The following is a 53,204-nucleotide window of genomic DNA, read 5'->3' on the forward strand; positions in this document are numbered from 1 at the left end:
GGCTGAGAATTGACGGCGCGTGAACACCGCCATGATATGCCGCCCCTCAGGGCATCACCAACTTTCGCTCATTACTCGCGCGGATTATATTTGTTATACTTAATGTCGATTATTGTAATGCAGGATAGCTATCGCAGTGCAGCGAAAACGCCTGCAGGTTGTCCTGCAGGCGTGGGTATAGATCCGAAGGGAAAAGCTCAGGCGTCGTCGCCGGCGGGCCGTTTTCTTGTCTGCGCCGCGGCCGCCATGTCGTCGTGCACGGAGCCTTCCCACAGCCGGTATCCCACCGCGTAGGCGGCTTTGGCCAGGAGGTGCGCCGATACGGGCGCGGTCAGCAGAAGGAAGGCGATGGCCGCCAGCGCCCGTGTCGCGATGGCGTGATCTTCCGCGAAGATGGCCAGCGCCAGGAGAAAGACGCCGGCGCCCAGCGTGCCGGCCTTGGAGGCGGCATGCATGCGCGAATAAAGGTCGGGAAGGCGCATGAGGCCGATGGAGGCCGCCAGGGTGAAGAAGGCGCCCACGAGCATGAGCCCACCCACCAGCAGGTTCTGCACAAGCTCAGTCATCGCCTTCCTCCACGAACTTTCCCCGCGCCTCGTCGGAGATGAACTCCTCCTCGTAGCGGCGGCTCATCACGAAGCGGGCGAACGCCACCGTGGCCAGGAAGCCGACCAGGCCGAGCGCGATGGCAATGTCCAGATAGAGCGTGAAGCCGGTGCGCACGCCGATGACGGCGATGAAGCCGATGGCGATCGTCACAAGCATGTCGAGGCCCAGGATCCGGTCGGGCAGGCTGGGGCCGATCACCACCCGCAGGACGGCGATGAGAAAGGACAGGCTCAAGATGGCAAGCGCCGCCTGCTCGGCAAAAAGAAGGAAGCCCTGGCCGGTCGTCATCGGAATGCCTCCATGATCCTGCGCTCGAAGCCGCGCGCGATATCGCGCCGCAGCCCGTCGGGGTCCGAGCAGTCGATGGCATGGACATAGAGCGTCTTGCGGTCGTCGGATACGTCGATCGACAGGGTGCCGGGCGTGAGCGTGATGAGATTGGCCAGAAGGGTGATCTCGAAGTCGCGCTCCACCGTCAGCGGATACGCAAAGATGCCCGGCTTGATGTCCATGCGCGGCGACAGCACGAGCCAGGCCACGCGCCAGGCCGAGAGGATGAGTTCGTAGATGAACAGCAGGGCCAGCGCCGCAAGCTTGAAACCACGGCGGAAATAACCGAGCGAGCCCACCTGCTCGCGGATGAGATAGAGCGCCAGCGCACCGAGAAGGAAGCCGAAGACGATGTTGGCCAGCGAGAAGGAGCCAGTCACCGCCGCCCAGATCAACGCCATCAGGATGTTGATGAGATAGAGGTTCATTGCGCCGTCTCCCCGGGGAAGACCGAGCCGATATAGGTGGGCGCATCCAGGATGGCGTCCGCCGCCTGCCGGGCAACGCCGATCACCGGCTCGGGATAAACGCCCATCAGCACGATCGGCAGGCAGAGCGCGGCGAGCGCCAGATAGCCCGTCTGCGGCATGGCGCTGCCCTGCGGCTTCTCCGCCACGCGTGGCCGCCATACGGTGAGGATGAAGACGCGGCCGAGCGCCAGGGTGGTCAGCAGCCCCGTGGCCAGAATGGCGAAGGCGAGCCACGGCAGGCCGGAATCCAGCGAGGCGCGCACCAGCATCACCTTCGGCCACAGGCCCGAGGCCGGGGGCAGGCCAGCCGCCGCCAGCACCAGGATAAGGGCGAAGGCCGCCACCAGCGGATGCATCGCATAGAGACCGGAAAGCGACCGCAGCGAGTAGCCGCCGCCGAGGCTGTTCATCACACCGGCAAGCAGATATAGCGCCGTCATCGCGATCATCGAATGGAAGGCGTAGAACACCGTGCCCGCCAGGCCCTCCGGCGTGCCCAGCGCCAGGCCCGCCAGCATGACGCCGACGCCGGAAATCACCACGAAGCCGAGCACCCGTCTGAGATCCGACTGCGCCAGCGCGCCCATGATGCCGATCACCATGGTCGCCGCCGCCACCCAGGCGATGAGACCGGACAGCAGCGCCCGCTCCGGCGGGAAGATGAGCACCATCACCCGCAGCAGCGCATAGACGCCGACCTTGGTGAGCACGCCGCCGAACAGCGCGGCGGTGACGATGCGCGGCGTGTGATAGGAGGCAGGCAGCCAGAAATTGACCGGGAAGGCGGCCGCCTTCATTCCGAAGGCCAGCAGATAGAGCACGGCAAGCGTGGTCAGGGGCGCGCTTTCGCGCAGGCCGTCCGCCTTGCGCGCGATGTCGGCCATGTTGAGCGTACCAAAGATGCCGTAGGCCAGCGCGGTCGAGATGAGAAACAGTGTCGTGCCGACGAGGTTCAGAATGGCATATTTGGTCGCTCCGTCGAGCTGCCGGTGCTGCGAGCCGAGCACCAGAAGCCCGAAGGATGAGATCAGGAACACCTCGAACCAGACATAGAGATTGAACAGGTCGCCAGTCAGGAACGACCCGCCGACCCCCGCCATCATCAGCATCATGAAGGGGTAGAAGCCGTAGCGCCGCCCCACCGTGCCGATGTCGTTTGCCGCGAACAGGGCGCACACCACCGCCACCAGCGTGGCTACCAGCGCCAGCGAGGCGCCCAGCGCGTCGGCCGCAAAGGAAATGCCGAAGGGGGGAAGCCACCGCCCCATGGTCATGACCTGCGGCCCCTCGCCGAGCACGCGGGCAAGAAGCCCGATATTGCACAGCAGCGTGGCGAACAGCCCGGCCACCGCCAGGCTGCCGTGCAGGCGCGTCTGATGGCGCACCATCAGCAGGAGCGCGCCGGTGACGATGGGAATGGCCACCGGCCCCACCACCAGCCAGTCCGCAGGGGTGGTCGGCACCATCACCATGGCGCGGGAAAGGTCGACTGCGTAGGCGGATTCTGCGGCCATGGGCCCCTCAATATCCCAGCGGCGGAAGCTCCTCGCCCTTGGGCTCCGCGACACGCATTCCGTCGGTGTCGTCGGTGCCCAGCTCCTGATAGGCGCGGAAGGCGAGCACGAGCAGGAAGGCGAAGATGGAGAAGGAGATGACGATCGCCGTCAGGATCAGCGCCTGCGGCAGCGGATTGGCCGTCGCCTGGGCAGGGGTGTCGAGGTCGACCGGGATGATCGGCGGCACCACGCGCGTCACGCGGCCGGCGGTGAAAAGCGTCAGGTTGACGGCATTGCCGAAGATCGCCACCCCGAGCAGGATGCGGATGATGTGCTTCGACAGCATGAGATAGATGGAGACGGCGAAGAAGACGGCCACCGTGAAGGCGAGGATGGTTTCCATCACACGTGCTCCCTTTCCTCGAGCGCAAGCGCGATGGAGGTGATCGCGCCGACGACCACGAGATAGACCCCGATGTCGAAGAAGAGGATGGTCGAGATGTCCACGGCCAGGCCCAGAATGTGCACCTCGGCCCATTGCCCGGTCAGGAACGGCATGTCCTTGAACAGGGACACCACGCCCGACAGCCCGGACACCAGAAGCCCGAAGCCGGAGATGGCCATCGGGTGGAAGTAGAGCGCCCGGCGCACCGGCGCCACCCCGCAGGCAATGCCGTAGATGGCGAAGGCGGATGCCGCGATCAGCCCGCCGATGAAGCCGCCGCCCGGCTCGTTGTGCCCGCGCAGGAGCACGAAGACGGAGAAGAGCACCATCAGGCTGGCGAGATAGGGCGCGATGGTTCGGAAGATCAGCGTGCGCATGTCAGGCCTCCAGCTTCTCTTCCACCGCCTTGGGCAGCTTCGGCGCCCTGGCCGGCGCCGCCCCCGGCCGGATGCGCACCAGCGCCAGGATCGCAAGGCCGGCAATCATCACCACGGCGATCTCGCCCAGCGTGTCGAGACCGCGGAAATCCACGATGATGACGTTGACGATGTTGCGGCCATGGGCGATGACGCGCGCATTCTCGGCGAAGAAGGCGCTCAGCGTGCCGTCGAAGGGAACCTGCACGACCCGCAGCAGCATGAGCCCGAGCCCCGCTCCGCAGACCACGGCGACGGAGGTATCGAGCAGCTTCTGGTCGGTGGGTCGGTGGTCGGCCGGGGAAAGGTGAAGCCGCGTCATCACCAGGGCGAGGATCACCACCGACAGGGTTTCCACCATGAACTGGGTGAAGGAGAGGTCGGGCGCGCCGAGCAGCATGAACAGCACCGCCACGGCAAACCCCTGGATGCCCAGCGACACGATGGCCGTCAGCCGGTCGCGCGCCCACAGGACGGCGCCGAGCCCGATGAAGGCGATGGCAAGCACCGCCACCTCGTAGAAGGGCAGCAGCGGCAGCTCGGGCACCGCTGGAAGCTCGCCGAAGGCGATCATCGGCACGAACAGCGCCGCGGCCAGGATGATGAAGGTGACGGTCATATATACATCCAGCCGCCCGTTCTGCACGAAGCGGGTGACGGCGGCCGAGGCGATGACCGTGCCGCGCACCGCCTGGTCGAAGCCCCGGTCGGGCCCCCAGCCGATGGCCTCGAGCACCGCCGCCATCGCTGCGCGCCCGCGTTCAAGCGCCAGATAGGCCGCGATGCCCAGCGCCACGGTGAGCGCCGACAGAAGCAGCGGCGCACCGACATGCGGGACCACGGAAATCGACACGCTCACCGGCTCGCCCGCCACCGCGCTTGCCATGGGGCTGGAGATGAAGCGGTGGCTGAGCCCTGAAGCAAGCGCCGACAGAAGGCCGCTCGCCGCCAGCACCGCAGGACCGATCCACAACAGGACGGGCCCTTCATGCGGCGTCTTCGGCGTGCGCACTCTCTCGCCCGTGAAGGGCTTCAGCGCCACGGCAAAGCCGAGGGCAAACATGAGCGCATTGCCGGCAATGGCGACGGCGGTCAACGCCGCACCCCAGCTTCCGCCATGGGCGAGCCCGGCATAGATTTCCTCCTTGGCGAGGAAGCCGAAGAAGGGGGGCAGGCCGCCCATGGACAGCGCGGCCAGCACGGCAGCGGCGAAGGTGATCGGCATGGCGCGGCCGATGCCGCCCAGATGCGTGATGTCGCGTGTGCCCGCCTCGTGGTCGATCGCGCCGGCCACCATGAAGAGCGCGCCCTTGAACATGGAGTGCGCCACCAGATAGAGCACCGCCGCCTCCACCGCGACCTTCGAGCCGAAGCCCGTCAGCATGACGAGCAGGCCCAGCGAAGCGACGGTGGTGTAGGCGAGCATCAGCTTCAGGTCGGTCTGGCGCACGCCGAGAAGCGTGCCGACGAGCAGGGTTGCGCCGCCGAACGCGGGAAGGATGGTCTCCCAGGCCAGCGTGTCGCCCATCACCGGGTTGAGCCGCATCACCAGATAGACCCCCGCCTTCACCATTGTGGCAGAGTGCAGATAGGCGGAAACCGGCGTCGGCGCTTCCATGGCGTTGGGCAGCCAGAAGTGGAAGGGAAACTGCGCCGATTTCGTGAAGGCGCCGCCCAGCACGAGCAACAGCGCGGCCATGTAGAGCGGCGCGCCGCGCAGGCTCTCGCCCTCGGCAAGCAGGGCCGAAAGCGAGGCGGTTCCGGTGATCCCGCCGATCACCAGAAGCCCGGCCAGCAGCGAAAGCCCGCCCAGCCCCGTCACCACAAGCGCCTGGAGCGCGGCGCGGCGCGACGCCTCGCGCCCGTGATCGAAGCCGATCAGCAGGAAGGAGGTGATCGAGGTCAGCTCCCAGAAGACGAAGAGCGTGAGGAAGGAATCGGCCAACACCAGCCCCTGCATCGCCCCCATGAACATGAGGATGAAGGAGAAGAAGCGGCCGTGATGGGCATGGCCTTTCAGATAGCCGCCGGAGTAAAGCACGATGAGCGTGCCGATGCCGGAGATCAGCAGCGCGAAGGTGAGGGACAGGCCGTCGATATACCAGGAGAAATCCGTATCGAGGCTCTCGATCCAGGCATAGCCGCCGCTGATCGTCTCCCCCGCCGCCACCGGCTGCAGAAAACCCGTGAAGTGGTAGAAGATGAAGCCGGGAACGAGCGCCAGCACCCAGGCGGCGTTGTGCCCCATGGCCCGGACCAGAAGGGGTGCCGCGGCGGCACCGAGAAACGGGAGGATCAGCGCAAGGAATGTCAGCCACTGTCCATCCGCTGCCATGGGTTCCCCTCGCTTGCTGGTCTGCAAGCCCGGCCCGGCCGGGCTTGAGGAACGCGCTCAATCGTCGGGGTGACATAGACGCTCGCGTCGGGCGGGGCAAGAAGCTGGAGCGATTGCACGCGGTTATTCACGAAATGTGTGTCGAATCTGCAAGACCGGCGGCTGCAAAACGCGCCCGGCTGACCTATATCAGCCGGAGGTTGAGAAGGAGAATGGCGGCGATGGCGCAGGAAAGACGGCTGAAGGTCGAGAAACCGGATGAGGAATGGCGCCGGCTGTTGACGCGGGAACAGTATCACGTCACGCGCAAGCACGGCACGGAGCGCGCCTTTACCGGCCCTTACTGGGACAACAAGCGCCCCGGCCTCTATCGCTGCGTGTGCTGCGGGCGGGCGCTCTTCGACTCGGAAACCAAGTACGATTCAGGCACCGGCTGGCCGAGCTTCTACGCGCCGGTGGAGGCGGCGGCGGTCTCCCTGCACGAGGACCGCTCATGGTTCTCGGTGCGGACGGAAGTGCGCTGCGCCGATTGCGACGCCCATCTCGGCCATGTCTTCGAGGATGGGCCGCAGCCGACCGGCCTGCGCTACTGCATCAATGGTCATGCGCTGAATTTCGAGGAGCGCTGAACGCCCGTGCGGGGAGCCAGGGAGCCGCGGTGTCAGGCTGCCGCCATCGCCGTCTCCGCCTCCTGGCGGATGCGCCGCACCATGGCCCGCAGGCCGTTGGCGCGCTGCGGGGTGAGATGCTCGTCGAGGCCCAGCGCCCGCATGGTCTCCTCCGCGTCGATGGACAGGATCTCGCTGGCCCGCCGGCCGCTGAACAGCGCCATCATGATGGCCACCAGCCCACGCACGATGTGGGCATCCGAATCGCCCCGGAAGGTGATGACGGGATCGCGGCCCTCGCCGATCTCGGTGTGAAGCCACACCTGGCTCACGCAGCCGCGCACCTTGTGCGCCTCGTCGCGCGCCTCCTCGGGAAAGGGCGGCAGGTCGTTGCCGAGCTCGATGATATAGCGGTAGCGCTCCTGCCAGTCGTCGAGAAAGGCGAAGTCCTCTCGGATGGTGTCGATGCTCGTCGTCATGCCCCGCATATAGTCGTTCAGCCTGCGGGCGTCACGGAAAAATCCTCTTCGGCCGGCCGATCGGCCGGCGCCTGATCCTCCATCATGTCGCGGGCCATGCGCACGCCCTCCCTGGCGCGCACCGCGATGGTATGCATGGCGGCCTTCGCCGTGGTGCAAACGGCCGGCTGGCGCTCGCACAGGCCGAGCACATCCTGCAGCGCGCTGCCGGCTGCCGAGACCACCGCAAGGGGGTGCACCGTTCCGCTCTGCGGCGTCTCGCCGCCCGCCCCGAGCGGGATGAACAGGAGCACCAGCGACAGCCAGAAGGCTGAACGGATCAAGAATCCCATGGCGTTTCTCGCTCCTTGGTTCCTGTGGCCCGGCACGCTCCTGCCGGGCTTCCTTCTCGCCAGCATGGCGCAGACGCGCAAAGGAGCTGTTGAGAAATTGTCTAAAATTGGAACGGAAGGACTTGATCGTCCGCTTCCCGTCATCGCCGGGCATCCCGCCCCTGCGGCCGGTGTGCCCGGCAGGGAACCGTCAACCATCCAGAAGGCTGAAGCAATTGCACGAATCGGCCCGCCGCCGGCCTGCGCCGCCGCCGCGCGGCGGACGGCCACGCTGGCGAGGCTTTGTTAACCATGTGCACATTCCCCTGGCCGGCCCTTCCCGGATCGGCCGTCTTTTCGCGTTTGCAGGGGCGTGCGGCCGGCGCCGTTTATCCTTTCCTTAAAGCCTCGGTGCGAGGTTCGGGAGGAAAACAAGAACCCGTCAAGCGGACACGAGCAGAGCGCGTCGAGTTGAGTACACGAGCCTCCCTTTCCACGATTTGGCCCGAGCGTCTGAAAGCGGCCTGCGAGCGCCTTTTGCATCCCTCCGTGGCGGAACCGCGGGAGCGCCTGCGCCAGGCGCGCCTGCTCGCCGTGCTGTTTGCAGGGCCGGTGCTCGCCGCGTTTGCCGTCGCCCAGGCGGCAGCGGCCAGAGGGGAGGGCGTTCTGGCGCTGGCGGCGGCGCTGATGGTCTTCGGTCTGGGGCTTCTGGCACCCTTCCTGCTGATCGTTACCGGCCGGCGCAGGATCGTGGAACCGATCGCAATGGCGCTGGCCGCCAGCGTGCTGGGTGCGCTGGTGGCGGCTGGCGGTGGGCTTTCCTCGCCGCTGGTGGCGCTGGCTGCGGCGCCCGCCGTGGAGGCGGGCTGGATCGCGCGCACGCGCAGGGCCGTCGGATTCGGCGTTGCCGCCGGCGGCGCCACGCTGCTGCTCGGCCTTGGGCTCGCCGCCACGCTGCTGCCCGGTTCCGCCGCGCCCTCGCCCTGGCAATGGGCCGTGCCTGCCCTCTATGTCGCCAGCCTGCTCCTCCGCATGCCGTTTTTTGACGCGCAGAAGGATGCTGAGCCGCAGGCCCGGCAGCCGGTGGAGGAGATCATCGGCGCCGCTTTGCTGCACCTGCAGGCGGGCGGCGAGGTGGCATCGGCCTCGCCCCAGGCCGAAGCCCTGTTCGGCGTGGCGCCGGAAATGCTCTACGGCAGCGGCCTCATCGACCGCATCCATGTGAGCGACCGCATCGCCTACCTGACCGCGCTGGCCGACCTGCGCGATGGCGCGGAGCGGCGCAGCCTGCGCCTGCGCATTCGCCGGCCGGCCCAGACCGGCGGCGGCCTGCTGCCGCTCAGCCTCGACATCGTGGCCCGGCCGGGCAGCCAGCGCTTCCTGGCCGTGGCGCGCGACGACACGCCCATGGCGGAGATGGAAGGCGCCCTGGCCGAGGCGCGGGAAGCGGCCGAGCGCGCGCTCATGGAGAAGGATCGCCATCTGGCCAGCGTCAGCCACGAGCTGCGTTCGCCGCTCAACGCCATACTCGGCTTCTCTGACGTTCTTGCCACCGGAATGCTGGGGCCGCTCGGCAATGACCGGCAGCGCGAGTATGTCGGCCTCATCCGCGAGGCGAGCGAGCATCTTCTGCAGGTGGTGAACACGGTTCTGGAGGCGTCCAAGCTGCGCTCCGGCACCTATGCGCTGGCGGCCGAGCCCTTCCGCCTGGAGGAGGCGGCAAGGCTGTGCCTCGCCCTGTCGGCGCGCGAGGCGGAGGCCAAGTCGCTGGCGCTCAAGGCCGACATCGCGGAGAATGTCGGCGTGGTCAATTGCGACCGGCGGGTGGTACAGCAGGTGCTCATCAACCTTCTGTCCAACGCCGTGAAGTTCACGCCGCGGGGCGAGGTGAAGGTGAGTGCCCGCCGCAGGGGAGAAAGGCTGGAGCTGGAGGTCAGCGACACCGGCATCGGCATGTCGGCGCAGGACCTGGCGCGTGTCGGCACGCCTTTCACCCAGGTGCAGAACGGCTATACCCGCCAGGGCACCGGGCTCGGCCTTTCGCTGGTCAAGGGGTTGGTCAGTCTCGCCGGTGGGACCATGAGCATCGACAGCGCGCCGGGAGTGGGCACGCGGGTGCATGTCTCGCTGCCGCTGGCGGGCGCACACGCCGAAGGCGAAACCGACGGGGAGGACCGTGGCACGGGGGAAAGAGCGAATACGAACTGCGAGTGGAACGATGACGCGTTACGCAAGACGGCCTGAAGGGGGCAGAAAGCGCACGGGCCTGCTGGGCACCGGATTCTCCCGGCTGGGCGCGATGGTGGCCCGCAATCCCGCCGCGGTCGGCGGCACGACGGCATTCCTCGTCTCGCTGTCCTTCGTTTCGGCGAATGCGCTGTGGTATCAGCCGCAGATCCATCCGAGCGCCTTCGTCTCGACACGCGCGCCGGCTGCCCCTCTTGCCGCGCCGCGGCCTGCTGCCCCCGCCGAGGCGGCGCCGGCACCCACGGGCAGCAAGGATCCGATTCGCCGGGTGATGGAGCAGGAGGCGGCAGCTCCCGCGCCCGCGCCCGCGCCGGAATCTCAATCTTTGGGCTCGGTGGCGCGCGAGGAGGGGGACGAGACCGTGCGCGCCGTGCAGAAGGTGCTGAGCGATCTCGGGCTCTACCGCGGGCCGGTGGACGGGCTGACGGGGCCGCAGACGCGCGAGGCAGTGGCAAATTACCGCCGCATCGTGGGGCTCGCGGAAGGTTCGCAGATCGATTCTGCCCTGCTTGGCCAGCTCGGCCTCGATCAACCGCTGCACACGGCGGGAATTTCCGTGCCGGTGCCGGCGCCCAAGCCTGCGCCGCGCCCGGCAGGGGCGAGCGATCCGGTGCAGACGGCATCCCTGGGCGAGACGCCCGCCGGCAACGGCGATCCGGTCATCCGCCGCGTGCAGGCCGGGCTTCGCGCCTTCGGCAATGACGGCATCGAGGTGGACGGTGTGCTTGGCGAGAACACCCGCGCGGCGATCCGCGAGTTTCAGTCCCTGTTCGGCCTGCCGGTGACGGGCGAGCCCGACGAGGCGCTGATGGCCAAGATGCGCGAGATCGGCCCATGCGGGTAACCAGCGAATTGTGGGTCTCGGCCCTTGTGCGCCGCGTCTTCGCCGATGGCGGCTTTGCGGCGGTACGCCGGCGCGGGGCGCGAGAGGCAGGCGCGATCTTCGTCGTGAGGCGCACGCGGCTGGGCGCCTTCGAGCTTTACGGTCCGGCCCCGCAAACGAGCTATGAAGAGGCACGCCCGGCGGAGCGCCAGTTCGTGCGTATGGCGGCGACCACGGAGGAGGAGGCCGACCGGCGGCTCGAACGCGAGATGCGTTTCGACCCCGACGTCTGGGTGCTGGAGGTGGAGACCGAGGCGGCGATGGAGGACTATCTGGTGCTGGCCGCCGAGTGAAGCGGGGCCGCCGCGCCGCCCTGTCCCTCCTCCTCCCGCCAACGGGCCAGCCTCTCGCGCGCCGCCTGCGGGCTCGCCACGCCGTAGCGTTCGAGAAACAGGCGGATGGCGGCTGGATGGGCGACCTCGGCGGGGAAGAGCGCCGCCGTCAGCAGGAAGGCTTCTTCGGCCTTGAGTTCCAGGGCGCGCAGGCCCGTCAGCAGGTCGCCATAGCCCGTGCCCTGGAACAGCCGGCGGGCACGCGCAGCACTGATGCCGAGGGCGGCCGAAAGCGCCTCGACGACGGTATGCGCATTTTCCGAGAGAGCCGCCTCGCGCAACCTGGCGTAGAGCAGGGTAGGGTCCTGCGCGGGCGTTCCGCCGCTTCTTCCTGCCTCTCGCATCACTTCGCGAAGCTGGCGGCGGATCGCCTCCAGCGGGTCGTCGTCTTCTTCGATCCTGGCGGCAATCTCCGCCGCGCTCTCGGCGCGCGCCACGAGGGCGCGGATGAGGGCGGCAATGGCCGGGTGCAAGTGGTCGCGGCGGGCGATGGCTCTTGCATGCGGCAGGCCGTGGCGGGCGATGAGGGCGATGAGATCGACATCGGACAAGGCGCGCGAGCGCACCAGCAGGGGCGCCGCGATGTCCACCGGCTCTTCGGCCAGCCGGCGCACGAGGCCGGGCGGGGCGGGGTCGCACTTTGAAAGGGTGGCGGCGGCGAAGCGGCGCGCATCGCGCGAGACCGCGTCGAACAAGCCGAGCGCCAGATCGTCGAGCTGGACGATCTCGCGCCGGGTGGGCCGCGCAAGGCTGCAGAACGCGGAAACGGCGGCGCGAAACAGCCGCTCGCAGTTGCGCGGGCCTTTTTGAAACGCGATATGCCTGAAGTCCGCGTTGGACACGCTTTACGCCTGACGCCTGAAACTCGAACGGGTGGCGGGAGGCCGGCCCTGCCGGCGCCGCCCGCCTTCTCGCGCAAAGTATCGCCAATGCGTTAGCGACCCATTAACCGCACAATTAAGGATTGCGTTCACCAATTGCGGGCGCGTTAAGGAAAGATTAACCATGCGGCCGGTTTCATGGCGCCGGCAAGCGTTGCGTATCGAGCGTTGCGTATGACGTGCAATGCGGGGGAATGCGCATGGCGAAGGTTCTGCCCTTCAGGCCGCGCAAGCGGCGCACCGCTCGGCGCTCGCCCGTGCCGGCGGACGGGGCGGCGATCATCATCTTTCCCGGCGTGCGCTACGAACGGTGCGACGGCAAGGGCGCACCGCCGCCGCGGCGGCGCAAGCGGCGCTGAAGCCGCTCATTCGAGCGGCAGGGGCGCGCATCGCAGGCTTTCCAGAAAGGCCGTGGCCACGCCCTGCCAGGTCTCATCGGGCACGAAGACACGCACCAGCGCAATGCCTCTCCCCACATTCGCCTGCAGAAGGACGGAGCGGTCTGTCTGCGCCGCGTAGCGGCTGTGCAGCCGCCGGGCCTGGGCGGGCGCCAGGACGACTGCGTCGAGCCGCCCGTCGGCAGCCGCCCCGTCGGTGATGGAAAAGACGTTGAGGCCGTTGTCGTCGTAGATCGAGATGGACCAGAAGGGCACCGTGCCTTCGGCTTCCAGATGCAGCATGCCTTCGGCCAGGTCGAAGCGGCAGGCAGCGGCCTGGATGAAGGGATCGGCGGGGGCGGGCAGGCCGTCTTGCCCGGCGGCATCGAGGCGCAGCGTCGCATAGGGCTCGCCCACCTGGGAAAGACGCGTCCACACGTCGCGCACGGAATGGGCGGGCAGGAGGAAGAGAATAGAAAGGTGGACGATGCCGGCGCCGACGAGGCCAAGTGCCAAGGCGTGAACAAACCTAGCCATCGCAGCCGGTCCGGGCGATCTGCGGCAGGGTGAGTTCGCCGAGGCGCGCGCCCGAGGCGACCGGCGTGTCGTAGAGGGTGAGCACGAGACGCATCCCGCCCTCGCCGGTGACGGCCAGCCAGTTGGCCGGCGCGGGATGGGGCGAGACGACGATCAGAAAGCCGTCGTCGGAGAAGCGCAGCACCATGCGCGAATGCAGGGCGGCGCGGCGCCGGCCGAACGGCGGCAGGACGCGGCCTGCGGCATCCGCCGCGTGGAGCGTCCAGAACCGGGCGGCGGGCATCGGCCCCTCGATGCGATAGGTGCAATCGCGCCGCAGGGCACGGCCCTGCGAATCGCTGCCGGCGGTGAAGGCGATGCCTTCCGAACGGCCGAGCGGGATGCCGCCCTGGCGGGCGAAACGGGCGCGCGAATAGGGATCGGCCTCGCGGCTGCCGGCGCTGGGGAAGGCGACCCACGGGCCGGCGCGGACGGCGCCGAAGGGCGGCGCCTTCTCGAGCGCCAGCCACACGCTGCCCGCCCCCCCGCCAATGGCGAGGGCAAGGCTGAGGCCGGCGAGGAGAATCGTCTTCAGCATGGCGCCCATGATGGCGGATTCTTCACAGGGCGGACAGGGATTCCGGCCGGGCGGCGGGTCGAACCGGCGGGGCGTTGCGGAAATGCGCCCCGAGCTGCCGCAGCACCTGCCGGGTGGCGGCGGGCATGGCGCGCGGCGGCCGGGCAAGCCCGTTCGCCTCGCCCTGCGCCTCGCCGGTGGCAGCGACGGCCGTACCGTCGAGCGCGGGCAGGGGGTTCTCGATGCCCGGAATGGGCTTGAGCTCGATGTTCTGGTGCGCATAGGCCATGAAGCGCTGCCACACCATGGCCGGCAGCGAGCCGCCGGTCATGCGGCGCGTGGGATGGTAGTCGTCGTTGCCCAGCCAGACGGCAGCCACATAGTTGCCCGTATAGCCGACATACCAGGCGTCGCGATAGGACTGGGTGGTGCCGGTCTTGCCGGCCGAGCGCACGCCCGGCAGCGCCGCCCGCCGCCCGGTGCCGCGCTCGGGCACCTGCACGAGGATGCTGTTCATGGCCGCCACGGCCTTGCGCGACAGCACGCGGCGGGGCGGCGGCGCATCGCGCTCGTGATCAAAGACCACCTCGCCGGAATGGGTGGTCAGCCGCAGGATGCCGTGGCGCGTGCCGGCAAGCCCGCCATTGGCGAAGACGCCGTAGCCCGTGGCCTGGTCCATCACCGTCATGCCGGAGGTGCCGAGCACCATGGTCTTGTGGGCGTTCAGCTTCGTCTCCACGCCCATCGCCTCGGTCATTGCGACGATCCTGTCGATGCCCAGATGGTCGCGCGCCAGCCTGACCGGCACGGTGTTGTAGGAGTAGATGAGGGCGCTTGCCAGATCGACCCGCCCGGCATAGCGGCGGGTGTAGTTGCGCGGCGACCAGCCGCCCCAGGAGATGGGCGCATCGGAGATGACCGAGTCGGGCGCGAAGCCCGCCTCCATGGCGGCGGCATAGACATAGGGCTTGAAGGAGGAGCCGGGCTGGCGCTCGGCCTGGGTGGCGCGGTTGAACTGGCTCTGCCCGTAGTCGCGCCCGCCGACCAGGGCGCGCACCGCGCCGTCGGTGTCCATGACCACGACGGCCCCCTGCGAGACGTCGTAATCCTTGCCGAACTGGCGCAGGTGGTATTCCAGCGACTCCTCGACAGCGCGCTGCAGGTCTGGATCGAAGGCGGTGCGGGCGACCAGCGAATGGGTGGCGCCCTCCGGCACCAGCCGCTTCACCTCCTCGAAGGCCCAATCGAGATAGTAGTCCGGGCTTTCGTGGCTGCCGCGGTCGACGGCGCTGGCCGGATTGAGCCGGGCCGGCAGCACCTGCCCCTCGGTCATGAAATCGGCCTGCACGAGATTGGTGAGCACCTCGTTGGCGCGCGCCCGGGCGGCCGGCAGGTTGATGTGCGGCGCATAGCGCGCCGGCGCCTTGAAGAGGCCGGCGATCATCGCCGCCTCGGCAAGCGTCAGCTCCTTGACCGGCTTGTCGAAATAGAAGTCGGCCGCCGCCGCGATGCCGAACGTGCCGCCGCCGAGATAGACCCGGTCGAGATAAAGCTGCAGGATTTCCTTCTTGGTCAGATTGGCCTCCAGCCACAGGGCGAGGAACGCCTCCTTGACCTTGCGCTCCACCGTGCGCTCGTTGGTGAGGAACAGGTTCTTGGCAAGCTGCTGGGTGATGGTGGAGCCGCCCTGGACGATGGTGTTGGCGCGCACATTTTCCGTCATGGCGCGCACGAGGCCCGGGAAGTCGATGCCGAAATGCTCGAAGAAGCGGCGATCCTCCGTGGCCAGCACCGCCTTCACGAGGTGATCCGGCATCTCGTCCACCGGCACGGAGTCGCGCTGGATGACGCCGCGCTGGCCGATCTCGTTGCCATAGCGGTCGAGGAAGGTGACGGCATAGTCGTCCTGAGCACGCCAGTCCGCCGCCGTCTCCTCGAAGGCGGGGCGGGCGAGCGCCAGGAGCACCACCGCCCCGGCGGCCGCCAGCGTCAGCCCCTCGCTCGCCGTCTCGACGGCAGCGCGCGCCGCTCCCTCGACGCGGAAACGGCGGAAGAAGACCGTCAGATCCTCCCACGCGCGGGCAAGCTTGAAGCCTGCCTCATAGAGGGTGGAATCGATCCACGCGTCGACCTCGAGGAGCCACGATGCCCTCGGCGCCCGCCCCTTTTTCCCGCGCTTCTCTTCCATCCCTGACCGCCCGGTCGTCTTCCCAAGCCCTGCAGCCCCGCCGCGCGAACCCGCAGCGAAAGCCAGGACATCCCCTCAGGGCAGGTCTAGCACATTTCGCGGGACAAGTGGCGGGGGAAACCGGCGGAAGGATTAACGGGGGGAGAAGAGGAATTTATTCCTTGACACCGTGACGGTGGTCTGGTAGGGTTCAGGCATCGTCGGAAAAGTGGGTTCGGCGGCCGGGGCCGCGGGGGCCGTTTCGGCGGAGTGGATCGAGCGCCGGTGTCGGCAGGCCCGGCGTTTTGTTTTTCCTCCTTCCTTGCTGCTCTCCTTTTTGCGGAGCAATTCGGATGAGACACATCTCGGCCGCGGCTGCGCTGCGGGCCGTGCGCGCGCTCTATGAGGGGGCGCCGGCGGATCTTGCGCTTCTTGCGCGCGCCTGCGGGCGCTCGCGGGCCTATCTCGAACGCGTGGCGAAGACGGAGGGGTGGCTGAGGCCCGCCCTCGACGGGGATTCTGAGGCGCTGGAGCGCCGGTTGCTGGCGCTGTCCGACCGGCTGGTGGCCGACCTGGAGGCGGCCAGCGCCGAGGGGCGGGCCGCCGGCAGCTACGACAAGGGACGGATCGACGCGCTTTCGGCCATGCTGCGCATGGTCGAAAAGGTGGGTGAGATGGCCCGCGTGCCCGAGCGCGCGGCCGAAAAGCAGAAGAAGAGCGATGAAGAGCTGGCCGCCGCATACGCCCTCATCGATGCCCGCATCGTGGAGCTCGCTTGTGAGCTCGCTGCCGCCATGGGCGGCGGAACGGCTGACGCCGGACCAGGCGGGGACACTGGGCGATGAGTGGTTCGCACACGGCCGGCTGGCGCAATATCCGGTCGGCGCAAGGCTGAAACCCACCTGGCTGGTGATGGGCGGGCGCGGCTCCGGCAAGACGCGGCTGGGGGCGGAATGGGTGAACGCGCTGGTGCGCGGGCTGCCGCCCTTCACCCGTCACCGCTATGGCCGCATCGCGCTGGTGGGCGAGACGCTGGGCGACGTGCGCGAGGTGATGATCGAGGGGCCTTCCGGGCTGCTCACCGTCTCGCGCGGCATCCGCCCGCGCTTCGAGCCGAGCCGGCGGCGGCTCGTCTGGGACAACGGCGCGGTGGCGCAGGTCTTCTCCGCCGAAGACCCCGACAGCCTGCGCGGCCCGCAGTTCGAGGCCGCCTGGTGCGACGAGCTGGCCAAGTGGAAGAACGGCGAAGCCTGCTTCGACATGCTGCAGTTCGGCCTGCGGCTGGGTGCGCGCCCGGTGCAGCTGCTGACCACCACGCCGAAGCCGGTGGCGCTGATCCGGCGCCTGATGGCAAGCACCGAGGTGACAGTGACGCGCATGCGCACCGAGGAGAACGCCAACAACCTGGCCGCCGGCTTTCTGCGCGCCGTGGAACAGGCCTATGCCGGCACGCGGCTCGGCCGGCAGGAGCTGGACGGCGAGCTGATCGAGGACCGGGAGGACGCGCTGTGGACGCGCGCCGGGCTGGAGGCGGCCACCGCGCGCTGGGGCGAGGCGGGGCCGCTTTCGCGCATCGTGGTGGCGGTGGACCCGCCGGCCACCGGCCGGCGCAGCTCCAACGCCTGCGGCATCGTGGTGGCCGGGCGCGACGGGGAGGGGGTGGCCTGGGTGCTGCACGACGGCAGCCTGCGCGCCGCCAAGCCCGAAGCCTGGGCCGCCCGTGCCGTGGCGCTCTACCGCCGCTTTCAGGCCGACACCATCATCGCCGAGGTCAATCAGGGCGGCGACATGGTGAAAAGCGTGATCGCCACGGTGGACGCCAGCGTGCCGGTGAAGGCGGTGCGCGCCACCCGCGGCAAGTGGCTGCGCGCCGAGCCGGTGGCCGCCCTCTACGCGCAGGGCCGCGTGCGCCACGCCCGCCGCCTGCCCGAACTGGAGGACGAGATGTGCGAATTTAGCCGAGCGGCGAAAAGCAACACAAAAACAACCGCTTGTGGTTTACAAAGAGGGAGCGGGAAACCGTGAACGGCACCGGAACAAACCGGCTGACTGTAAAACGGAAATTGCCGCCGATCCGCCGGCACCTCAAAAGCAAACCGCCGCTCAGGCTGGACCCCTGAACGGCGGAAATGGAATTGAAAAGCACAGCGGCGCTTTCAACGAAAATTCCTACCACGACGGCGCGTCCGCCGCAATGCGGGCGGCGCAATGGTATGCGGAAAACCGCGACAATTGCCCGCGCCCGATCGTGCCGACCCTCAAGCGCATGTTCGGCGTGTCAGCCTTGGAGGCCGTCCAGGCGATCCAAACAGCCAATGGGGGCGCACGATGAGCGCGCCCCTCGAAGTCAGTTCGGCGCTTCTCAACTCGCGTCTGGTCAAGAGCCGGCCTTCCGATCCCGCGCTCGTGGCAGGCTATGAGAGCGGAGAGATCACCACGGCGGCGGCGCGCCCCGACAAAAACCGTTTCAGACGGGAACGGTTTCAAGGGCGGTTTGCGCGGCCACGCCCGCAACGGTCGCCGGATCGCGAGCGGTCGATCCAGCGCCGGCGGACGCTCGCGGCAACCTGGCCAATGCCGCCGGCGATGGCCGGCATGCTGACGACAAGTCAAGTCGCCTATGCGCGGATCGTGGCCGACGAGGTGAAAAGGAACGGCGATTGCCGCCTGACGCTTGACGAGATCGCGGCGCGCGGCGGCATGTGCCGAAAAACGGCGAAGCGCGCTCAGGATCGGCTTGCCGAGCTGCGATGGATCGACGTTGATCATCGGCCGGTCAAAGGCCGCAAGCACCTGCCGAATGTCGTGCGCGTTGTGTCGAGCGAATGGGCGACATGGATCAAGATGGGGCCGAAGCCGCGCCCCATAGGGGGACATTTGTGTCCCACCACGGAAAACCAGTCTTCTAAAACCTTCAACGTCGCGGCGGCTGAGAGGCCGCAAGGGGCACTTGAAGGGGTGCGACGGCGAAGTCGCGCCCCCACTGGACCGTGGAGGCGCTGAGATGGCGCAATGGCCCTACAACACAAGCACCTGGCAACGGCTAAGGCTGGCGAAGCTATCTACCAACCCGCTTTGCTATGCCTGCGAGCTGCGAGGGAAGATCGTGCCGGCGGTGGCAGTCGACCATGTGAAGCCGATCAAGCAGGGAGGCGAACCGTTCCCGCCGCTCGAAGGACTGATGAGCCTTTGCGAGCGCTGCCACAACGAAAAGACGAGCGCGACCGATCGACCGGATCGCATGTCGAGCGGCCGGCGCTTCAAAGGTTTCGATCTGAACGGCAATCCGATTGATCCGGCCGACGCTTGGCATGGGGGTGGGGGCGGTCAAATCACGAGAAACGATCGCGCCGGGGACCGATGCGCCCCCTCGGAAAATACTTAGTTTCAGGGACTTAGCCCCATATCGAGGTGATGACGGATGGCACTTAGAGGCGTAGGAGCGAAGCCGCTTTCGGAACGGGGCAAGGTCGACCAACGGCCCGTCATGCCCTGGGAAGAACCCGGCCTGACCCGTGCCGAGCGCGTGATTGCCTTCTGCGAAGACCTGCCAATCACGGCCGGCAAGCTCGCGGGCACGAAGATGGTGCTTCGCGAGTGGCAGCGGGCCTATATCCGCGCCGTCTATGCCGAGGACGGCGAGGGGCGCCGGCCGATCCGCACGGCCGTGCTCTGCATGGGCCGCAAAAACGGCAAGACGCAGCTCGCGGCTGCGCTGGCGCTCTGTCACCTGCTGGGGCCGGAAGCCGAGCCGCGCGGCGAGGTCTATTCCTGCGCGCTCACCCGCGACCAGGCGGCGAAGCTCTTTGCCGAGATGGCCGCGATCCTCCAGGCGCATGAAGAGCTGGACGATCGCTGCAACATCGTCCGGTTCACGAAGCAAATCGAAGTGCTGAGCGGCGTCGGGGCCGGCTCGATCTATTCGGCGCTGTCCGCCGACGCGGGAAGCAAGCTGGGGCTGTCGCCTTCCTTCGTCGTCTATGACGAGCTGGGCAGCGCGCCGAATCGTGCCCTTTTCGATGCCATGGACACGGCAACCGGCGCGCGCGAGAACCCGCTGATGATGGTCATATCCACTCAGGCGGCGGCGGATCATGCCGTCATGTCTGAGCTGGTCGACTATGGCTTGCGCGTCCAGGCCGGCGACGTGGCCGACCCGTCCTTTCACCTGACGCTCTATGCCGCGCCGGATGACGCCGATCCTTGGCATCCCGACACCTGGCGCATGGCGAACCCGGCGATCGGGGATTTCCGCTCCTATGAGGACGTGAAACGGCAGGCCGACCAGGCGAAGCTGGTGCCGTCGAAGGAGGCGGCGTTCCGAAATTTGATCCTCAATCAGCGCGTTTCCGCCGTTTCGCGCTTCATCCACAAGGCCGAATGGGACGCCTGCGCCGGCACGGTCGATATCGCCTCGCTCGACGGCCGCGAGTGCTATGCCGGCCTCGACCTGGGCGCGACACGCGACCTGACCGCCTTCGTCATGGTGTTCCCCGATGAGAAAGGCCATTTCGATGTGCTCGCCCGCTTCTTCATGCCGGAATCCAACATCGAGGACCGATCGAACGAGGACCGCGTGCCCTACGACGTGTGGGCAAAGCAGGGGCTTATCACGCTCATTCCCGGCGCGACGATCGATCCGGGCTTTGTCGCGGACGTGCTGGCGAACGCGGCCGCGCGCTACAACATGCAGGCGCTGGCGTATGATCGCTGGCGCATCGAGGACCTGAAACGCGAACTGGGGCTGATCGGTGCGAACCTGCCGCTGACGCCGTTTGGGCAAGGCTTTAAGGATTTCTCGCCCGCCGTGGACATGCTGGAGCGATGCGTTGCCGAGAAGCTGCTCAGGCACGGCGGCAACCCGGTGCTCAACATGTGCGCCGCGAACGCCGTGGTGACGCGCGATCCGGCCGGCGGGCGCAAGCTCGACAAGTCGAAGGCGGCGGGCCGGATCGACGGGCTTGTGGCGCTGGCGATGGCGCTCAGCATCTCGAAGCGGCACGAGCCGGAAGCGTTGCCGGCATGCCTGGCAGAGTTGATGGCCTGATTTCAGCCCTGCTAGTTGCGCCAGTTTTGCTTGAATTCGTCGTCAAACCACATCTCGGCATCGTACATCGGTCCCATGGTCGACCGGAAGTCGAGATAGCCGCCGTAGCCCTTTTCTCTCAGCCACGAGACAAAGTCCGAGAAGCTAGGGAAGCTCTCTGCCGTCATCGGCAGGCCGCGTTCATTCGAATACTGGGTGCAGAGGTATCGAATAGCCTTCTCACACTCGCCTTTCTTCATGCCGTCCCTCTCGTTTCGGAGCGCGTTGACCTTCCGGCCGAACAAGCGCAAAGTAAGCGCACCGACCGGGCGTTGGCGCGCCCGGCCGGCACTTGCCACCAACAGCCATAGCGGGGCTGATGATGACCGACTCACCAAATACCACATTTCCGTCTGCTGTCCCGTCATGGCTTCCACCAAGCTATGGAGACAAAGGACATGCAGGACACTTCGGCAGTTGCGGCACCGGCAGAGGATGCCATAAGCCTCGTTCTCGATGCGCGGGATCAACTGACGGCAGTTGGGGACCTTGTAAACTTGCTCTACCACGCCTGTGAAGGTCTGACCGGCAAGCGTGGCCATGCGATTACGCGCGGCTGCTACGTTGTCTCGAATGAATTGGAGAAGGCGGAGGCGCTTCTGGACACCGCGTTGAGTGAGTTCAGGGGCGAGCGCGACCAGGCGAGCACCGAGAAATCCACAGGCTAAGCCTGATCGTTGCCATTTCGATTTCATTTTGGTAAAACCAAATCAGGGGGCGAGATGGCAACGGTTTCTCAGCTCGTGGAGATGATGGCCACCGTGACGATGACGGAGAAGAAGACCGTCAATGTCTACGCGCGGGCGCTGATCGATAGAGGCGCGCTCCCTAAGAGCAGCGGGCGCGCGATCGCCCATGTGAAAACAGAGCACGCAGCGAAGTTGCTTTTGGCGATCGCGCTCAAGCCTAAGATCAAGGTCGCGGCCGACGTGGTGGACATCTACTGCCGTCTCGAAGCGAAGACGAAGGAAGGGACCGTTACAGCGCTATCGGTTATCGAAGATCTCTTTGGCGCTGCCTCTGCCGGTGGCATCCGTGATCATGAATGGACCGACGTTGCGATTGTCGTTTTCGAGGATCGGCTGGGGATCGACGTGCATCTGCCGGCGAGCCGCCACAGCAAGAAGTCGGATCGCGTGCTCCATTTTCGGTTTCCGGCAGGGGCCGACGTAGGCGAACTGGAGCGCTTCGTCATCAGCCCCAATCCTTTCTTCTCACGGCGAGCGAACATCCCGTTCGACGCGCTCGTCTTCATTTGCCAGCTCATGCAGGCGCGCCAAGCAGGCAGCACCCCTCAAGGCGACGAAGCGGTCGGCAGGCTCTTGTCCCTCGTCCAGGCTGATGAGGAAGAGCACGAATGAGCGATCGCCACAAATGGGCGGGCATCCAACCCGCGAAGATGGCCGAAATCGCCAATCGCTATGAGGCGGCTTGTCTCGTAGCGATGCAGCGCGCTCGCCAGCTTGAAAGTGACGACGCAAAATTCGCGGCGCATTTCACCAAGCTCCGCGAAGGTATCTGGGCCGGTGTCGCTCAAGAGCTTCGCGACGTTGGTTGTCCGGAGCACCGGGTGGCCCGCGAAGTCGCCAATGTAGTGAATTTTGCTGTCAGAAAGCGCGCTCTCGAAGGATTGCCGGCGAAGGGGCGCGCATGATTGTCCACAGGAATTTTCTCCCCACCCTCCATTCGCGGCGCATCATTCGCACCGTGTTTTCGCGTCGTGAGACGCCATTTCCCTGTGCCGGGTCCACCCGGCCCGATGGACCCTCAACCCGCCGTGAGGCGGCTAATCCCCAAGATGGAGAGCTAATGTCATGCAACTACAGGCTTTGAAAGAGCAGCGCGCCGCAAAAATCGCGGAAATGCGGGCAATCAACGAAAAGGCTTCGAACGACAACCGCGACCTTGACGAGGGCGAGCGCAAGCAGTTCGACGCGCTTGAGAAAGAGGTGCGAGGGCTGGGCGACCAGATCGACCGGGCGGAAAAACTGGCGACCTACGAACGGCTTGAAGCCGCTGGCGAGCATATCGGCGGCAACGGCGAAATGCGGCGCGAGCTGCGCAACTATTCGCTGGCGAAAGCCTCGACCGAAGCACTCGCGGGCAAGCTTTCCGGCCTCGAGGCTGAGGTTCACCAGGAGCTTTCCAAAGGACGCGAGACGCGCGGCTTGATGGTTCCGACCGAGATCCTCTTGGGCGGCGCCGAAACCCGCGCACTCACCACCACGACGCCGGTTGCCGGACCGGGCGGAAACCTTATCCGCACCGACCTGGCGAGCATGACCGACCGTCGCCGGCCGGCGCTCAAGGTGGAAAGCCTTGGGGCGACCGTGCTTCGCGGCCTCATCGGCAACCTCGACCTTCCCCGCCTTGCGGAAAGCGGCACGGCGCACTGGATTGCCGAGCACTCCGACACCACCCGTTCGGATGCTCAGTTCTCGAAAAAGAGCATGGGACCGAAAACGGTTTCCGGCGAATACGAGCTGTCGCGCCGGATGCTGTTGCAGTCTCAGGAGGCTATCGAGACGATCCTTCGTCGCGACCTTGGCTTTATCCTCGCCCAGGCGCTCGACCTCGCGTCAATCAAGGGCGGCGGCGCCAATGAGCCGACCGGCATCATGGCCGACGCGGACGTGACGGAATTGACCGCTGCCGCGCTCGACACTGCCGCCACGGCCGACATGATCGCCGCCCTGGAAATTGATGACGTGACCGGCACGCGTGCTTTCCTCACGCACCCGGCCGTCATGGCGATCGCCCGCAAGCGGGAGGACAACGACGGGCTTCCGATCCCGATCGCGACCACCTTCCACAATGAGCGCGTGGAGAGCACCACCCAGGTTCCGGTTGTCACCGCCGGCCCACCTGAAACCCGCGCGCTCATCTATGGCGAATGGGCGAGCCTCTATCTCGGCTACTGGTCCGGCGTCGATATCCTGATGAACCCCTACCATGCGGACGTGGCGAGCAAAGGCGGCGTTCTGCTTCACGCCTTCCTCGACACGGATGTTGTGGTGCGGCACCCGGAAGCCTTTCGGTGGATGGAGATTACGGGCTGATGGTTGACCTCGCGTCCGCAAAGCTGTTCTGCCGCGTCGATCACGACGACGACGACGCCGTTATCACGGCTGCGATTGCGGCCGCGACCGATCACCTCGAAAGCATCGGCGTGGACACCAGTTCCTCGCCGGTGCCTCCCGCCGTCGAGCAAGCCATTCTCATGCTCGTGGCGTTTTTCTACGACCACCGCGACGACACGGAAGCGAAGCCGCAAGGCATGATCGATCGGCTGGTTTCTCCCTACCGGGAGGGCTGGCTATGACCATGGAAAAGCGCGCGCTCGCTATCGAGGTTCGCACCAACGGCCGGCGCTTGGAAGGCTACGCGGCGACATTCAACAATCCGGCCGATATCGGCGGGCGGTTTATCGAGACGATCGCTCCAGGCGCCTTCGCGGCGTCCCTCAGGGGCAGGAACGACATCCTCGCCCTTGTGGATCACGACCCCGGCCGCGTGCTCGCCCGCACCCGTTCCGGCACCCTCAGGCTTGCTGAGGACAGCAAGGGCTTGGCCTTCGACCTGGACTTGCCCGACACCTCTTACGGCCGCGACGTGCTCGCCCTGGCCGAACGCGGCGACGTTGGCGGAATGAGCTTTGGCTTTACCGCCTTCGATGAGCACCGCGACGGCGACAAGCGCGAGCTGCGCGGAGTGGAGCTTCACGAGGTTTCCGTTGTGCTGTCCTGGCCGGCCTATCAGGGCACCGTCATTCATGCCCGGTCGCTCGAAAAGCCGGCACCGTTCCGGCTCTATGCCGATCGCGCGCTCAGGATTTTGGAGCTTATGCAATGAGCTTTTTGGACCGCATTCTCCGGCGCTCGAAACCCGCCGAAACCCGTATCGCTTCAAGCGACCCCTATCTTGCCGAATGGTTCGGCCTAACCGGCGGGCTTGGCAGCTACGTCGATGCTGAGCGGGCGACCGGCCTTTCCACGGCTCACGCCTGCATTTCGATCGTGTCTCAGGCGCTATCGGCGGTGCCGCTGAACCTCTACCGGCGGACTGGCAACGGCGGCCGCGAACGGGCGACCGATCATCCACTTTATGGCGCGCTGCACGACATCGCGAACCCGACGCAAACCGCCTTCGAGGCGCGGGAAATGCTCATTGCCAGTCTGCTTATCACCGGCAACGCCTATGCCGTGCTCGAATGGAACGGGCGCGGACAGGTGACGGCGCTCACGCCGCTGGACCCCGGAAGCGTGGCGGTGGAGCGGCTGGAAAGCGGCCGGCTGCGCTATCGCGTATCGAGCCGCACCGGCGGCGTCCGTATCTACCTGCAGGACGAGATCCTCCACCTGCGATATCGCCTTGGGCGCGAGGGCGTCATGGGGCTGTCGCCTATCCAGTTGGCGCGCGAGACGTTCAACCTCGCCCTCACGCAACAGGACACCGCCGGCCGGCAAGCGGGCAAAAGCTTCCGGCCGGAAGGCGCGCTGGTCTTTCCCAACATGCTGCCTCAGGACAAGAAGGACGCGGCCCTCGAAAGGCTGCGTACCAAGATCGAGGCCCAAAACACCACGAGCGGCGTGCTCGTGCTGGACGGCGGCGCGGAATGGCGCTCGTTCTCGATGAGCGCCAAGGACGCGGAATTTCTCGATAGCCGCAAGCTCACCAACCTGGACATTTGCCGCGTGTTTGGCGTGCCGCCGACCGTCGCGGGGATTACCGACAACGCGACCTACAGCAACACGGACCAGGAGTCGCGGGCGCTCGTGGTGCGCTGCCTCGCTCCGATGGCAAAGCGTATCGAGCAGGCCATGAATGCGGCCATGCTGCCGCCTGAGGCTCGCAAGAGCCTGTTTGTGGAGCACGACCTTGCCGGCTTGCTCAGGGGCGACCTGAAAGCCCGCTATGAGGCTTACCGGATCGGCCGCGAATGGGGCTGGCTCTCCCCGAACGAAATCCGCGGATGGGAGAACATGCCGGAAATCGAGGGTGGCGACGAATATCTTTCGCCTCTCAACATGGTGCCGCTCGATGAGCGCGGCACCTCTGCCGGCGGCGGGGGCGTGGAATGACCGCAGCCGGCGACCTGGACAGGCGTATCGTCATCGAACGCTCGATAGTGGTGGGCCATGACGAATACAACTATCCGATTTACGATTGGCAGCCGCTGGCGACGGTCTCGGCTTCGCGCTCCGATGTATCGGACACCGAGCGCGCTGCATACGGCACCATCGTGTCCGAGCTGGTGAGCCGTTTCGTGATCCGCGCCGGCGGCCTTCAGTCGAGCGTCAGGCCGACCGACCGGCTCGCCTACGATGGAAGGACGTGGAACATCATGGGCGTCAAGGAGACCAAAGCCGGCCGCAACCGCTTCCTCGAAATCACGGCGAAGACAGGGGGGTAGCACCGTGACCGCCTTCGACCGCCCGCCTTCCTATGTGTCCTGCGCCACGCTCGCGCGCGAGCTGGACGTGTCGGAAAGCACTGTGCATGAGATGGTGCGTAAGGGCGTCTTGCCACAGCCGGTGAAGCTTTCATCGGGCTGCGTTCGCTGGCGCTGGGCTGATGTGGATATGGCCCTTGGCTCCATGTCTGCAAGCCGAGCGGCGGGAGCCTCGGCTGATCCCTTCCTTGCGGGGGCACGCGATGCCACGTCAGCGTAATCGTGCCGCGGTCAAGCTGCCGAAGGGCGTTCATCGCGTCGTCTCTCGCGGCCGGGAATATTTCTATTTCCAGCCGGGGCGCGGGACCGATCACGCCGGCCCGCGCATCGCCCTGCCGAACGATCCGCATTCGCCGGAGTTCTGGAACGCCATCCGGCAGGCTCAGGGCCTCGCGGGCGCGGTGCCGGTTGACACGTTCGGGGCGGTGCTCGACGGCTATCTGGAGTTCATCAAGACTTCCGGCACGATCACGGCCGGCACGATCGACCAGTACGAGCGCGCGCTGAGGATCGCCCGCAAGGCGTGGGGGAGCCTGCCGGCGAAGGGCTTGCGACCGGTCCATGTGCAAGCGGTTATGGACGGCCTGGCGGAGACACCGGGCAAGGCGAACAACTTCCTGAGCGCCATGAGGGCGCTATCGACCTGGGCGCGCGTGCGCGATCACGTCGAGCACAGCTTGACCGAGGGCGTGAAGCCCTACGCGAAGGACAGCGGGCATAAGCCTTGGACACCGGCTCAGATCGAGGCGGCACTGTCGAAGCTCACGGGCGTGATCCGGCGCGGCGTCGTGCTCTACATGTGGACCGGCATGCGCGGCAGCGATGCCGTACGGCTGGGCTGGACCGACATCGACGAAGGCGGCTTCTCCTACCGCGCTCAGAAGACCGGCCGGGAAGTCTATTGCCCGATCGTGCCTGAGCTTGAAGCGGAAATGTCGACCTGGGCGAAGCGGCCGGGGCCGTTCCTGTTGCAGGAAGGCGGGCGCGCGGACGGGCAGCGCTATACGCGCAAGCTATTCTCGAAGCACTTTGCGGAAGCCCGCGACAAGATACCGGAGCTTGCCGGCGTGACCCTGCACGGGCTGCGCTGCACGGCCGTGATCCGGCTCCGGCGCGCAGGCCTGTCGACGGCGCAGATTGGCGACATCGTAGGCATGTCGCTTCCGATGATCGAACGCTATTGCCGTTTCGCGGATCGGAAGACCAGCGGCAAGGCCGCGTTGCTGACGCTCAAGAGAACGAGCGAAGAACAGAACTGTAAAACATCGCAAAACCGTAAAACATAAATCCAGCAAAACCAACTGGTTAGGGCCGAAGAGATGAAATGTGCGACTTCGGCCCCGACGGCCTGTCGGGCGGCAGATCGCCTGACCGCGTGGACGCCCTGGTGTGGGCGGTGAGCGCATTGATGCTGGAACGCACGGGCATGCCGCGCGTGCGGGAAATATAGGGATGCGCAGGCGCGGGGAAGAGGCGAAGAAGATGGTGGTGGTTTCGTAGGCAAGGTTCCCGATCCCGCCGGGTGCATGTCGGACGGCGACACCCCGGAAGAGGCACTGCGGAACACCCGCGAGGCGATTGCAGAATGGATCGCGGAGCGGAAGCGGCTCGGACAGGAAGTCCCGCCGGCTTCGGGACATGCAGGAAAGGACCGAGCATCAGGATTCGTGGGTGCGTTTTTCTGAAATCGCGGGCCCTGATGTCGGGTCGAGCGAAGATCGTTCCCAAAACTACTGCTGACCAGCTCTCGTGGCGGGCTGTAAGCGCTTGAACTAGAAGACAATCATCGGCTGCACCGCGCTGCGGTGGCCCTGGCTCCCCGCCGGGGCCGTCGGTGTTTGCGGCACAATCGAGGGAAATCGGCATGGCTTGGAAATGGCCCTGGGCGTGGCGTCCGGGAGGGAAGGGTATTGCGCTGGAGCGCAAGCAGGCGGGCGGACACGGCTTCGTGGCGCTGCACGCGCAGGGCGAGGCGCTGTGGACGCGGCGCGACTATGCCTCGCTGGCGCGCGAGGGGTTCATGCGCAATCCGGTGGCGCACCGGGCGGTGAGGATGATCGCCGAGGCGGCAGCCGCCGTGCCCTGGCTGGCCTATGAGGGGGAGGCGGAGCTGGACGCGCATCCGCTGCTCGACCTTCTCGACCGGCCCAACCCGCGCCAGGCGGGCGCCAGCTTCATGGAGGTGCTCTACGGGCATCTTATCCTTTCCGGCAACGCCTATCTGGAGCTGGTGGAGGCGGCGGGCGGCAGCCGCGAGCTGCATCTCCTGCGCCCCGACCGCGTGACCGTGGTGGCCGACGACCATGGCTGGCCGGTGGCGCTGGAACACCGGCTCGGCGCCGCGAAGCGGCGGGTGCCGCTGGAGGAGGAGGGGCGCGGCCTGCATCTGACGCTCTTCCACCCGCTCGACGATCACTATGGCTTCGCGCCGCTGGCCGCAGCGCTGCAGGCGCTCGACATTCACAATGCGGCGGCGCGCTGGAACAAGGCGCTGCTCGACAATTCCGCCCGGCCTTCCGGCGCGCTGGTCTACGCGCCGAAGGAGGGCGCCAACCTCTCCGACGAGCAGTTCGACCGGCTGAAGAGCGAGCTGGAGGAAGGCTACTCGGGCGCCGCGCGGGCCGGCCGGCCGCTGCTGCTGGAAGGCGGGCTCGACTGGAAGGCGATGAGCCTGTCGCCCCGCGACATGGACTTCATGGAGGCGCGCAACGGTGCCGCGCGCGACATCGCGCTGGCGCTCGGCGTGCCGCCGATGCTGCTCGGCATTCCCGGCGACAACACCTATGCCAACTATCAGGAGGCCAACCGGGCCTTCTACCGCCTCACCGTGCTGCCGCTGGTGGGCCGGGTGGCCAAGGAGCTGGGCGGCTTTCTGGGCGCCCGTTTCGGGGACGGGATCAGGCTGTGGTTCGACGCCGACGCGGTGGAGGGGCTTGCCGCCGAGCGCGAGGCGCTGTGGCGCCGCCTGGGCGCCGCCGACTTCCTGACCGACGACGAGAAACGCCAGGCGGTGGGCTATGCGCCGCGCGAGGCGGGGTGAGGCGCGCTTGCCGCCCGCTGCAACGGAACGCAAGGGACATACCATGAACGGACTGACCGAGGCGACCTGGCTGTGGCTGGCCAAGGCGACGGGCGCGGTCGTCGGCTCGGCGATCTCGCTGGCCTATCTTCTGCCCTCCGGGCGCAGGGAGGCGGCCGTTCGCTTTGCCGTCGGGGTGGCCTGCGGCTTCGTCTTCGGCGGGACGGCGGGCCTGAAGATCGCCACCGAGCTGGGGATCGCCGGCCGGCTGGCGCCGGGCGAACTGGTGCTCATGGGCTCGGCGGCCGCCAGCCTGTGCGCCTGGAGCGCCATCGGCTTCGTCATGCGGCTGCTTTCCGGCGGGCCGGGGCGGCCGCGACACCCAGAAACCAGGGACGAGACGCGATGATGAGAAAGATCGCCGGCGGCGCGCCGGAGCGCAAATATGCCGGGCTGGATGTCGAGGAGGTGGAAAGCGACGGCGCCTTCTCGGGCTATGCGAGCCTGTTCGGCAAGGTGGATCTGGGACACGACGTGATGGAACGCGGCGCCTTCGCCGACTCGCTCAGGAAGCGCGGGGCGGCGGGCATCCGCATGCTGTTCCAGCACGATCCCGCCCAGCCCATCGGGACATGGAAGGAAATCCGCGAGGATGCGCGCGGGCTGTTCGTGCGCGGCAAGCTCGCCACCGACGTGGCCAGAGCGCGCGAGGTGCTGGCCCTGATGCGCGCCGGCGCGCTCGACGGGCTGTCCATCGGCTTTCGCACGGTCAAGGCCGTGCACGAGCCGCGCACCGGCGTGCGGCATATCCGGCAGGCGGATCTGTGGGAGATTTCCATCGTCACCTTTCCCATGCTGCCCGAAGCGCGGGTGGAGCGCGTGAAGGGCGAGGGGCTGCCGAGCCCACGGGAGTTCGAGCGCTGGCTCATGCGGGATGCTGGGCTGACGCGAAGCGAAGCCAAGACGGTGATCGCGCGCGGCTTCGCACACCTGCTGCGCGAGCGGGACGCCGCGCCGGGGACACCGGCACGCCTGGCGGCAACCATCCGCCGGGCGACCAGACTGTTTCAGGAATGAGGACCAAGACACATGGCAGAGACGAACATGGACATGCTGGAAGTGAAGTCGGCCGCCGGCGGCGACGACATTGCCGGCGCCTTCGAGGACTTCATCGCCACCTTCGAGACCTTCAAGACCGAGAACGACCGGCGGCTGAAGGAGCTGGAGCGGCGCGGCGCCGATCCGCTGACGGTGGAGAAGGTGGACCGGCTGTCGGCGGCGCTCGACGAGCAGAAGCGGGCGCTCGACCGGCTGGTGCTGAAGAAGGCGCGGCCGGGGCTGGCGCGCGAGGGCACGGGCGCGCTCTCCGCGCTTGAGCACAAGGACGCCTTCGAGCGCTACATGCGCTCGGGCGACGAGCGGCAGCTTCGCGCGCTGGAGGAGAAGGCGATGTCCATCGGCTCCGGCCAGGACGGCGGCTATCTGGTGCCGGAGGAGACGGAAGCGGCGATCGGCCGGCGGCTGGCCGCCATCTCGCCCATCCGCTCCATCGCCACGGTGCGCCAGATTTCCAGCGCCGTTCTGAAGAAGCCCCACGCGGTGAGCGGCCCGGCCACCGGCTGGGTGGGCGAGACGGCAGCACGCCCGGAGACCGCTTCGAGCACGCTCGACGAGCTCTCCTTCCCCACGGCGGAGCTCTACGCGATGCCGGCGGCGACGGCGGCGCTGCTGGAGGACAGCGTGGTCGATCTCGACGCCTGGATCGCCGGCGAGATCGAGACCGCCTTCGCGGAACAGGAGGGCACGGCCTTCGTGAACGGCGACGGCACGAACAAGCCGCGCGGCTTTCTCGACTATCCGCAGGTGCAGGACGCGAGCTGGAGCTGGGGCAATGTCGGCTATCTGGCGACGGGCAACGCCTCGGGGCTGCCGAGCACCGATCCCTCCGACAAGCTGATCGACCTCGTCTATGCGCTGAAGGCGGGCTACCGCCAGAATGCAAGCTGGGTGATGAACCGCAAGACGCAGGCGGCGCTGCGCAAGCTGAAGGACAATGACGGCAACTATATCTGGCAGCCGCCGGCCGCTCCCGGCAGCCGGGCGATGCTGGCCGGCTTCCCCGTCGTGGAGGCGGAGGACATGCCGGACATTGGGGAGGAGGCCACCCCGATTGCCTTCGGCGACTTCGCGCGCGGCTATCTGGTGGTCGACCGCACGGGCGTGCGGGTGCTGCGCGATCCGTACTCGGCCAAGCCCTATGTGCTGTTCTACACCACCAAGCGCGTGGGCGGCGGCATTCAGGACTTCGAGGCGATCAAGCTTCTGAAGGTCTCCGCATAGGCCAAGCCGCCGCGGCCCCGGCACTCCCGCCGGGGCCTTTTTCCCCTCAGCCAGAGAAGAGGCATTCCATGACGCTGTTTCGCACGGTGGAGCCGGCGGTCGAGCCGGTCTCGCCCGTCGAGGCGAAGGCGCATCTGCGCATCGACCACGACAGCGAGGACACGCTGATTTCCGGGCTCATCCGCGCCGCCCGCCAAGAGGTGGAGCAGGAGACCGGGCTGGCGCTTATCGACCAGAGCTGGCGGCTGGCGCTCGACCGCTGGCCGCGCGACGGGCTGGTGCTTCTCCGGCGTGCGCCGGTGCGCCAGATCCTGTCGGTGACGGTGTTCGACGGCGACGGCGCGGCCTCGGTGCTGGCGCCCGAGAGCTATCAGCTCGATGCCGTCTCCTCGCCCGCCCGCCTGCACCTGGATGCGCGGCCAGAGCCGGGACTGGCGCTGAATGGCATCGAGATCGACTTTACCGCCGGTTTCGGCGAGGCGGGGACCGATGTGCCCGACCTTCTGAAGCGGGCGATCATGATCCTGGTGGCGTATTGGTATGAGTTTCGCGCTGCCTTTGGCGCCGACAGCCAGCCGGTCAGCCTGCCCGGCGAATACCGGCGGCTGATCGCCGCCTGGCGGAGGCCGCGGCTGTGACGGGCGTGGTGTTTCTGGACCCCGGGCGGCTGCGCACCGAGCTGGCGCTGCAAGCCGCCGCCACGCCGCCCGATGGCGCGGGCGGACACACCGAGGACTGGCAGGAGGTGGCCACCGTGTTCGCCCTGGTGGAGCCGGTGGGCGCGGCAAGCCACTTCGCCGCCGGGCAGGCGCACGAGGAAGCGACGCACCGGGTTACACTGCGCTTTCGAGAGGATGTGGCAAGCGGCATGCGGTTCCTTAAGGCGGGGCGGGCGCTCCACATCGTCACCGTGCGCGATGCGGACGGGACGGGGCGCTATCTCGTCTGCCGCGTGCGGGAGGAGGGACGATGAAGGTGACGATGCGGCTGACGATGGACGGGCTGGTGCACGCCCTGCGCGCCAAGGCCCACAGGGCGGTCGAGGAGGCCGAAAGCGGCCTGCGCACGGAGACGGAACGCGACATGCGCCGCCGCCGCGCCGCCCTGCGCCGCCGCGCAGGCCAGAGAGGGAGAGTGCGCCATGACAGCGGCCAGCCTTGAGCTGCAGGAGGCCGTTTTCGCCGCGCTTGCCGGCGATGCGGCGCTGACATCGGCGCTCGGCGGGCCGCGCTTCCACGACGTGGCGCCGGCGGCGACCGGCTTTCCCTACATCACCTTCGGCCGGGCGACGGTCTATGACTGGAGCACGGCGAGCGAGGCGGGCAGCGAGCATTTCTTCACGCTCGACGTGTGGTCGAAGCATAAGGGGCGGCGCGAGGCGCTGGCGCTGATGGAACTGGTGCGCGCCGCCATCCACGACCGGGCGCTGACGCTGGCCGGGCACCGGCTGGCGAATCTGCGGATGGAGTCTGCACAGGTCAGCTTCGAGGCGAAGCTCGGGGCCTATCGCGGACGCCTGCATTTCCGCGCCGCCGTCGAATAGCGGCGCTGCATTCCATGACCGTTAAAGGAGGCCCATGAATGGGTGCGCAGAAGGGCAAGGACCTGCTCCTCAAGCTGGACGAGGACGGGCAGGGAGCTTTCGTGACGGTGGCCGGGCTGAGGACGAAGCGCCTCGCCTTCAACAGCGAGGCGGTGGACATCACCGACGCGGATTCGGCGGGGCGCTGGCGCGAGCTGCTGGCCGGCAGTGGCGTGCAGCGCGCTTCCGTCTCCGGCGCGGGCATCTTCAAGGACGCGCAGTCGGATGCGGCAATCCGGCAGCGCTTCTTTGCCGGAGAGATCGCCCAGTGGCAGTTCGTCATTCCCGATTTCGGTACGGTGTCCGGTCCCTTCCAGGTCACGGCGCTGGAGTATTCGGGCAGTCACGACGGGGAGGTGACGTTCGAGATCGCCCTCGAATCGGCGGGGCCGATCAGCTTTGCGGTGCTGCCATGAGCGCGAACAGGCGACGTGGCGAGGTGGCCGCGAGGCTGGACGGGCGCGAATACCGCCTGTGCCTGACGCTCGGCGCGCTGGCCGAGCTGGAGGCGGCGTTCGAGGCCGAGGACCTGAACCGGCTGGCCGAGCGGTTCTCCACCGGCAGGCTTTCGGCGCGCGACATGACCGCGATCATTGCCGCCGGGCTGCGCGGCGGCGGCCATGCGGTGAGCGAGGAGGACGTGCAGGCCATGCGCTGCGAGGGCGGCGCGGCCGGTTTTGCCCGGCTGGTGGGCGAGCTTCTGTCGGCCACCTTCGGCGGGGGCGGCGAGGAAAACCCTCCCGCGCCGCAGCAGGAGCGGCAAGGGCGCCCTTTCCCTGGCGGGAAGTGATGGGCGTGGCCTTCGGCCTGCTGCGGCTTTCGCCGGCGACGTTCTGGGCGATGACGCCGCGCGAGCTCAACGCCGCGCTGGAGGCTTTGGGGATCGCGCGCGGCGGGGCGCCGGAACGGGCCGAACTTCAACGGCTGATGCAGCTTTTTCCCGATACGGCGGAGGCAGGACATGACGGATGAGGTGCGAGTGCCCGTGGTGGCCGACACGGCGCCCTTCGAGGCAGCGCTGAAGAACCTCACGGCGCTTTCGGAGGATTTCGGCCGGCAGCTCACCGGCGCGCTGAAGAGCGCGGTGGTGAGCGGCAAGTCGCTGGAAGACGTGCTGAGGCGTATCGCGCTCAATCTCGCGGGGCTGGCGCTGGAGCAGGGGCTGAAGCCGCTGCAGGGCCTTCTCGGCGCCGCCTTCGGCGGGCTGGCCGGCAGCATCGGCGGCGTGCTGCCCTTTGCCAGGGGCGGCGTCGTGCCCTTTGCCGAGGGCGGCGTGGTCTCCGCCCCCACCTACTTTCCCGCCGGGCGCAACATCGGCCTGATGGGAGAGGCAGGGGCGGAGGCCATCCTGCCCCTGCAGCGGGCGCCGGATGGCAGGCTGGGCGTGGCGGCCAGCAGCGGCAGGGCAGCGCCCACCATCGTCTTCAACGTCACGACGCCCGATGCCTCCTCCTTCCGCAAGTCAGAGGCGCAGATCACGGGAATGCTGACGCGGGCGGTCTCGCGCGGGGCGCGCGGGCTGTAGCGCCCTTGGCGGGCGGCACAACCAGCAAGGCAGGACAGAACCACCATGCAGGGATTTCACGATGTGCGCTTTCCCCTTGGCGTCTCCTTCGGCGCGACGGGCGGGCCGGAACGGCGCAACGAGATCGTGCAGCTTTCCTCCGGCCGGGAGAAACGCAACCAGCGGCTAAGCCGTTCGCGCCGCTCCTATGATGCCGGCACGGGCGTGCGCTCGCTGGAAGACCTTTACGACGTGCTGGCCTTCTTCGAGGCGCGGCGCGGCTCGCTGCATGCCTTCCGCTTCCGCGATCCCTTCGACTGGAAGTCCTGTGCGCCCCACGAAACGCCCACCGCCTTCGACCAGGTGCTGGGCGTGGGCGACGGGGCGAAGGCGCGCTTTGCCCTCGTCAAGACCTATGGCGAGGGGGAGGACGCCTATGAGCGCGCCATCACCCGGCCGGTGGCCGACAGCGTGCTGGTGGCGGTGGCGGGCGAGGAGAAAGCGATCTCGGCCGACTATTCGGTCGATCCCGAAACCGGGGAGGTGGTGTTCGCGGCCGGCGCCGTTCCGGCGGCGGGCGAGGCGGTGACGGCGGGCTTCCTCTTCGACGTGCCGGTGCGCTTCGACACCGAGCGGCTTTCGGCCAGCGTGACGGCGTTCAGGGCGGGGCAGATCCCGTCCATCCCGCTCGTGGAGGTGTTGTGATGCACATTTCACCGGAACTTGCCGCGCATCTGGAAGGCGAGGTGACGACGCTGTGCCATTGCTGGCGGCTTACGCGCCGCGACGGCACGGTGATGGGCTTCACCGACCACGATCGGGAAATCGTCGCCGACGGCACGATCTTTCGACCGGAAAGCGGCCTGACGGCCAGCGAGGCGCGGCGCTCGCTGGGCCTGGCGGTGGATGCCATGGATGTTGAAGGCGCGCTGTCGTCGCTCGACATCGAGGAGGCGGACATCCTCTCCGGCCTCTACGACGGCGCACGGGTGGAGACCTTGCTGGTCAACTGGCGAGCGCCGGCGCAGTTTGCGCGGCTGCGCCAGGCGGTGATCGGCCAGATCGCCCGCCGCGACGGGCGTTTCGTGGCGGAACTCGAAAGCCCGGCGCAGGCGCTGGACCAGGCCAATGGCCGCGTCCTGCGGCGAAGCTGCGATGCCGAGCTCGGCGATGCGCGTTGCGGGATCGACCTCGACGCCGGCGGCTTCCGCGGCAGCGGGGTGCTTCAGGAGGTGAAGGGCAACAGCATCCGCGTTGCCGGCCTCGACGGCTTCGAGGCCGGCTGGTTCGCCAACGGGCTCGTGACCTGGACCTCGGGCGCCGCCGCCGGGCGCCGCGAGCGCGTGGCAGCCCACAGGAAGGGCCTGGAGGGTGTGGTGCTGGACCTTTGGCGCGACACCGCCGCCGCTGCTGTGCCGGGAGACACGCTGAGCGTGGTGGCGGGTTGCGACAAGCGTTTTGCCACCTGCAAGGCGAAGTTTGCCAACGCCGCGAACTTTCGCGGCTTTCCGCACCTGCCGGGCGATGACGCGGCCTATCGCTACGTCACCGACGGGCAGGTGTTCGACGGCGGGCCGCTGGTCGAATGAGCGGGCCGGACAGGGGCGCGCCGGAGCGCGCGGTGGTGGCCGAGGCGCTGTCCTGGGTGGGAACGCCCTATCGCCACCAGGCCAGCCGCAAGCATGTCGGCTGCGACTGTCTGGGGCTCGTGCGCGGGGTGTGGCGGGCGCTCTACGGGACGGAGCCCGAGACGGCAGGCCCCTACAGCATGGACTGGGCGGAGACGGGCGGCGGCGAGCGCCTTCTGGAGGCCGCGCGGCGGCATTTCCTGCCTTGTCCGGCAGGCGTGCCGGCGGCCGGGCGGCTTGTCCTGTTCCGCTGGCGCCCGCACCTGCCGGCCAAGCATGCCGGCATACTGGTGGCCGAAGACGCCTTCGTGCACGCCTATGAGGGGCGGGCGGTGGTGGTCTCCAGCCTCGTGCCGCAATGGCGCCGGCGGATTGCCGGCGTTTTCACTTTTCCTCGATTGACGGAGAGATAGGCCGGATGGCGGTACTCGTTCTGCAGGCTGCCGGCGCCTTCCTTGGCGGGGTGCTGGGGCCGGTGGGCGCGGCGGTCGGCTCGGCGGCGGGAGCGCTGGCGGGCTATGCGATCGACCGGGCGATCATCAACTCGACCAAGCACTATGAAGGCCCGCGCCTTTCCGCTGCCCGTCCCCTGACGGGGGAGGAGGGAGCGCCGCTGCCGCGCGTCTATGGCACCGTGCGCGTGGGCGGGGCGCTGATCTGGGCGACGCGCTTCGAGGAGCGCAAGCGCACCGAGCGGCAGGGCGGAAAGGGCGGCCCGAAGGTGACCACCTATTCCTACTTTGCCAATGCCGCCTTCGCATTGTGCGATGGCGAGATCGCCGGTGTGCGGCGCATCTGGGCCGACGGGCAGGAGATCGACCGAGAGCGGGTGGAAATGCGTGTCTATACCGGCGCGCAGGACCAGCCCGTTGACCCGCTGATCGAGGCGAAGCAAGGGGCGGGCAATGCACCGGCCTATCGCGGCACGGCCTATGTGGTGATCGAGCGCTTCCCCATCGACGATTACGGGCGGCGCATCCCGCAGTTCCAGTTCGAGGTGATGCGACCGGTGGATGGGCTCAACGCGCGCATCCGCTCGGTGGCGCTCATTCCCGGCGCCACCGAATACGGGCTTGCGCCCAGCCTGGTGCGGCAGACCGGCAATCCCGGCGATACCCACGCCCTGAACCGGCACAACCGCGTGGCGGCCACGGACTTCGAGGCCGCGCTCGACGAGCTGCAGGCGCTGTGCCCCAATCTGCAGACCGTATCGCTGGTGGTCACCTGGTTCGGCACGGATCTGCGCGCCGGCGCCTGCACCATCCGCCCGATGGTGACGCAGGCCAATCCGGCCGGCATCTCCAGCCCGTGGCGCGTCTCGGGCATCGAGCGCGCCGAGGCGCAGGTGGTCTCGCAGGTGGACGGCAGGCCGGCCTATGGCGGAACGCCGACGGACAGCTCCGTCATGGAGGCCATTGCCGCCATCCGGCAGCGCGGGCTGAAGGTGGCGCTTCATCCCTTCATCATGATGGACGTGCCGCCCGGCAACGACCTGCCGGACCCCTATGGCGGCCAGGAGCAGGCAGCCTTTCCCTGGCGCGGGCGCATCACCTGCCATCCGGGCCCCGGCGAACCGGGCACGGCGGATGCGACGGCGGCGGCGCGCAGCCAGATCACGGACCTTGCCGGGCTTGCCGCGCCGGGGCAGTTCGTGCCGACGCAGGACACCGTTCTTTTCACCGGCGACCCTGACGAATGGAGCTATCGCCGGTTCGTTCTGCACTATGCGCATCTGGCGGCCGCGGCCGGCGGCGTCGACGCCTTTCTCCTGGGTTCGGAGATGCGCGGGCTGACGACGCTGCGCGACGGCGAGGACCGCTTTCCCTTCGTCGAGGTGCTGGAACAGCTCGCCGGCCAGGTGCGCGGCATTCTGGGCGGCGGAACCACCATCACCTATGGCGCCGACTGGAGCGAGTATTTCGGCCATCAACCCGCCGACGGCTCGGGCGACGTCTTCTTCCATCTCGACAGCCTTTGGGCGCACCCGGACGTCGATGCGGTGGGCATCGACAACTACATGCCGCTGTCGGACTGGCGCGACGAAGACGTGGACGGCACCAACCCGGACGGTTTTTCCGGACCCTACGACCCGGAGGGCCTGCGCGCGGCCATCACGTCGGGCGAGGGCTTCGACTGGTATTATGCGAGCCCCGCCGACCGCGCGGCGCGGTTGCGCACGCCCATCGCCGACGGCGCCCATGGCAAGCACTGGGTGTTTCGCTACAAGGATCTGGTGGGCTGGTGGTCGAACCAGCACTTCAACCGGCGCGGCGGCGTGGAGGAACCGCAGGCCACCGCCTGGATGCCGCAGTCCAAGCCCATTCACTTCACGGAGCTCGGCTGCCCGGCGGTGGACAAGGGCCCCAACCAGCCGAACGTCTTTCCCGATCCGAAATCCTCCGAGCACGCGCTTCCCCACTTTTCCAACGGCGGGCGCTCGGACCTGGCGCAGCAGCGCTTTCTGGCCGCCCATTATGCGCATTGGGAGGAAGGCGGGGTCGCGGCAAACCCGGTCTCCAGCGTCTATGGCGGGCCGATGGTCGATGTCGGCGCGATCAATGTGTGGGCCTGGGACGCGCGGCCTTTCCCCGCCTTTCCGCTCTATGGCGACGTGTGGGGCGACGGGGCCAACTGGGCGCGCGGCCACTGGCTGAATGGCCGGCTGAGCGGTGCCACGGTGGGAGCGGTGATCGCCGCGATACTGGCCGATCACGGCCTGCCGGAGGCCGACACCGCGCGCGCCGATGGGAGCGTGGCGGGCTATCTGGTCGCCGATCCGACCACCGCGCGCGCCGCCATCGAGCCGCTGACGAGCCTTTTCGGCATCGGTGTGCGGGACGGCGAGGCGGGGCTGGTCTTCTCTACCGAGGGGGCGGTAGGCCCGCCGCTGCTGCTCGACGAGCTGGTGGTGGAGCGGGAGCGCGAGACGGTGGAGCGTCTGCGCCTGCCCGACCGGGAGCTGCCGGCGCTGGCACAGCTCGATTTTCGCGACCCGTTGAACGACCACCAGGCAGCCACTGCGGCCGCCGACTATGCCGATGCCGCGGGCAGCGGAACGCACTTCGTGAGCTTTCCCGGCGTGCTGTCGCTGCAGGAGGCGAACGCGCTGGTGCGCGATTTCCTGCGGCGACGCTGGGACGGGCGCGAGCGCCTGGCCTTCTCCGTGCCGATGACCGAGCAGCGGCTCGATGTGGGCAGCGTGTTCCGGCTGCCCGGGGCGCCGGAGGGGCCGGACTATCTGGCGACCGAGATCGAGGACGGGCTGGCCCGGCAGGTCAAGGCGCGCCGCATCGTGCGCGTTGCGGCGGCTCCCGCCGCGGGCGGCCTGCCCGAAGGCGAGGCCGCCGGCGAAAGCTTCACGGCAGGGCCGCCGCACGCGCTGTTCCTCGACCTGCCCATGCAGGCCGGCGATGCGCAGCCGCAGGACCGGCTGCGGCTTGCCGTGCGCGCCGCGCCATGGCGCAGCCAGGCGGTGCTCGCCTCGCCGGGCGATACCGGCTTTGCGCTGCGCGGCGTCGTGGAGACCCGGGCGGTGATCGGCACGCTCGTCGAGCCCTTGCCGGGGGGCGCCACGGCTGGCCGGCCCGACGCGGCTGGTGCCGTGACCGTGCGCCTCTACGATGGCGCGCTGGAAAGCCTGCCGCGCCTGCAGGTGCTCAACGGCCAGAACGCCGCCGCCATTCGCAGCCTGGCGGGCAGCTGGGAAGTCCTCCAGTTCGAGACGGCGGAGGAGGTGGAGCCCGCCGTGTGGCGGCTTGCCGGCCTGCTGCGCGGCCAGCTCGGCACCGACGACGCGATGGCGGCGGGGGCGCAGGCGGGCGCCCCCTTCGTGCTGCTCGACGAGGCGGTGGCGCCGGCAGGGCTGAAGGCGGGCGAGATCGGCCTGGAGATCAACTGGCGAATCGGCCCGGCGGGTTTCGACCCCTCCGAAGAGAACTTCGTGCTCCAGGCGGTCGCCGGCGGCGAGCGGGCCCTGATGCCGCTTTCGCCGGTGCATCTGAAGGCGCGCCTGGAGGGCGGCGATCTCAAGCTTTCATGGGTGCGGCGCGGGCGCATCGACGCCGATGGCTGGCTGGGCACGGACATCCCGCTGGGCGAGGCGGAGGAGCTTTATCGCGTCGAGATTGCGCCGGTGGACGGCAGCCCGCTGCGCATCATCGAGACGCATGAGCCCGCATGCACCTACACGGCGGCGATGGCGGCGGCCGACTTCGGCACGCCGCCGGCGGCGGTCGCGGTGACCGTACGCCAGATGAGCGCGGCCATCGGCCCCGGCCTGCCGGCCCGGCGCACGGTGGCCCTCGCATGAGCGAAGCAAGGAAAGGAGCACGCAATGACCCAAACCAAACCATGGTACCTGTCGCGCACCATCTGGGCATCGGTGGTGACGGTGGTCGCCGGGATCGGTGGCCTGTTCGGCCTGCCCGTCGACAGGATCGACGATCAGGCGCTGGTGGAGACGCTGCTGCAGGGGATCACCGCCATTTCCGGCCTTGTGGCGATCTTCGGCCGGCTGGCGGCCGACCGCCGCATCGGCTGAAGAAAAAGGGCCGCATGTGCGACCGTCGCGCCCATGCGGCCCATGGCTGCGGCGACTTGTTCATTCTCCATTCAGCCCCGATGCGCTACACCCGCAGCATGAAAACGCTTCGCCACATATCCGTGTTGACAGCCGCCGGCCTGGCGGTGCTTCTCGCCGCCAGCGCCTCCGGCCAGGAATGGACGCAGGTGCCGGGCCTGCTCGCCCAGGGGGCGCCCGACTGCTACGCGGTCGGCCAGCAGGTGGCTGCCCAGCAGGGTGGCACGCTGGCCAAGGCCACCGCGGAACAGCGCGGCGGCCAGACCGTCTGCCGCATCGTCGTCCTGGTGCCCGGCCGCAACGGCGAAAGGCCCCGGCGGGCGGAATTCAACGTGCCGGCCCGATGAAAAACGGGGATGATGTTTGCCGCGGATCGGCTATCCTGTCTTGAGCGAAGTTCTGCCAGGAGCGGATGACCCATGCGCATTCTCGTTGTCGAGGACGATAAGGAGCTGAACCGGCAGATCTGCAGCGCGCTGGAGGATGCCGGCTACGTCGTGGATCGCGCCTTCGACGGCGAGGAGGGGCATTTTCTCGGCGACACCGAACCCTATGACGCCGTCGTGCTCGACATCGGCCTGCCGCAGATGGACGGCATCAGCGTGCTGGAGCGCTGGCGGCGGGACGGGCGCAACATGCCCGTCCTCATCCTGACGGCGCGCGATCGCTGGAGCGACAAGGTCTCCGGCATCGACGCCGGCGCCGACGACTATGTGACCAAGCCCTTCCACATGGAAGAGATCCTGGCGCGCCTGCGCGCCCTCATCCGCAGGGCGGCCGGGCATGCCTCGCCCGAGCTGTACTGCGGCCCGCTGCGACTCGACACCAAGGCATCCAAGGCGGACGTCAACGGCGTGCCGTTGAAGCTGACCTCGCATGAATACCGGATGCTTGCCTACCTTATGCATCACAAGGGTTCCGTGGTCTCGCGCACGGAACTGGTGGAACATCTCTACGATCAGGATTTCGACCGGGATTCCAATACGATAGAGGTGTTTGTGGGGCGTCTGCGCAAGAAGCTCGGCGCCGACCTGATCGAGACCGTGCGCGGCATGGGCTACCGCCTGCGCGAACCGGATGCCTGACGGGACGGCGGGGCAGGGTGCGTCGCTGCCGGCGGCCGTGCTGAGGCGGCTTCGGCGGCTGCCGCGCATGGTGACCTTCCGCGTTGTCGCCATCTCCTCGCTGTGGGCCGTGATCGCGCTGGCGGTGATTGCCACGGTGATCTCCGCGCTGTTCCGGCAGGTCAGCAGCCGCGGCTTCGAGGAGGTTCTCTCCGCCCACCTGTTCAATCTGATCGCTTCGGTGAGCGCCGACGAGCAGGGCCGCCTGCAGGGCACCCCGAATCTCGGCGACCTGCGGTTTTCCGAACCTCTTTCGGGGTGGTACTGGTCGGTGGAGCCGACCTCGCAGGCGCTTCGCAGGTCGCTGAGTTCGCCCTCGTTGATCGGTTCTGCGCCCGTGCCGGCGCCGGGAACCGACGCCGTGCCCTTCGATGCCGCGTTCCAGCGCACCTATCGCGTCGAAGGGCCGGGCGGCAACGCGCTGCAGGTGCTGGAGGCGGAGGTCGTTCTCGACCAGGCAGACCGCATCGCCCGCTTCCGCGTCATGGGGAATCTGAGCGAGCTCGAACGCGAGATCGGCGATTTCACACGCCGGCTCTTCGCCTACCTTGCAGCCTTCGGTCTGGGCATGGTGGCCATCAACGCCTTCGCAATCCTCCTGGCGTTGCGGCCACTGCAGAGCATCCGCCGGGCGCTGGCCAACATCCGCGCCGGCACGGCAGAGCGGCTGTCGGGCCCGTTCCCCACGGAGATCGCGCCGCTGGCGGAGGAGACCAACGCGCTGATCGAGAGCAATCGGCGCATCATCGAGCGTTCGCGCAAGCAAGTGGGCAATCTCGCCCATTCCCTGAAGACGCCGCTTGCCGTTCTGATGAACGAGGGGCGATCCATGGGCGGCGAGCAGGGGCGCCTGATCGCCGATCATGCGGCTGCGATGCAGCAGCAGATCGACCACTATCTGCAGCGCGCCCGCGCCGCCGCCCAGCGCAGCGCGCTTGCGCAGCGCAGCCCGGTCAACGAGACGCTTGAGCGCATGGCGCGGGTGACGCGGAAGCTCAACCCGGACAAGACACTGACGCTCGACCTGCCGCCTCAGGAGGTGGTGTTCGCGGGCGAGCGCGAGGACCTGGAAGAGATCATCGGCAATCTTCTGGAAAACGCGATGAAGTGGGCCCGAGGGCAGGTGGGCCTTTCGCTGCTTGCGCCCGAGGCGGCGGAAGGGGAGGGCCGCCGTTTCACCCTGAAGATCGAGGATGACGGGCCGGGAATCCCGGAGGCGCAGGCCCGCCAGGCGCTGAAGCGCGGCCGTCGCCTGGACGAGACGAAGCCGGGAACGGGGCTCGGCCTGGCCATCGTCGCCGATCTGGTGGCCGAGTATGGCGGCGCGCTGGCGCTGGAACGTTCCGGCCTCGGCGGCCTGATGGTCAGGATCGAACTTCCGGCCGCCTGACGCGCTGCACGGGGCGGATAGACAAAATTCCGTCAAACATGATCTATAGCTGGGGAACGTTCCCTGGAGCAGGTCCTGGTGCCTCGCGGGCGGGCGGGAACGTTCGCGCCGGCTGCCGAAGGCGGAGCGTGGAGCGGTTCGCCGTTGCGGCCGGGACGGAGAGCGATGCGAAGGTTGAAGCGGTGATGAGAGTTCCGGCGGCTGTTGTTGTCCTGGCGGTTCTGGCCCTTTCGGGCTGCGCTGGCGGAAGCCTGTCCGGCGCGGCGGATCAGGCGCTTCCCCGCTCGTTGGGCTTTGCCGCCAACGAGCCGCTTGCCGGCATCGTCGGCGGCGGGCTGGTGTCACAATCCGGCGCGGAGCTGAGCCGGCGGGCCCGCGTGGCGGCCGTCGAGGCGGAATATCGTGCCCTTGAATCGACGCCGGCCGGACAGCCCGTGACATGGCGCGACGAGGAAACCGGCCTCAGCGGCATGGTGACGGCGGCGCAGCCCTATCGTGTCGGTTCGCAGGATTGCCGGCCCTACTCCCATGTGGTGAATGCGGGGGGTGATCCCCGCTCGCTGCGTGGAACGGCCTGCCGCAATCCCGATGGAAGCTGGACGCTGCTGAACTGAACCGGCGGCCATGCCAAAAGGCCGCATGCGGCAGCGGTTGGCACCGCCCGCCGCGCCGGATATTGGAACCTGATGCTGCTGTTCTGGGTTCTTGCCGCGCTGATGACATTCGCCGCCGCCCTGGCGGTGATGCTGCCGTTCCTGCGCCGGCGCGAGGAGGCGACGGCCGGCAGCGCGCACGATCTTGCCGTCTATCGCGACCAGCTGGCGGAGCTCGAGCAGGAACTTGCGCGGGGGCTCATCTCCAGGCCGGATGCGCAGCAGGCGCGCGCCGAGATCGGCCGCCGCATCCTGCGTCTTCAGGAGGAAGAAAAGGCCGCCGGGCAGAGCGTGCAGGCGCGGCGCGCGGGCACCGTGCGCGCCATCGCGGCGGCGGCCGTGCTGGCCGTGCCGGCCGTGAGCTGGGGACTCTATGCATTTCTGGGCTCGCCGGGCCTTCCGGCCCTTCCCCTCGCGGCACGGCTGAACGCCGATCCCGCGCAGGCGCCGCTGGAAGAGCTGATCGCCCGCGCCGAGGCGCATCTGGCCGACAACCCGCAGGACGCGCGCGGCTGGGAGGTGCTGGCCCCGGTCTATGCGCGGCTCGGCCGCTTCGGCGACGCGGCGGCGGCCTATCGCAGGACGATCGCCCTGGCCGGGCCGAGCGCGGCGCGTCATGCAGCCCTGGGCGAGGCGCTGGTGGGCGAGGCAAGCGGGATCGTCACGGCTGATGCGGAAGCGGCCTTCGCCGAGGCGCTGGGGCTGGATGCGGACAATCCGCGCGCCCGTTTCTTCATCGCCATGGCCCGTGCCCAGGAGGGAAAGACGGAGGAAGCGCGCGCCCTCTGGCAGCAGATGGCTGCGGAGCTGCCGCCCGATTCGCCGTGGCGGGAAATGGCGGGCCAGGCGGCCGCCAGCCTGTCCGCCGCCGGCCCCTCCGAGGCCGACATCGCGGCAGCGCAGGACATGTCGCCCGAGGCACGCAGGGAGATGATCGAGGGCATGGTGGCAGGCCTCGATGCCCGGCTGCGCGAGGAGCCGGGCGACGCCGAGGCTTGGCGGCGGCTTCTGCGCTCCTATGTTGTGCTGGACAGGCGGGAGGAGGCGCGCGCGGCCCTGCAGCGGGCGCTTGCCGCCTTCGGCGCCGACAGCCGGGAAGGACAGGCGCTCGCGGAGTTTGCCCGCGAGCTGGGCATCGACGACGAGGGAAGGTGAGACGTGACGCGCAAGCAGAAGCGACTGGCGGTGATCGGCACGGGCATGGGATTTCTGGCCCTTGCGGCGGCCCTGACCTTCTATGCGCTCGGCCAGCAGACCTCCTATTTCTACATGCCGGCCGATCTCGCCGCCAAGCCGGCGGCGGCGGGCGAGCGCATCCGCCTCGGGGGGCTCGTCGAACAGGGCTCGGTGGTGCGCGGGGAGGGGACGCGCGTGCGATTTGCCGTCACCGACCACGAAAGCTCGGTTATGGTCGTCTATGACGGCATCCTGCCCGATCTTTTCCGCGAGGAACAGGGCGTTGTGACCGAAGGTGTTCTGGGTGCCGATGGCGTTCTCGTTGCCGACACCGTGCTTGCCAAGCACGACGAGACCTATATGCCGAGGGAGGTGGCCGAGAGCCTGAAGGAGCGGGGCGTATGGCAGGAGCAATGACGGGGCGGCGCCGATGAGCGTGGAGCTGGGCCATTTCGCTCTTGTGCTGGCACTGGCGCTGGCGCTGGTGCAGTCGTCGGTGCCGCTGGCCGGGGCGCGGCTTGGCAGCCCGAGCCTGATGCGGGTGGGCGAGCCCACCGCCATTGCCGGTCTGGGCCTTGTGGCAATCGCCTTTGCCGTGCTCACCCTGGCCTATGTCCGCTCGGATTTCTCCGTTCTCAACGTCTGGGAAAACTCCCACTCCGCCAAGCCGCTTCTCTTCAAGATCACCGGCACCTGGGGCAACCACGAGGGCTCCATGCTGCTGTGGGTGCTCATCCTGTCGCTTTTCGGCGCCCTGGTGGCCGCCTTCGGGCGCAACCTGCCGCCCACCCTGCGGGCCAATGTGCTGGCCGTGCAGGGGTTGATCGCGACCGCCTTCCTGGCCTTCATCCTTTTCACCTCCAACCCCTTCACCCGCCTTGTGCCCGCGCCCATGCAGGGGCGCGACCTCAACCCCATCCTCCAGGACATCGGGCTCGCCATCCATCCGCCGCTGCTCTATCTCGGCTATGTGGGCTTCTCCATCGCCTTCTCCTTCGCCGTCGCCGCCCTGATCGACGGGCGCATCGACGCTGCCTGGGCGCGCTGGGTGCGCCCGTGGACGCTGGCCGCCTGGGCGTTTCTGACCGGCGGCATCGCCATGGGCTCCTACTGGGCGTATTACGAACTTGGCTGGGGCGGCTTCTGGTTCTGGGATCCGGTGGAAAACGCCTCCTTCATGCCGTGGCTCGCCGGCACGGCGCTGCTTCACTCGGCCATCGTCATGGAGAAGCGCTCGGCGCTGAAGATCTGGACGGTGCTGCTGGCCATCCTCACCTTCTCGCTGTCCCTGCTGGGCACCTTTCTGGTGCGCTCGGGCGTGCTCACCTCTGTGCACGCCTTTGCCACCGACCCGACGCGCGGCGTCTTCATCCTCGCCATCCTCGTCTTCTTCATCGGCGGGGCGCTGGCACTCTTTGCCCTGCGCGCCGCCGCGCTGGCGCCGGGCGGGCTGTTCCATCCCATCTCGCGCGAAGGGGCGCTCGTTCTCAACAATCTGCTGCTCACCACCGTAACGGCGACGGTGCTGGTGGGCACGCTCTATCCGCTCGTGGTGGAAGCGGTGACGGGAGAGAAGATTTCCGTCGGTGCGCCCTTCTTCAACCTCACTTTCGTGCCGCTGTTCCTGCCGCTTCTCGCCGTGGTTCCCTTTGGTCCCATGCTCGCCTGGAAGCGCGGCGACCTGGCCGGCGCCTTCCAGCGCCTGCACCTGGCCTTTGCCGCCGCGACGGTGGTGGCCTTCCTGTCCTTCTTTCTCGTCGATCGGGCCTCGGCCCTGGCAGCACTCGGCATCGGCCTTGGCCTGTGGCTCGTCTTCGGCGCGCTCACCGACCTTGCGGTCAAGAGCGGCGTGGGCAAGGCGGGGCCGGCGGTGGCCCTGCGCCGGCTGAAGGGCTTGCCGCTTTCAGTCTTCGGCACGGCGTTGGCCCATGCGGGGTTGGGACTTGCGGTGCTGGGCGTGGTGTGCGTCACCACGCTGGAGGAGGAGCATATCCTCACCATGCAGCCTGGCCAGACGGTGGAGGCTGGCGACCATCGGCTGCGCTTCGAGGGGCTGCGGCCCTTCACCGGTCCCAACTACACGGAAGAGCAGGCCCATTTCGCCCTATTCGGGGCCGACAGCCTGCGGCGTGGCAGCATCGTCTCCTCCAAGCGGCTCTATACCGCCCGCGGAATGCCCACCACCGAGGCGGGCATCCGCACGATCGGGCTCAGCCAGCTCTATGTCTCCATTGGCGACGAGACGGCCGATGGCGGTCTGGTCGTGCGTGTCTGGTGGAAGCCGCAGGTCACGCTGATCTGGATCGGCGCGCTCGTCATGATGCTGGGCGGGATGGTCTCGCTGTGCGACCGCCGGCTGCGCATCGGCGCACCCGCTCGACGCAGGGCGGAGGCCGCGGCGGGAGAGGCGGCATGATGCGGGTGCTGCTGCTTCTCCTCGGCCTCCTGGCCGTTGCGCCGGCCTTCGCCGTGGAGCCCGACGAAATGCTCGCCGATCCGGCGTTGGAGGCGCGGGCGCGGGCGCTCTCGGCCGAGTTGCGCTGCATGGTCTGCCAGAACCAGTCCATCGACGATTCCAACGCCGAACTTGCACGCGACCTGCGCGTTCTGGTGCGCGAGCGCATCAGGGCCGGCGACACGGACGAGGAGGTGCTGAGCTATGTCGTCTCGCGCTACGGCGAGTTCGTGCTGCTCAAGCCGCGCATGAGCGCCCGCAACGCCGTGCTGTGGGCGACGCCGCTTCTGGTGCTGGCGGGCGGCGGGCTCATCGCCTTCCTTGCCCTGCGCCGGCGTGCGCGCCAGCCTGCCGCCGCCCTGACGGAGGAGGAGGAGAGGACGCTGAAGGCGGTGCTTGACAGGCGCGAATAACCGTCTCCCGCGCCCAACATTACCAAAGTTTCATGCCGCGGAAATGGCACCGTAAGGTGCAAGGCCCTATCTGTCGGAGCAACGCGGCCCGCGCGCCGGGCCGACCATGGAAGATCGAAAGCTTCGACTGGCAAGAGGAGAACATTCCGCCATGCGTTCAACGAAAGCCGTTTCCAGAACCCGCACGCGCCTGATCGGCGCCGTGGCCACCGTGGCGCTGGCCGGCGCTGTCGGCCTCGGTGCGGTGGGCACGGGAACCGCGCCGGTGCTTGCCGATCCGGTGAAGCTCGAAAATCCCGTCCAGGCGCCAAGCTTTGCAGACGTGGTGGAACTCGTCACCCCCGCCGTGGTCAGTGTCCGCGTGAGCGGCGAAAGGCTGGAAACGGGTCCTGCCTCCGCCCCCTTCTTCGACATGCCGGGCTTCGAGAACCTGCCCGACGGCCATCCGCTCAAGCGCTTCTTCGAGGAGTTCCGCAGGGACTGGCGCTCGGAGCGCCCCCGCCGCCCGCGCGTGCGCCCCATCTCCCAGGGGTCCGGCTTCTTCATCTCCGAGGACGGCTATCTGGTGACCAACAATCACGTCATCCAGGGCGGCTCTGAATACACGGTTGTCATGGAAGACGGCACGGAGCTTTCCGCCGAGCTGGTGGGCACCGATCCGCGCACGGATCTTGCCGTCCTGAAGGTCGATGGCGAGGGCCGCACCTTCACCTATGTGGATTTTGCCGACGATGCCAGAGTACGTGTCGGCGACTGGGTGGTCGCCGTGGGCAACCCCTTCGGACTGGGCGGCACGGTCACGGCCGGCATCGTCTCGGCACGCGGCCGCGAGATCGGCGCCGGCCCCTATGACGACTTCATCCAGATCGATGCGGCGGTGAACCGCGGCAACTCCGGCGGGCCGGCCTTCAATCTCGCCGGCGAGGTGGTCGGCGTCAACACGGCCATCTTCTCGCCCTCCGGCGGCAATGTGGGCATCGCCTTCGCGATTCCCGCCTCGCTCGCCAGGTCCGTCGTCGAGCAGCTCATTGAGGACGGCAAGGTGGAGCGTGGCTGGCTGGGCGTGCAGATCCAGCAGGTGACGAAGGAGATTGCCGAATCGCTGGGTCTCGACGAGGACAAGGGTGCCCTGATCGTCGATGCCAATGAGGGCGAGCCGGCGGCCGAGGCCGGCGTGCAGCCGGGCGATGTGGTCATCGCCGTCGACGGGAAGAACATTGACTCGCCGCGCGATCTGGCGCGCACCATCGCCGAATACGACCCCGGCCAGTCCGTGGAACTGACGGTGTGGCGCAACGGCAAGGCCACCAATCTCGACGTGACGCTGGGCGAGATGCCAAGCAGCGAGCAGATGGCCGCGCTTCCGGGCGAGGCGCCCTCCGCCACGGAGACCGATTTCGGCCTGACCGTCACACCGGCGGAAGAAGGCCCGGGGCTCGTGGTGACGGATGTGGAGCCGGGCAGTGCTGCCGAGGATGTGGGCATCCGGCCGGGCGATGTCATCCGTTCGGTGAACTCGCAGCCCGTCTCCTCCGTTTCCGATCTCCAGGCCGCCGTGGACGCCGCCGCCGAGGCCGGTCGCGGCGCCGTGCTCCTTCAGGTCGAGCGGGACAACGCCAACCGCTTCATGGCGCTGCCGATCGGCTGACCGGTTGAGATTGCAGCCCGTTGGGGCCTGTCCCCGTGCTTGCCGAGCGATGTTCGCAAGCCCCCCTTCCGGCATCGCCCGGCAGCGCGTGGCGGCGGGTTTCCCGCCGCCGCGTCCGGCCCTGTGCTTTTGCCGTGCTCTCGCCTGTGCCGGCGCGATCGGATAACCTTGCACCCATGAAGATTCTGGTGATCGAAGACGACCGCGAAGCGGCCGGTTTCCTGAAGAAGGCGTTTGCCGAGGCCGGCCACACCGCCGACGTCGCGCCCGACGGCGAGACGGGTTATACCCTTGCCGACACCGGCAATTACGACGTCTTCGTGATCGACCGCATGCTGCCGCGGCGCGACGGGCTGTCGATCATCGCCGAGCTGCGCGCCAGGGGAAACACCACCCCGGCACTCATCCTCTCCGCCCTCGGAGAGGTGGACGACCGCGTGACCGGGCTGCGCGCCGGCGGCGACGACTACCTCACCAAGCCCTATGCCTTCTCCGAGCTGCTGGCGCGCATCGAGGTGCTCAAACGCCGCGCCGGCACCAAGGATGTCGAGACCGTCTATCGCGTCGGCGACCTGGAGCTCGACCGTCTCTCCCACACCGTGCGCCGCGCCGGGCAGGAAATCGCGCTGCAGCCGCGCGAGTTCCGTCTGCTCGAATATCTCATGCGCCACGCCGGCCAGGTGGTCACCCGCACGATGCTGCTGGAGAATGTCTGGGAGTATCACTTCGATCCCCAGACGAACGTCATCGACGTGCATATCTCGCGCCTGCGCAGCAAGATCGAGAAAGGCTTCGACAAGCCGATTCTGCACACGGTGCGCGGCGCCGGCTATGTGATACGGGCGGATTGAGGCGCGCGTGCCCGCCATGCCCGCCATCATGAGGACGACGGCGGCGCGGCTTTCCGCGCTCTATCTTCTCCTGTTCGCCATCTGCGCGGTGGTGCTCGTGGTCTATGTCACCTCGCTGTCGGTGCGCATGATGACGGTGCAGACGCGCGAGACCATTGCCGATGAGGTGCGCGGCCTTGTCAGCGCCTATCAGCGCGGCGGCCTGCCCACCCTGGTGCGCGTGCTGGAAACGCGCTCGCGCCAGCCCGGCGCCAATCTCTACCTCATCGCCGATCCCAATGGCCTCATTCTCACCGGCAATGTCGAGAGCCTCCAGCCCGGTGCGCTCGACACCATCGGCTGGACGGAACGTCCCTTTTTCTATCGCCGTTACGGCGACGGCGGCGGCAGGGAGCGCCACTCGGCGATGGCGCATGTCATCCGCCTTCCCAACCAGATGATCCTGCTCGTCGGGCGCGACCTCGGCGAGCCCGAGCGCTTCCGCGAGGTGGTGCGCAACGCGCTGGTCGCCGCGCTCGGCATGATGGGCTTTGGCGCGGTCCTCATCTGGTATTTCGTGGGCCGGCGGGCGCTGCGGCGCATCGACAGCGTGTCGGAGGCCAGCCGCCAGATCATGGGCGGCGACCTTTCCCGCCGGCTGCCCGTTTCCGGCGCCGGCGACGAGTTCGATCGCCTGTCCGAGAATCTCAACGCCATGCTGGAGCGCATCGCGGCGCTTAACGAGGGGCTCAAGCAGGTGTCCGCCAACATCGCGCACGATCTGAAGACGCCCCTGACGCGGTTGCGCAACCGCGCCGAGGCGGCGCTCGGCAGCGGTGACGAGGCGGCCTGCCGCGAGGCGCTGGAAGCCACCATCGCCGAGTCCGATCAGCTCATCCGCACCTTCAATGCCATTCTGATGATCTCGCGGCTGGAGGCCGGCCATTCGGCGGAGGCCATCAAGCCCGTCGACCTGGCCGCCATCGTCGCCGATGTGGTGGAGCTTTACGAACCGGCAGCCGAGGAGATGGGTGTGGCGCTCACCGCTCGCACCGTGGAGCCTGCCACGATCGACGGCAACCGCGAGCTGATCGGCCAGGCGCTCTCCAACATCGTGGACAACGCCATCAAATACTCCGCCGGCGTGCATGAGAGGCCGGCCGTCGCCGTCTCGCTCGAAAGAAAGGGCGGCACGGTGCGTCTGACGGTCGTCGACAACGGGCCGGGCATTCCGCAGGCCGAGCGCAAACGCGTCACCGAGCGCTTCGTGCGGCTGGAGGCGAGCCGCACCCAGCCGGGCTCCGGCCTGGGCCTGAGCCTTGCCAAGGCGGTGATGACCTTCCACGGCGGCGAGCTTGAGCTTTCCGGCAATGGCGAGGGGCTTTCGGTTGCGATGGTCTTCCCGGCAGGCAAGAATGCCTGACGCGGCACACCGGAGGGCTTGCGCCCTCGACGCCGCGACAGGACGACAAACCGCAGCCGCGGAGGCGATCGAGAGACCGCGCGCGCCTCTGGGAAAGAAAGAGCAGGGAGGCAGGATGCCCGCCGACACAGCCATGAAACGCGAGGATGGCTCCACCTGGCTGGGCCAGCCGGCCCGCGCCCTCTCGCCGCTCGATGCGGAGCGTGCCCGCGCCGAAATCGCCTCTCTGTCCGAAGGCGCGGCGGACATGGGTTGCCCGAGGCTGGCCGGGCTGCTGGCCGGCGGTGGCCCGCTGGCCGGCTTTCTGGGCGCCGTTTTCGACCTGTCTTCCTATCTGCGCGACTGCGCCCGGCGCGACCCGTCCATTCTGGAGGCTTTGTTCGATGAGCCCCTTGCCGGGCGGCTGGAACGCCTCAATCGCCAGATCGCCGCGCTGCCCTTTGCCGAGGATGCGAGCGAGGCGAGCGTCATGGCCGCGTTGCGGCGCCTCAAGCGCGAGGCGCATTTCCTGATCGGTCTCGGCGAGGTGGCCGGCGAAGCGGATGCCGACACCACCGTGGCGCGGCTTTCGGCCCTGGCCGATGCGTGCGTGGGCGCGGCGGTGGACTTCCTGCTGCGCGACGCCCACCGGCAGGGCAGGCTGCGCCTGCCGGATCCCGAGCAGCCGGGCAAGGATTGCGGCTGGATCGTGCTGGCCATGGGCAAGCTGGGCGCCCGCGAGCTCAACTATTCCTCCGACATAGACCTGATCGTGCTCATCGACCCGCATGCGCCGGCCGTCCATGAGCCCGTGGAGGCCATGGACCTGTTCGTGCGTCTCACGCGGCGGCTCGTCCGCCTGCTGCAGGATCGAACGGGCGACGGCTATGTTTTCCGCACGGATCTGAGGCTGCGGCCCGATCCGGGTTCCACGCCGCTGGCGATGCCGGTGGAAGCCGCGCTCAACTACTACGAAAGCCGGGGCCAGAACTGGGAGCGCGCAGCCATGATAAAGGCCCGTCCCATTGCCGGCGACCGGCAGGCGGCGGCAGCCTTCCTGCGCGAGCTGCAACCCTATGTATGGCGCAAATATCTCGACTACGCGGCGATTGCCGACGTGCACTCCATCAAGCGCCAGATCCACGCCCATCGCGGCCATGGCGAGGTGGCGGTGGCCGGCCACAACGTCAAGCTGGGGCGCGGCGGCATTCGCGAGATCGAGTTCTTCGTCCAGACCCAGCAGCTGATCGCCGGCGGTCGCTTCCCGGAGCTGCGCGGCCGCCAGACCGTCGCCATGCTGAAGGAGCTTGCCGCGCGCGGCTGGATCACGGCGGAGGCGGGCAGGGCGCTGGTCGAGCAATACTGGTTCCTGCGCCGGGTGGAGAATGTCCTGCAGATGGTGGCGGACGAGCAGACGCACACCCTGCCCGAGGCGCCGCAGGAA

The 53,204-nt window shown here is 68.0% G+C and carries 64 protein-coding genes and 2 pseudogenes (1 of these 66 running past the window's edge); 52 read left to right on the plus strand and 14 right to left on the minus strand.

What is annotated here, in order from left to right:
- Positions 1-197: 197 nt before the first annotated feature.
- The 7 genes from mnhG to NYR58_RS14535 are packed head-to-tail and all read right to left on the minus strand — an operon-like array spanning position 198 to position 6,101.
- Positions 198-566, minus strand: a complete 369-nt coding sequence (gene mnhG, locus NYR58_RS14505; RefSeq protein ID WP_261521673.1) for a monovalent cation/H(+) antiporter subunit G — start codon at positions 564-566, stop codon at positions 198-200.
- Positions 559-897, minus strand: coding sequence for a cation:proton antiporter (locus tag NYR58_RS14510; RefSeq protein WP_261521675.1), 339 nt, complete (start codon positions 895-897; stop codon positions 559-561). The genes mnhG and NYR58_RS14510 overlap by 8 nt, the downstream gene beginning before the upstream one ends.
- On the minus strand, positions 894-1,367 hold the full coding sequence (locus NYR58_RS14515; protein ID WP_261521676.1) for a Na+/H+ antiporter subunit E: 474 nt from the start codon (positions 1,365-1,367) through the stop codon (positions 894-896). Before NYR58_RS14515 ends, NYR58_RS14510 begins: the two co-directional genes overlap by 4 nt.
- Entirely contained in the window at positions 1,364-2,923 is a 1,560-nt protein-coding gene (locus NYR58_RS14520) for a Na+/H+ antiporter subunit D (protein WP_261521677.1), read from the minus strand. Before NYR58_RS14520 ends, NYR58_RS14515 begins: the two co-directional genes overlap by 4 nt.
- A gap of 7 nt (positions 2,924-2,930) precedes the next feature.
- The gene (locus tag NYR58_RS14525) at positions 2,931-3,308 is read right to left on the minus strand and encodes a Na+/H+ antiporter subunit C (protein WP_261521678.1); all 378 of its coding nucleotides are present in this window, start codon (positions 3,306-3,308) and stop codon (positions 2,931-2,933) included.
- Positions 3,308-3,727, minus strand: a complete 420-nt coding sequence (locus NYR58_RS14530) for a Na+/H+ antiporter subunit B (protein ID WP_261521679.1) — start codon at positions 3,725-3,727, stop codon at positions 3,308-3,310. Before NYR58_RS14530 ends, NYR58_RS14525 begins: the two co-directional genes overlap by 1 nt.
- Position 3,728: 1 nt before the next feature.
- Positions 3,729-6,101: a putative monovalent cation/H+ antiporter subunit A gene (locus tag NYR58_RS14535; protein ID WP_261521680.1), complete on the minus strand. Its 2,373-nt coding sequence runs from the start codon at positions 6,099-6,101 to the stop codon at positions 3,729-3,731.
- Between the two features lie 221 nt (positions 6,102-6,322).
- Here NYR58_RS14535 and msrB point away from each other — a divergent pair, with 221 nt between their 5' ends.
- Entirely contained in the window at positions 6,323-6,730 is a 408-nt protein-coding gene (msrB, locus tag NYR58_RS14540) for a peptide-methionine (R)-S-oxide reductase MsrB (protein WP_261521681.1), read from the plus strand.
- A gap of 32 nt (positions 6,731-6,762) precedes the next feature.
- Here the strand turns inward: msrB and NYR58_RS14545 are convergent, their stop codons facing one another.
- The gene (locus NYR58_RS14545) at positions 6,763-7,188 is read right to left on the minus strand and encodes a SufE family protein (RefSeq protein ID WP_261521682.1); all 426 of its coding nucleotides are present in this window, start codon (positions 7,186-7,188) and stop codon (positions 6,763-6,765) included.
- 17 nt (positions 7,189-7,205) lie between these two features.
- Complete coding sequence (locus NYR58_RS14550) at positions 7,206-7,520, minus strand: DUF5330 domain-containing protein (protein ID WP_261521683.1); 315 nt, start codon at positions 7,518-7,520, stop codon at positions 7,206-7,208.
- Between NYR58_RS14550 and NYR58_RS14555 the strand changes: the two genes are divergently transcribed.
- The 4 genes from NYR58_RS14555 to NYR58_RS14570 all read left to right on the plus strand — a co-directional run bounded on the left by NYR58_RS14555 (position 7,519) and on the right by NYR58_RS14570 (position 10,922).
- Positions 7,519-7,809 (plus strand): hypothetical protein, encoded by a 291-nt coding sequence (locus tag NYR58_RS14555; RefSeq protein ID WP_261521685.1) that lies wholly within the window; start codon positions 7,519-7,521, stop codon positions 7,807-7,809. The genes NYR58_RS14550 and NYR58_RS14555 overlap by 2 nt on opposite strands.
- Before the next feature lie 239 nt (positions 7,810-8,048).
- Positions 8,049-9,743 (plus strand): sensor histidine kinase, encoded by a 1,695-nt coding sequence (locus NYR58_RS14560; protein WP_261521687.1) that lies wholly within the window; start codon positions 8,049-8,051, stop codon positions 9,741-9,743.
- Positions 9,718-10,590 carry a peptidoglycan-binding domain-containing protein gene (locus NYR58_RS14565; RefSeq protein WP_261521692.1) on the plus strand — a complete coding sequence of 291 codons (873 nt, stop codon included), beginning with the start codon at positions 9,718-9,720 and terminating at the stop codon, positions 10,588-10,590. Before NYR58_RS14560 ends, NYR58_RS14565 begins: the two co-directional genes overlap by 26 nt.
- A complete protein-coding gene (locus NYR58_RS14570) occupies positions 10,581-10,922 on the plus strand; it encodes a DUF1491 family protein (RefSeq protein WP_261521693.1) in 342 nt (113 codons plus the stop codon). The genes NYR58_RS14565 and NYR58_RS14570 overlap by 10 nt, the downstream gene beginning before the upstream one ends.
- Here NYR58_RS14570 and NYR58_RS14575 read toward each other — a convergent pair.
- Positions 10,898-11,803 (minus strand): hypothetical protein, encoded by a 906-nt coding sequence (locus NYR58_RS14575; protein ID WP_261521695.1) that lies wholly within the window; start codon positions 11,801-11,803, stop codon positions 10,898-10,900. The two genes, NYR58_RS14570 and NYR58_RS14575, sit on opposite strands and share 25 nt — an antisense overlap.
- Before the next feature lie 239 nt (positions 11,804-12,042).
- On the opposite strand from NYR58_RS14575, the gene NYR58_RS14580 reads away from it, so the two are divergent.
- A complete protein-coding gene (locus NYR58_RS14580) occupies positions 12,043-12,201 on the plus strand; it encodes a hypothetical protein (protein ID WP_261521697.1) in 159 nt (52 codons plus the stop codon).
- Between the two features lie 6 nt (positions 12,202-12,207).
- Here NYR58_RS14580 and NYR58_RS14585 read toward each other — a convergent pair whose 3' ends face one another.
- The 3 genes from NYR58_RS14585 to NYR58_RS14595 are packed head-to-tail and all read right to left on the minus strand — an operon-like array spanning position 12,208 to position 15,500.
- Positions 12,208-12,756, minus strand: a complete 549-nt coding sequence (locus tag NYR58_RS14585; protein WP_261521705.1) for a DUF1254 domain-containing protein — start codon at positions 12,754-12,756, stop codon at positions 12,208-12,210.
- Positions 12,749-13,342, minus strand: a complete 594-nt coding sequence (locus NYR58_RS14590; protein WP_261521708.1) for a DUF1214 domain-containing protein — start codon at positions 13,340-13,342, stop codon at positions 12,749-12,751. Before NYR58_RS14590 ends, NYR58_RS14585 begins: the two co-directional genes overlap by 8 nt.
- Before the next feature lie 13 nt (positions 13,343-13,355).
- Positions 13,356-15,500 (minus strand): transglycosylase domain-containing protein, encoded by a 2,145-nt coding sequence (locus NYR58_RS14595; RefSeq protein WP_261521718.1) that lies wholly within the window; start codon positions 15,498-15,500, stop codon positions 13,356-13,358.
- A 332-nt stretch (positions 15,501-15,832) separates the two neighbouring features.
- Between NYR58_RS14595 and NYR58_RS14600 the strand changes: the two genes are divergently transcribed.
- From NYR58_RS14600 to NYR58_RS14625, 6 genes are read left to right on the plus strand one after another with little or no spacing between them, the layout of a single operon-like run.
- Entirely contained in the window at positions 15,833-16,324 is a 492-nt protein-coding gene (locus NYR58_RS14600; RefSeq protein ID WP_261521720.1) for a hypothetical protein, read from the plus strand.
- Positions 16,233-17,504 carry a DNA-packaging protein gene (locus NYR58_RS14605; RefSeq protein ID WP_378074743.1) on the plus strand — a complete coding sequence of 424 codons (1,272 nt, stop codon included), beginning with the start codon at positions 16,233-16,235 and terminating at the stop codon, positions 17,502-17,504. The genes NYR58_RS14600 and NYR58_RS14605 overlap by 92 nt, the downstream gene beginning before the upstream one ends.
- Positions 17,473-17,811: a hypothetical protein gene (locus tag NYR58_RS14610; RefSeq protein WP_261521721.1), complete on the plus strand. Its 339-nt coding sequence runs from the start codon at positions 17,473-17,475 to the stop codon at positions 17,809-17,811. Before NYR58_RS14605 ends, NYR58_RS14610 begins: the two co-directional genes overlap by 32 nt.
- Entirely contained in the window at positions 17,808-18,482 is a 675-nt protein-coding gene (locus tag NYR58_RS14615; protein ID WP_261521722.1) for a hypothetical protein, read from the plus strand. The genes NYR58_RS14610 and NYR58_RS14615 overlap by 4 nt, the downstream gene beginning before the upstream one ends.
- A 1-nt stretch (position 18,483) precedes the next feature.
- On the plus strand, positions 18,484-18,864 hold the full coding sequence (locus NYR58_RS14620) for an HNH endonuclease (protein WP_261521724.1): 381 nt from the start codon (positions 18,484-18,486) through the stop codon (positions 18,862-18,864).
- Positions 18,865-18,900: 36 nt separating this feature from the next.
- Positions 18,901-20,526: a terminase large subunit gene (locus tag NYR58_RS14625; RefSeq protein WP_261521725.1), complete on the plus strand. Its 1,626-nt coding sequence runs from the start codon at positions 18,901-18,903 to the stop codon at positions 20,524-20,526.
- Between the two features lie 11 nt (positions 20,527-20,537).
- Here the strand turns inward: NYR58_RS14625 and NYR58_RS14630 are convergent, their stop codons facing one another.
- The gene (locus NYR58_RS14630) at positions 20,538-20,933 is read right to left on the minus strand and encodes a hypothetical protein (RefSeq protein ID WP_261521726.1); all 396 of its coding nucleotides are present in this window, start codon (positions 20,931-20,933) and stop codon (positions 20,538-20,540) included.
- Positions 20,934-20,963: 30 nt separating this feature from the next.
- On the opposite strand from NYR58_RS14630, the gene NYR58_RS14635 reads away from it, so the two are divergent.
- From NYR58_RS14635 to NYR58_RS14830, 40 genes and pseudogenes are all read left to right on the plus strand, one after another.
- On the plus strand, positions 20,964-21,233 hold the full coding sequence (locus tag NYR58_RS14635; protein WP_261521727.1) for a hypothetical protein: 270 nt from the start codon (positions 20,964-20,966) through the stop codon (positions 21,231-21,233).
- A 54-nt stretch (positions 21,234-21,287) separates the two neighbouring features.
- Complete coding sequence (locus NYR58_RS14640; RefSeq protein ID WP_261521729.1) at positions 21,288-21,926, plus strand: hypothetical protein; 639 nt, start codon at positions 21,288-21,290, stop codon at positions 21,924-21,926.
- On the plus strand, positions 21,923-22,219 hold the full coding sequence (locus NYR58_RS14645; RefSeq protein WP_261521730.1) for a hypothetical protein: 297 nt from the start codon (positions 21,923-21,925) through the stop codon (positions 22,217-22,219). The genes NYR58_RS14640 and NYR58_RS14645 overlap by 4 nt, the downstream gene beginning before the upstream one ends.
- Positions 22,220-22,379: 160 nt before the next feature.
- A complete protein-coding gene (locus NYR58_RS14650) occupies positions 22,380-23,624 on the plus strand; it encodes a phage major capsid protein (protein WP_261521732.1) in 1,245 nt (414 codons plus the stop codon).
- Positions 23,624-23,887, plus strand: a complete 264-nt coding sequence (locus NYR58_RS14655) for a head-tail connector protein (protein ID WP_261521734.1) — start codon at positions 23,624-23,626, stop codon at positions 23,885-23,887. Before NYR58_RS14650 ends, NYR58_RS14655 begins: the two co-directional genes overlap by 1 nt.
- Positions 23,884-24,417, plus strand: coding sequence for an HK97 family phage prohead protease (locus NYR58_RS14660; protein WP_261521736.1), 534 nt, complete (start codon positions 23,884-23,886; stop codon positions 24,415-24,417). Before NYR58_RS14655 ends, NYR58_RS14660 begins: the two co-directional genes overlap by 4 nt.
- Positions 24,414-25,646 carry a phage portal protein gene (locus tag NYR58_RS14665; protein WP_261521737.1) on the plus strand — a complete coding sequence of 411 codons (1,233 nt, stop codon included), beginning with the start codon at positions 24,414-24,416 and terminating at the stop codon, positions 25,644-25,646. The genes NYR58_RS14660 and NYR58_RS14665 overlap by 4 nt, the downstream gene beginning before the upstream one ends.
- The gene (locus NYR58_RS14670; protein WP_261521739.1) at positions 25,643-25,978 is read left to right on the plus strand and encodes a phage head closure protein; all 336 of its coding nucleotides are present in this window, start codon (positions 25,643-25,645) and stop codon (positions 25,976-25,978) included. Before NYR58_RS14665 ends, NYR58_RS14670 begins: the two co-directional genes overlap by 4 nt.
- Positions 25,979-26,220: 242 nt before the next feature.
- A complete protein-coding gene (locus NYR58_RS14675) occupies positions 26,221-27,303 on the plus strand; it encodes a tyrosine-type recombinase/integrase (RefSeq protein WP_261521741.1) in 1,083 nt (360 codons plus the stop codon).
- Positions 27,304-27,335: 32 nt separating this feature from the next.
- Positions 27,336-27,467 (plus strand): annotated as a pseudogene (locus NYR58_RS14680) (DNA-packaging protein); the annotation flags it as partial.
- A gap of 37 nt (positions 27,468-27,504) precedes the next feature.
- Positions 27,505-27,702, plus strand: a pseudogene (locus NYR58_RS14685) (type II toxin-antitoxin system HicB family antitoxin); the annotation flags it as partial.
- 179 nt (positions 27,703-27,881) lie between these two features.
- Positions 27,882-29,057, plus strand: coding sequence for a phage portal protein (locus NYR58_RS14690; RefSeq protein WP_261521743.1), 1,176 nt, complete (start codon positions 27,882-27,884; stop codon positions 29,055-29,057).
- Positions 29,058-29,100: 43 nt separating this feature from the next.
- A complete protein-coding gene (locus tag NYR58_RS14695; protein WP_261521744.1) occupies positions 29,101-29,445 on the plus strand; it encodes a DUF6107 family protein in 345 nt (114 codons plus the stop codon).
- On the plus strand, positions 29,445-30,113 hold the full coding sequence (locus NYR58_RS14700) for an HK97 family phage prohead protease (protein WP_261521925.1): 669 nt from the start codon (positions 29,445-29,447) through the stop codon (positions 30,111-30,113). Before NYR58_RS14695 ends, NYR58_RS14700 begins: the two co-directional genes overlap by 1 nt.
- 12 nt (positions 30,114-30,125) lie before the next feature.
- A complete protein-coding gene (locus tag NYR58_RS14705; RefSeq protein ID WP_261521745.1) occupies positions 30,126-31,376 on the plus strand; it encodes a phage major capsid protein in 1,251 nt (416 codons plus the stop codon).
- A gap of 68 nt (positions 31,377-31,444) precedes the next feature.
- A complete protein-coding gene (locus NYR58_RS14710) occupies positions 31,445-32,014 on the plus strand; it encodes a head-tail connector protein (RefSeq protein WP_261521746.1) in 570 nt (189 codons plus the stop codon).
- Positions 32,011-32,349, plus strand: coding sequence for a phage head closure protein (locus tag NYR58_RS14715; protein WP_261521747.1), 339 nt, complete (start codon positions 32,011-32,013; stop codon positions 32,347-32,349). The genes NYR58_RS14710 and NYR58_RS14715 overlap by 4 nt, the downstream gene beginning before the upstream one ends.
- Positions 32,346-32,537 (plus strand): hypothetical protein, encoded by a 192-nt coding sequence (locus NYR58_RS14720; RefSeq protein WP_261521748.1) that lies wholly within the window; start codon positions 32,346-32,348, stop codon positions 32,535-32,537. The genes NYR58_RS14715 and NYR58_RS14720 overlap by 4 nt, the downstream gene beginning before the upstream one ends.
- Positions 32,518-32,919, plus strand: a complete 402-nt coding sequence (locus NYR58_RS14725; protein WP_261521749.1) for a DUF3168 domain-containing protein — start codon at positions 32,518-32,520, stop codon at positions 32,917-32,919. The genes NYR58_RS14720 and NYR58_RS14725 overlap by 20 nt, the downstream gene beginning before the upstream one ends.
- 38 nt (positions 32,920-32,957) lie before the next feature.
- On the plus strand, positions 32,958-33,374 hold the full coding sequence (locus NYR58_RS14730) for a phage major tail protein, TP901-1 family (protein WP_261521750.1): 417 nt from the start codon (positions 32,958-32,960) through the stop codon (positions 33,372-33,374).
- Positions 33,371-33,748: a gene transfer agent family protein gene (locus NYR58_RS14735; protein ID WP_261521752.1), complete on the plus strand. Its 378-nt coding sequence runs from the start codon at positions 33,371-33,373 to the stop codon at positions 33,746-33,748. The genes NYR58_RS14730 and NYR58_RS14735 overlap by 4 nt, the downstream gene beginning before the upstream one ends.
- Positions 33,748-33,930, plus strand: a complete 183-nt coding sequence (locus NYR58_RS14740) for a phage tail assembly chaperone (RefSeq protein ID WP_261521753.1) — start codon at positions 33,748-33,750, stop codon at positions 33,928-33,930. The genes NYR58_RS14735 and NYR58_RS14740 overlap by 1 nt, the downstream gene beginning before the upstream one ends.
- A complete protein-coding gene (locus NYR58_RS14745; protein ID WP_261521754.1) occupies positions 33,920-34,483 on the plus strand; it encodes a phage tail tape measure protein in 564 nt (187 codons plus the stop codon). The genes NYR58_RS14740 and NYR58_RS14745 overlap by 11 nt, the downstream gene beginning before the upstream one ends.
- Positions 34,484-34,528: 45 nt before the next feature.
- On the plus strand, positions 34,529-35,167 hold the full coding sequence (locus NYR58_RS14750) for a DUF2460 domain-containing protein (protein WP_261521758.1): 639 nt from the start codon (positions 34,529-34,531) through the stop codon (positions 35,165-35,167).
- On the plus strand, positions 35,164-36,051 hold the full coding sequence (locus NYR58_RS14755; RefSeq protein ID WP_261521759.1) for a DUF2163 domain-containing protein: 888 nt from the start codon (positions 35,164-35,166) through the stop codon (positions 36,049-36,051). The genes NYR58_RS14750 and NYR58_RS14755 overlap by 4 nt, the downstream gene beginning before the upstream one ends.
- A complete protein-coding gene (locus tag NYR58_RS14760; protein ID WP_261521760.1) occupies positions 36,048-36,503 on the plus strand; it encodes an NlpC/P60 family protein in 456 nt (151 codons plus the stop codon). Before NYR58_RS14755 ends, NYR58_RS14760 begins: the two co-directional genes overlap by 4 nt.
- Before the next feature lie 5 nt (positions 36,504-36,508).
- Positions 36,509-40,399, plus strand: coding sequence for a baseplate multidomain protein megatron (locus NYR58_RS14765; protein ID WP_261521762.1), 3,891 nt, complete (start codon positions 36,509-36,511; stop codon positions 40,397-40,399).
- 24 nt (positions 40,400-40,423) lie between these two features.
- A complete protein-coding gene (locus tag NYR58_RS14770; protein ID WP_261521764.1) occupies positions 40,424-40,630 on the plus strand; it encodes a hypothetical protein in 207 nt (68 codons plus the stop codon).
- Between the two features lie 98 nt (positions 40,631-40,728).
- Positions 40,729-41,016 (plus strand): hypothetical protein, encoded by a 288-nt coding sequence (locus NYR58_RS14775; RefSeq protein ID WP_261521927.1) that lies wholly within the window; start codon positions 40,729-40,731, stop codon positions 41,014-41,016.
- 72 nt (positions 41,017-41,088) lie between these two features.
- Complete coding sequence (locus NYR58_RS14780) at positions 41,089-41,754, plus strand: response regulator transcription factor (RefSeq protein WP_261521765.1); 666 nt, start codon at positions 41,089-41,091, stop codon at positions 41,752-41,754.
- Positions 41,747-43,183, plus strand: a complete 1,437-nt coding sequence (locus tag NYR58_RS14785) for a sensor histidine kinase (RefSeq protein ID WP_315903344.1) — start codon at positions 41,747-41,749, stop codon at positions 43,181-43,183. The genes NYR58_RS14780 and NYR58_RS14785 overlap by 8 nt, the downstream gene beginning before the upstream one ends.
- Positions 43,184-43,368: 185 nt before the next feature.
- Complete coding sequence (locus NYR58_RS14790; RefSeq protein WP_261521766.1) at positions 43,369-43,797, plus strand: RT0821/Lpp0805 family surface protein; 429 nt, start codon at positions 43,369-43,371, stop codon at positions 43,795-43,797.
- Between the two features lie 75 nt (positions 43,798-43,872).
- Positions 43,873-44,991: a c-type cytochrome biogenesis protein CcmI gene (ccmI, locus tag NYR58_RS14795; protein ID WP_261521930.1), complete on the plus strand. Its 1,119-nt coding sequence runs from the start codon at positions 43,873-43,875 to the stop codon at positions 44,989-44,991.
- Between the two features lie 3 nt (positions 44,992-44,994).
- Entirely contained in the window at positions 44,995-45,429 is a 435-nt protein-coding gene (gene ccmE / locus NYR58_RS14800) for a cytochrome c maturation protein CcmE (protein WP_261521768.1), read from the plus strand.
- Between the two features lie 13 nt (positions 45,430-45,442).
- A complete protein-coding gene (locus tag NYR58_RS14805; RefSeq protein ID WP_261521769.1) occupies positions 45,443-47,428 on the plus strand; it encodes a heme lyase CcmF/NrfE family subunit in 1,986 nt (661 codons plus the stop codon).
- Positions 47,425-47,880 (plus strand): cytochrome c-type biogenesis protein, encoded by a 456-nt coding sequence (locus NYR58_RS14810; protein WP_261521770.1) that lies wholly within the window; start codon positions 47,425-47,427, stop codon positions 47,878-47,880. The genes NYR58_RS14805 and NYR58_RS14810 overlap by 4 nt, the downstream gene beginning before the upstream one ends.
- A gap of 151 nt (positions 47,881-48,031) precedes the next feature.
- Positions 48,032-49,528, plus strand: coding sequence for a Do family serine endopeptidase (locus tag NYR58_RS14815; RefSeq protein WP_261521773.1), 1,497 nt, complete (start codon positions 48,032-48,034; stop codon positions 49,526-49,528).
- A 176-nt stretch (positions 49,529-49,704) separates the two neighbouring features.
- Positions 49,705-50,379 carry a response regulator transcription factor gene (locus tag NYR58_RS14820; protein WP_261521774.1) on the plus strand — a complete coding sequence of 225 codons (675 nt, stop codon included), beginning with the start codon at positions 49,705-49,707 and terminating at the stop codon, positions 50,377-50,379.
- 16 nt (positions 50,380-50,395) lie between these two features.
- Positions 50,396-51,781, plus strand: coding sequence for a sensor histidine kinase (locus tag NYR58_RS14825; RefSeq protein WP_261521931.1), 1,386 nt, complete (start codon positions 50,396-50,398; stop codon positions 51,779-51,781).
- Between the two features lie 115 nt (positions 51,782-51,896).
- Positions 51,897-53,204, plus strand: the 5' portion of a protein-coding gene (locus tag NYR58_RS14830) for a bifunctional [glutamine synthetase] adenylyltransferase/[glutamine synthetase]-adenylyl-L-tyrosine phosphorylase (RefSeq protein ID WP_261521775.1). The gene runs 1,659 nt beyond the window's last position; 1,308 of the gene's 2,967 nt are visible here — the first part of the coding sequence; the start codon lies at positions 51,897-51,899; its stop codon lies beyond the right edge, outside the window.

This window comes from Chelativorans intermedius (assembly GCF_025398255.1).
GTDB lineage: Bacteria > Pseudomonadota > Alphaproteobacteria > Rhizobiales > Rhizobiaceae > Chelativorans > Chelativorans intermedius.

Bases quoted from the DNA above. Each gene is read 5' to 3' on its own strand.
- NYR58_RS14710 (WP_261521746.1), top strand. From the start codon at position 31,445: ATGACGCTGTTTCGCACGGTGGAGCCGGCGGTCGAGCCGGTCTCGCCC.
- NYR58_RS14735 (WP_261521752.1), top strand. From the start codon at position 33,371: ATGAGCGCGAACAGGCGACGTGGCGAGGTGGCCGCGAGGCTGGACGGG.
- NYR58_RS14775 (WP_261521927.1), top strand. From the start codon at position 40,729: ATGAAAACGCTTCGCCACATATCCGTGTTGACAGCCGCCGGCCTGGCG.
- NYR58_RS14805 (WP_261521769.1), top strand. From the start codon at position 45,443: ATGAGCGTGGAGCTGGGCCATTTCGCTCTTGTGCTGGCACTGGCGCTG.
- NYR58_RS14770 (WP_261521764.1), top strand. From the start codon at position 40,424: ATGACCCAAACCAAACCATGGTACCTGTCGCGCACCATCTGGGCATCG.
- NYR58_RS14625 (WP_261521725.1), top strand. From the start codon at position 18,901: ATGGCACTTAGAGGCGTAGGAGCGAAGCCGCTTTCGGAACGGGGCAAG.
- NYR58_RS14665 (WP_261521737.1), top strand. From the start codon at position 24,414: ATGAGCTTTTTGGACCGCATTCTCCGGCGCTCGAAACCCGCCGAAACC.
- NYR58_RS14520 (WP_261521677.1), bottom strand. From the start codon at position 2,923: ATGGCCGCAGAATCCGCCTACGCAGTCGACCTTTCCCGCGCCATGGTG.
- NYR58_RS14570 (WP_261521693.1), top strand. From the start codon at position 10,581: ATGCGGGTAACCAGCGAATTGTGGGTCTCGGCCCTTGTGCGCCGCGTC.
- NYR58_RS14510 (WP_261521675.1), bottom strand. From the start codon at position 897: ATGACGACCGGCCAGGGCTTCCTTCTTTTTGCCGAGCAGGCGGCGCTT.
- mnhG (WP_261521673.1), bottom strand. From the start codon at position 566: ATGACTGAGCTTGTGCAGAACCTGCTGGTGGGTGGGCTCATGCTCGTG.
- NYR58_RS14810 (WP_261521770.1), top strand. From the start codon at position 47,425: ATGATGCGGGTGCTGCTGCTTCTCCTCGGCCTCCTGGCCGTTGCGCCG.
- msrB (WP_261521681.1), top strand. From the start codon at position 6,323: ATGGCGCAGGAAAGACGGCTGAAGGTCGAGAAACCGGATGAGGAATGG.
- NYR58_RS14550 (WP_261521683.1), bottom strand. From the start codon at position 7,520: ATGGGATTCTTGATCCGTTCAGCCTTCTGGCTGTCGCTGGTGCTCCTG.
- NYR58_RS14700 (WP_261521925.1), top strand. From the start codon at position 29,445: ATGAGAAAGATCGCCGGCGGCGCGCCGGAGCGCAAATATGCCGGGCTG.
- NYR58_RS14530 (WP_261521679.1), bottom strand. From the start codon at position 3,727: ATGCGCACGCTGATCTTCCGAACCATCGCGCCCTATCTCGCCAGCCTG.
- NYR58_RS14655 (WP_261521734.1), top strand. From the start codon at position 23,624: ATGGTTGACCTCGCGTCCGCAAAGCTGTTCTGCCGCGTCGATCACGAC.
- NYR58_RS14720 (WP_261521748.1), top strand. From the start codon at position 32,346: ATGAAGGTGACGATGCGGCTGACGATGGACGGGCTGGTGCACGCCCTG.
- NYR58_RS14535 (WP_261521680.1), bottom strand. From the start codon at position 6,101: ATGGCAGCGGATGGACAGTGGCTGACATTCCTTGCGCTGATCCTCCCG.
- NYR58_RS14820 (WP_261521774.1), top strand. From the start codon at position 49,705: ATGAAGATTCTGGTGATCGAAGACGACCGCGAAGCGGCCGGTTTCCTG.
- NYR58_RS14615 (WP_261521722.1), top strand. From the start codon at position 17,808: ATGAGCGCGCCCCTCGAAGTCAGTTCGGCGCTTCTCAACTCGCGTCTG.
- NYR58_RS14695 (WP_261521744.1), top strand. From the start codon at position 29,101: ATGAACGGACTGACCGAGGCGACCTGGCTGTGGCTGGCCAAGGCGACG.
- NYR58_RS14760 (WP_261521760.1), top strand. From the start codon at position 36,048: ATGAGCGGGCCGGACAGGGGCGCGCCGGAGCGCGCGGTGGTGGCCGAG.
- NYR58_RS14740 (WP_261521753.1), top strand. From the start codon at position 33,748: ATGGGCGTGGCCTTCGGCCTGCTGCGGCTTTCGCCGGCGACGTTCTGG.
- NYR58_RS14750 (WP_261521758.1), top strand. From the start codon at position 34,529: ATGCAGGGATTTCACGATGTGCGCTTTCCCCTTGGCGTCTCCTTCGGC.
- NYR58_RS14595 (WP_261521718.1), bottom strand. From the start codon at position 15,500: ATGGAAGAGAAGCGCGGGAAAAAGGGGCGGGCGCCGAGGGCATCGTGG.
- NYR58_RS14730 (WP_261521750.1), top strand. From the start codon at position 32,958: ATGGGTGCGCAGAAGGGCAAGGACCTGCTCCTCAAGCTGGACGAGGAC.
- NYR58_RS14825 (WP_261521931.1), top strand. From the start codon at position 50,396: ATGCCCGCCATCATGAGGACGACGGCGGCGCGGCTTTCCGCGCTCTAT.
- NYR58_RS14590 (WP_261521708.1), bottom strand. From the start codon at position 13,342: ATGGGCGCCATGCTGAAGACGATTCTCCTCGCCGGCCTCAGCCTTGCC.
- NYR58_RS14645 (WP_261521730.1), top strand. From the start codon at position 21,923: ATGAGCGATCGCCACAAATGGGCGGGCATCCAACCCGCGAAGATGGCC.
- NYR58_RS14600 (WP_261521720.1), top strand. From the start codon at position 15,833: ATGAGACACATCTCGGCCGCGGCTGCGCTGCGGGCCGTGCGCGCGCTC.
- NYR58_RS14605 (WP_378074743.1), top strand. From the start codon at position 16,233: ATGCCCGCATCGTGGAGCTCGCTTGTGAGCTCGCTGCCGCCATGGGCG.
- NYR58_RS14640 (WP_261521729.1), top strand. From the start codon at position 21,288: ATGGCAACGGTTTCTCAGCTCGTGGAGATGATGGCCACCGTGACGATG.
- NYR58_RS14515 (WP_261521676.1), bottom strand. From the start codon at position 1,367: ATGAACCTCTATCTCATCAACATCCTGATGGCGTTGATCTGGGCGGCG.
- NYR58_RS14565 (WP_261521692.1), top strand. From the start codon at position 9,718: ATGACGCGTTACGCAAGACGGCCTGAAGGGGGCAGAAAGCGCACGGGC.
- NYR58_RS14690 (WP_261521743.1), top strand. From the start codon at position 27,882: ATGGCTTGGAAATGGCCCTGGGCGTGGCGTCCGGGAGGGAAGGGTATT.
- NYR58_RS14765 (WP_261521762.1), top strand. From the start codon at position 36,509: ATGGCGGTACTCGTTCTGCAGGCTGCCGGCGCCTTCCTTGGCGGGGTG.
- NYR58_RS14525 (WP_261521678.1), bottom strand. From the start codon at position 3,308: ATGGAAACCATCCTCGCCTTCACGGTGGCCGTCTTCTTCGCCGTCTCC.
- NYR58_RS14745 (WP_261521754.1), top strand. From the start codon at position 33,920: ATGACGGATGAGGTGCGAGTGCCCGTGGTGGCCGACACGGCGCCCTTC.
- NYR58_RS14670 (WP_261521739.1), top strand. From the start codon at position 25,643: ATGACCGCAGCCGGCGACCTGGACAGGCGTATCGTCATCGAACGCTCG.
- NYR58_RS14630 (WP_261521726.1), bottom strand. From the start codon at position 20,933: ATGACGGGACAGCAGACGGAAATGTGGTATTTGGTGAGTCGGTCATCA.
- NYR58_RS14705 (WP_261521745.1), top strand. From the start codon at position 30,126: ATGGCAGAGACGAACATGGACATGCTGGAAGTGAAGTCGGCCGCCGGC.
- NYR58_RS14620 (WP_261521724.1), top strand. From the start codon at position 18,484: ATGGCGCAATGGCCCTACAACACAAGCACCTGGCAACGGCTAAGGCTG.
- NYR58_RS14555 (WP_261521685.1), top strand. From the start codon at position 7,519: ATGGCGTTTCTCGCTCCTTGGTTCCTGTGGCCCGGCACGCTCCTGCCG.
- NYR58_RS14790 (WP_261521766.1), top strand. From the start codon at position 43,369: ATGAGAGTTCCGGCGGCTGTTGTTGTCCTGGCGGTTCTGGCCCTTTCG.
- NYR58_RS14585 (WP_261521705.1), bottom strand. From the start codon at position 12,756: ATGGCTAGGTTTGTTCACGCCTTGGCACTTGGCCTCGTCGGCGCCGGC.
- NYR58_RS14785 (WP_315903344.1), top strand. From the start codon at position 41,747: ATGCCTGACGGGACGGCGGGGCAGGGTGCGTCGCTGCCGGCGGCCGTG.
- NYR58_RS14545 (WP_261521682.1), bottom strand. From the start codon at position 7,188: ATGACGACGAGCATCGACACCATCCGAGAGGACTTCGCCTTTCTCGAC.
- NYR58_RS14580 (WP_261521697.1), top strand. From the start codon at position 12,043: ATGGCGAAGGTTCTGCCCTTCAGGCCGCGCAAGCGGCGCACCGCTCGG.
- NYR58_RS14725 (WP_261521749.1), top strand. From the start codon at position 32,518: ATGACAGCGGCCAGCCTTGAGCTGCAGGAGGCCGTTTTCGCCGCGCTT.
- NYR58_RS14635 (WP_261521727.1), top strand. From the start codon at position 20,964: ATGCAGGACACTTCGGCAGTTGCGGCACCGGCAGAGGATGCCATAAGC.
- NYR58_RS14815 (WP_261521773.1), top strand. From the start codon at position 48,032: ATGCGTTCAACGAAAGCCGTTTCCAGAACCCGCACGCGCCTGATCGGC.
- NYR58_RS14660 (WP_261521736.1), top strand. From the start codon at position 23,884: ATGACCATGGAAAAGCGCGCGCTCGCTATCGAGGTTCGCACCAACGGC.
- NYR58_RS14675 (WP_261521741.1), top strand. From the start codon at position 26,221: ATGCCACGTCAGCGTAATCGTGCCGCGGTCAAGCTGCCGAAGGGCGTT.
- NYR58_RS14650 (WP_261521732.1), top strand. From the start codon at position 22,380: ATGCAACTACAGGCTTTGAAAGAGCAGCGCGCCGCAAAAATCGCGGAA.
- NYR58_RS14780 (WP_261521765.1), top strand. From the start codon at position 41,089: ATGCGCATTCTCGTTGTCGAGGACGATAAGGAGCTGAACCGGCAGATC.